We start from the raw sequence: 54,836 nt of genomic DNA on the forward strand, positions 1-54,836 counted from the left end.
CGTCGACCAGCTCATCCCCGTCGACGTCTACGTGCCCGGCTGCCCGCCGCGCCCGGAGGCCCTGCTGCACGGCATCCTGACCCTGCAGGCGCAGATCGCCCGGGAGCGCTCCGGCTTCGGCGGGGTGCAGCGCGACGCCGCCTCGCTGACCGCCCCCATGGTCACCCGCCCGCTCTGAGGGCCGGCGCCCCGGCCGCGCGCACGATCTCGGCGTTTCTCCGACAGCCGGCCGACCGGCGTGTCCAATGAAGTGATGAGCGAATTTCCCGAGACCGTCGAGGAACAACCCCCCAAGAGCAGGAAGGGGTTGTACTGGACGCTCGGGGCCGCCGGTGCCGTCCTCCTCCTCGCCGTGCTGTGCTGCGGGGGCGTGGCCGTGGTCGTCGCGAGGAAGGCGACGGCGAACGACGGCCCGAAAGGGGGGTACGCCCTCAACGCCCCGGCCCGGGACGGGAAGTTCGAGTTCACCGCGAGCCGGGTCGAGTGCGGGGTGCCCCAGATCGGCCAGGACTTCGTGATCCGCAGGGCCCAGGGCCAGTTCTGCATGGTGACGCTGATGGTGAAGAACATCGGGGAGACCCCGCAGACGTTCTCCGTGGTCAACCAGCACGGCTGGGGCCTGAAGGGGGTCTACTACGACACCGACGAGGTGGCCACGGCCTTCGCGAACGTCGAGCAGAGCCTGTGGATGAGCCGGCTGAACCCCGGCAACGTGATCTTCGGGGTGATCGTGTTCGACATCCCGACCCAGGGGTCGCTGGAGAAGTTGGAACTGCATGACGCGCCGTCGTCCGGTGGGGTGGTCGTGAAGGTGTCCTGACCCGCTGGGCGGGCACGTCTCCGGGCGGTGGGCTCCACCGTAATCATCAAAGGATCTTGATGTTTTGCCCTTTTCTTACCTTCGAATATGCAATATTCCGTAGTTGATCAAGGAATACGGGTGGGGGGCGGGTCCCGCAATCGGGCTTGACCTAGTTCAATGGACCAATGAGCACCCCGGGTGAGCGAACCGAGACGAGGAACTGGCGCTACGTCGTCCTCCTTGGTGGCATCCTCACGGCTTTCGTGGCCTCCGGGCTCGGCATCTGGCTCCTGGGCGACCACGGCGACGGCGACAAGACCCCGATCACCCCGCCGGCCGCCTACGAGACGCTGATTCCGCCCATCGACGTCCCCGGCATGGTCGGAGCGACCCTGTCGCCCCCGGTCCGCGACGGGGCGCTGGAGTTCACGGTCGCCGGCAGCAGGTGCGGCGTGATCCGGCTCGGCGAGCGGGAGGCCAAGGGCGAGTTCTGCACGGTCAGGGTGCTCGTCCACAACATCGGGGACACGGCGCGCCGGCTCCCCGTCGCCGCGCAACACGGCCAGGGCTCGGACAACGTCCGCTACGCGTCCGACCCGGCCCTGATCGACGCCGGAGTCGCAGCGGGCGGCAGGGAGAACCCGTGGCAGGCGGAGATCAGGCCGGGCGAGACCCGGCTCGGGATGCTCATCTTCGAAGTCCCGCGCGGGGTGAAGCTGGTGTCTGTCGAGTTGCACGAATCGCCAACCTCGCCCGGAGCGAAGGTCACCCTCAACTAATCGGCCCCCGACCCCTAGGATCTGGGACATGACAGCCGAGGAGCTCGCACACCGACTCGCCGACCGGGTGGGCGGCGAGGTGGGCGTGAGTTCCGGAGGGGACTGGGCCCGGCAGGTCGTGGACGTCCCGGTCGACGGCTGGGTCCGCACCCTGGAGGCGGCCCGTGGCGCGGGGCTGACCTTCTTCGACTGGCTCAGCGCCGTGGACGAGCTCGACGAGGGCTTCCGGATCGTCGCCCACCTGTGGTCGGTCCCGGACAGGTTCGGTCTGCTGATCAGGACCCTGACCCCGCGCGAGTCCCCGTCGGTGCCCACCGCGACCGGGGTGTTCCCGGGCGCGGCCTGGCACGAGCGGGAGACCCACGAGATGTTCGGCGTGGACTTCCCCGGCAACGACAACCTGGGGCCGCTGCTCCTGCCGCCGGAGTTCGAGGGCCAGCCGCTGCGCAAGGAGTTCGTGCTGGCCAGCCGGGTCGCGAAACCGTGGCCGGGGGCCAAGGAGCCCGGCGAGGGCGCCGAGGGGTCCTCGAAGCGCGCGCCCATGCGTCCGCCCGGCGTCCCGACGGCCGAGGAATGGGGTCCCCGCCGGTGATTCTCGACATCGCGATCAGGCTCGCCGCCGTGCTGGTGGCCTTCCTGACCCTGCCGCTGATCGTGGGCCAGATGGAACACAAGGTCATGGCGCACATGCAGGGCCGGCTCGGCCCGATGTACGCGGGCGCCTTCCACGGCTGGGCCCAGCTTATCGCCGACGGCATCAAGTTCGTGCAGAAGGAGGAGATCGTCCCCGACGCGGCGGACAAGCGGATATTCCGTCTCGCGCCGGTGATGGCCCTGCTGCCGTACCTGCTGATCCTGCTCGTCATCCCGCTCGGCCCCGACGGCCTGGTCGCCCAGGGCCTGGACATCGGGCTGTTCTTCGTGCTGGCCGTGATGGGGCTGGGCGTCGTCGCGGTCCTGATGGCCGCGTGGTCGAGCGGCTCGAAGTACTCCCTGCTCGGCGGCCTGCGGGCCGCGGCCCAGCTCCTCGGCTACGAGCTGCCCCTGGTGTTGTCCGCCGCCAGTGTCGCGATGGCCGCCGGCACCCTGTCGCTGAACGGCATCGTGGTCGCCTGGCGTCCCTGGTGGATCGTCTGGCAGCTCCCGGCCCTGTTCGTGTTCTTCGTCGCCGGGCTGGCGGAGCTGCGCCGGCCCCCGTTCGATGCGCCGATCGCCGACTCGGAGCTGGTGTTCGGCTACATGACGGAGTACACCGGACTGCGGTTCGCGTTCTTCCTGCTCGCCGAGTACGTCGGCATCGTCGTCATCTCCGCCCTGACGGCCGTGCTGTTCCTCGGCGGGTGGAAGGGACCGTTCGACGACACCCATCTCGGCTGGGCCTGGATGCTGGTCAAGACGATGGCGGTCGCGTTCGTGATCATCTGGCTGCGGGTGGCCTATCCCAGGCTGCGCGAGGACCAGATCCAGAAGCTGTGCTGGCTGGGGCTCGTGCCCCTGGCGCTGGCCCAGCTCGTACTGACGGCGGTGGTGAAGGTTGTCTGAGATCCCCGGCAAGGGCCTGATTCAGGGGCTCGCCGTCACGATGAAAACGATGCTCAAGCCGGCGCACACCCACCAGTACCCGGACACCCAGCCGGAGCTGCCGCCGCGCACCAGGGGCGTGATCGCCCTCGCCGAGGAGAACTGCACCTCCTGCATGCTCTGCGCGCGGGAGTGCCCCGACTGGTGCATCTACATCGACTCGCACAAGGAGACCGTGGAGGTCCCTGGCGGGCGGCCCCGGCAGAAGAACATGCTGGACCGGTTCGCGATCGACTTCTCGCTGTGCATGTACTGCGGGATCTGCATCGAGGTGTGCCCCTTCGACGCGCTGTTCTGGTCGCCGGAGTTCGAGTACGCCGAGGGCGACATCCGTAACCTGCTGCACGAGAAGGACCACCTCGGCCAGTGGATGGCCACGGTGCCGGCCCCGACGGCGCACGACCCCAACGGCGAGCCCGCCAAGGAACAGGTCGCGGCGGAGAAGAAGAAGTGACCGTCACCGACATCCTGCTGTGCGCCCTGGGCGCAGTGGCCATCGGCGCCGCGCTGCGCGTGGTCACCACCAGGCACCTCGTCCGGGCCGGGTTGTGGCTGGTCGTGGCCCTGGCAGCGATCGCCGGCTGCTACCTGGTGCTCACCGCCGAACTGGTCGCCTGGGTCCAGGTGCTGATCTACGTCGGGGCCGTCGTCGTGCTGCTGCTGTTCGCCACGATGCTGACCCGCGCGCCGATCGGCCCCAGCGACGAGCTGGACCGGGCCCGGATTCCGGCGGCCCTGATCGGCCTCGGTTCCGGCGGTGGCCTGGCCGCGATCCTATTCATCGGGTACCGGTGGACCAGGGTCGAACTCTCCGCCCCCGGCACGGCGGCGAAACTCGGCGCGGAGATCTTCTCCGGCTGGGTGCTGCCGTTCGAGGTGCTCTCCGTGCTGCTGCTCGCCGCGCTGGTCGGCGCGATCGTGGTCTCGCGCAAGGGGGCTGAGCGCTGATGCATCCCGTCATCCCCTACGTGATCGCCGCGCTGCTGTTCGGCGTCGGCGTCTACGGCGTGCTCGTCCGGCGCAACGCCGTCCTCGTGCTGATGGCCGTGGAGCTGATGCTCAACGCGGTCAACCTGGTGCTCGTGACGGCGGACGCGACGGTGCGGGCGTACACCGGGCAGACGTTCGCGCTGTTCGTGATCGTGCTGGCCGCCGCGGAGATCGGGGTCGGGCTGGCGCTGGTGCTGCAGCTCTTCCGGCTGCGGGGGGCGATCGTGCTGGACGACGTGGCCGTGGATTCCGTGCCGGCCGGCGCTCCTGTGGACAACTCTGTGGATAACCCTGTGGACAAGCCTGTGGACAACTCATGACGGGCCTCGCCTGGCTGCTCCCGGGGGCCCCGCTGCTGGCCGCCCTGATCGGCTTCTTCCTCCCGCCGGCCGCCCGCCGGCCCGCCGCCCTCGTCGGCTCGCTCGGTGCCCTGATCGCCCTGGGCTGCGCCGTCGCGCTCCTGCTCCGCGACCCCGTGGCCGCGCACGTCAAGCTCGCCTCCTTCGGCGCGCTCGACGTCACCCTCGGGGTCAGCGTCACCGCGATCGCCGCCGTGGTCGCCGTCGCCGTCGGGGTGGTCGCGCTGGCCGTGCAGGTCTACTCGGCGGCGTACCTGCACGACGACACCAACTACGCGCCGTACGCCGCGCAGATCAGCCTGTTCACCGCAGCCATGCTCACCGTCGTCGTCGCCGACGACCTGCTGGTCCTGCTCGTCGGCTGGGAGGTGATGGGCGCGTGCTCGTACCTGCTCATCGCCCACGACCGGTCCCTGCCGGAGGCCCCCGCCGCCGCCGTGAAGGCCTTCCTGGTCACCCGGGTCGGCGACGTCGGCTTCCTGCTCGGCATCGCCGTGCTCGCCGTCAACGCGAAGACGCTGGACATCGGCAAGGTGCTCGCGCACCACTACAGCCCCGGGGTACTGACGGCGGCGACGCTGCTGCTGCTCGCCGGGGTGTTCGGCAAGAGCGCGCAGTTCCCGTTCCACTCCTGGCTGCCCGACGCCATGGCCGGCCCGACCCCGATCAGCGCCCTGATCCACGCGGCCACCATGGTCGCAGCCGGCGTGTACGTCGTCGCCCGGCTCTACCCGCTGTTCGGCGCGTCGCACACCGCGATGGCCGTCCTCGCCGTCGCCGCCGCGATCACGATGCTGTGGGGCGCGTGCTGCGCGATGGCCGCCACCGACATCAAAAAGGTGCTCGCCTGGTCGACGGTCAGCCAGCTCGGCTACATGACCGGAGCGCTCGCCGCGGGCTCCCCGCCGGCCGCGCTGTTCCACCTGCTCAGCCATGCCGGGTTCAAGGCGCTGCTGTTCCTGTGCGCCGGGGCCGTGATCCACGCGACCGGCTCCAACCGGATCGACGACGCCGGCGGGCTGCGGACCCGGATGCCGGTCACCTTCTGGACCATGACGATCGGGCTCGCCGCGCTGGTCGGGCTGCCCCCGGTCAGCGGGTTCTGGAGCAAGGAGAACGTGCTGGTCCAGGCCGAGCACGCCGAGGGCTGGCAGGGGCGCCTGATCTTCATCGCCGGCATGGTCACCGTGGCCCTGACCGCGTGGTATTCGACCCGGCTCTGGCTGCGCACCTTCTTCGGCCACTACCGGGGCGAGGCGGCCAAGCCGCACGACCCGCCGGCCCTGATGCGGGGGCCGCTCCTGGTGCTGGCGGTCCCGGCGGCCCTGTTCGGTCTGCTGGCTCTCGGCAACTGGCTCGGGCACCGGCTCGGCGGCGACCTGCTCGACCTGAACAAGATGACCCTGGTCGCCCTGTTCCTCACCGGGATCGGGGCCGTGGCCGCCTCGGCGGGTGCCTCGCACAGCGACCCTGCCCGGTTCCTCGGCCCGCTGCGCCCCCTGTTCGCCAACGCCTTCTACTTCGACACCGTCCAGGACTACGTGGTCGTCAAGCCGGTCAGGGCGCTGGCCCGCGCGATCGGCTTCCTCGACGCCCGGGTCGTCGACGGCGCTGTCGAGGGCACCGGCACCGGCTCCAACCGGATCGGCGCCCTGGTCAACCGGCTGAACGCCCCGGGCCTGCCCCGGTACGCGACGGCCGCCCTGGCCGGCGTCCTCTTGATCGCCGTCGCGGCGTTGGCCACGGAGGTGCTCCGATGATCCTGATCGCGCTGCTGGCTTTGCCGGCCCTGGGCGCGCTGCTGGCCTTCCTGCCGGGGCGCACCGGCCGGCTGGCCGCCACCTGTGTGGCCGCGCTGACCTTCGGCCTGAGCCTGCGTCTGTACTCGACCGGCCCCGGCTTCTGGTACGAGTTCGACCGGGCCTGGGTCCCGGCCCTCAAACTGCGCTTCCACCTCGGCGTCGACGGCATCTCGTGGCCCCTGATCGTGCTGACCACGCTGCTCACCCTGCTGTGCTGCCTCTACTCGCTGTGGAAGACCCCGGACAACCGCCTGATCGGGCTGCTCCTGGCGTTGCAGGTCGGCCTGCTCGGCGTGTTCGTGGCCCTGGACCTGGTGCTGTTCTTCGTGGCCTTCGAGGTCGTCCTCCTGCCGATGTACGCGATCATCGCCGGCTGGGGCGGCCCGAAGCGCCGGCACGCTGCCCGCAAGTTCGTGCTGTACACCCTGTTCGGCTCGATGCTGCTCCTGATCGGCGTGGTGCTCGTCGTCAACCAGACCGGCACGGCCGACCTGGCCAAGCCGGCCGGCACCGCGACCCTGGCCGCGTTCGTGTTCCTCGCGCTCGGCTTCGCGGTGAAGGCCCCGCTGTGGCCGCTGCACTCCTGGTTGCCCGACGCGCACAGCGAGGCCCCGACCGTGGGCTCGGTGCTGCTGGCCGGGGTGCTGCTGAAGCTCGGCACGTACGGCCTGATCCGGGTCGCGATCCCGGTCGCCCCGACCGGCGCGCACAAGGCAGCGCCGGTCCTCGCCGGGCTGGCGGTCGGGGCGATCCTGATCGGTGGCCTGATCTGCCTGGCGCAGACGGAGCTGAAGCGGCTGATCGCGTACTCGTCGGTCGGGCACATGGGTTTCGTCCTGCTCGGCATCGCGACCATGACCGCCACCGGTCTGCAGGCCGCGCTGATCGGCAACCTGGCGCACGGCCTGATCACGGGCCTGCTGTTCTTCCTGGTCGGCGCGCTCAAGGACCGCACCCACACCGGTGAGCTGGCTGAGCTCGGCGGCCTGCGGGAGAGTTCCCCGCAGCTCGCCGGCCTGCTCGGCTTCGCGGCCCTGGCGTCGCTCGGCCTGCCCGGGCTCGCCGGGTTCTGGGGCGAGGCGTTCGCCGTGATCGCCGCCGCCCAGCGCGGCTGGTGGGTCGCGGCGGCCCTCGCGGCGGTCGGTGGCGCGATCGCCGCCGCCTACCTGCTCAGACTGCTCCGCAAGGTCACCCACGGCCCCTCGACCCTGAAACTGACCGGCCCCGCCGGGTACGAGCTGGCCGCCTGGGCCCCGCTCGTCGTCGGGACCGTCGCGGTCGGGCTCGCCCCCCTGCTGGTGACCGGTGTGACCGGCCCCGCTGTCGACGCGCTGGTGGAGGCGTTCACCAAATGATCCAGTCGATCGATCACGCGATCCTGCTGCCGGCGTACCTGGCGGCCGGCACGGCGGTGCTGGTGTTCGTCGCGGACCTGGTCGTGCCCCGCCGCGCGGTGTCGCTCGGGCTCGGCGTGCTGGGCTCGCTCGCGGTCCTCGTCTCGGCGGTGCGGGCTCCGCAGGGCCGGCGCACGTTCTGCCTGCCGGAGGGCTGCTCGTACGTCTACGACAAGCAGGCCATGGTCGTCGCGGTGCTGTTCGCGGCACTCACGGCCGCCGTGCTGCTCCTGTCGGCCACGACGAAGGCCGAACCGGGGGAGTACGCCTTCCTGCTCGCCTGCTCGATGACCGGCGGCGTGGTCCTGGGCGCGGCCGGGGACCTGATCACCCTGATCGTCGCCCTGGAGACCCTGACCCTGCCGTTGTACGCCCTCGTCGCGCTCCGCAGGGGCCTGAGGAGCGCCGAGGGCGCGCTGTCCCTGTTCGTGGTCTCCGTGATCTCCACGGCGGTGGCCCTGTTCGGCGCGGCACTCGTCTACGCCACCTTCGCCACCGTGCACCTCGGCAAGCTCGCCACCGCGACCCCGACGAAGCAGCTCGCCCCGGTCGCCACCCTCGGCGCGGTCCTCCTCGTCGCCGGGCTCTCCTTCAAGGTGGCGGCCGTACCGCTGCACGGCTGGGCCCCGGCCACCTACGACGGCGCCCCGCTGCCCGTCACCGCCTACCTGTCCACGGCGTCCAAGCTGGGCGGCGTGGTGGCGCTGCTGTTGGTGTCCGGGGCGCTGCTCGAGGTGCGGCCGACCACCCGGGTCGTCCTCGCCGCGCTGGCGATCGCGACCATGACCGTGGGCAACCTCGGCGCGCTCCGCCAGACCCGGATGGTCCGGCTGCTCGCCTGGTCCTCGATCGCTCAGGCCGGCTACGTGCTGGCCGCGCTGGTGGTGTCGGGGCCGGCCGCGGTGGCGTACACCGTCTTCTTCGTGATCATGGAGATCGTGGCCTTCGGCGTGGTCATCGCCGCCCGCGACGACGGCGACGGCGGAGCGGTCGACGACTACCGGGGCCTCGCCCGCCGCTCGCCGTGGCTCGCCGGGGCCCTCGTGGTCGCGCTGGCCGGCCTCGCGGGCCTGCCGCCGGGGTTCGCCGGCCTGTTCGCGAAGGTCACGGTCGTCAAGGCTCTCGTGGACGGGCACTGGACCTGGCTTGCCGTGATCGTGGTCCTCAACGCCGTCCTCGCCCTCGCCTACTACGCGCGGGTCGGCGCGGCCCTGTTCGCCCCGGGCGACGCCCCGGCCCCGAAGACCAGGTGGCCGATCACCGCGGCCCTCGCTGTCGCTGCCGCCGTCGCCCTCGTCGTCGGCTTCCTCCCGCAATGGGTACTCTCCGCAGCCAGCTACTAACTCAAAGGAAGCACCACGGGGTGTCCGCTGTTGCACCCGATATGCGGAACGGCCTCAAGACAGCGGTACTCCTCGGACTCCTCACCGGCATGATCCTGCTCGTCGGAGCATGGTTCGGCGGCAGCACCGGCCTGTTCATCGCCGTAGCCCTGTCCCTGGTGCTCAACGGCGTGACCTACTTCTACTCCGACAAACTCGCCCTGCGCGCGATGGGCGCCGTCCCGGTGGCCCCGGAACAGGTCCCCGAGCTGTACGCGACCGTCCGCGAACTCGCCGACCGCGCCGGCCAGCCCATGCCCCGGCTCTACGTCAGCCCCACCATGCAGCCCAACGCCTTCGCCACGGGCCGCAACCCCACCCACGCGGCCGTCGCCGTCACGGAGGGCATCCTGCGCGTCCTGGACCGCCGCGAGATGCGCGCCGTCATCGGCCACGAACTCTCGCACGTCTACAACCGCGACATCCTGATCTCCAGCGTCGCCGCCGGGCTCGCCGGCATCATCACGATGCTCGCGAACCTCGCCTGGTTCATCCCGTTTGGCCGGTCCGAGGACGACGACGGGCCGGGCATCCTGGGCGTGCTGGCGCTGATGATCCTGGGACCGGTGGCCGCCGGACTGGTGCAGCTGGCGATCAGCCGGAGCCGGGAGTACCAGGCCGACGCGTCCGGGGCGACCCTGACCAACGACCCGCTCGGGCTGGCCAGCGCGCTGCGGAAGATCGACGCCGGGACCCGGGCGATCCCGCTGACCGAGGACCCGCAGTTCGCCAGCACCGCGCACCTGATGATCGCGAACCCGTTCTCCGGCGGCGGACTGACCCGGCTGTTCGCGACGCACCCGCCGATGGCGGACCGGATCGCCCGGCTCGAGGCGATGGCGTCCGGAACGACCTACCGGCTGTAGCGCGGACCCGGCCTCGCCAAGGACGGACCCGGCCGCCGAGGGAGGCGCAGGTGCCGGCCGCGTGGGCAACCGGGGGTGGTCATGAGCCACGGCCTGGCGGGGCAGCCAACGGCATCAGCATGGTGACGCTGCGCGCGATGGTCGGGGCGGTGAAAGCCTCCGCTGCCGGTCGGGCCGGCTGGTCGCCGGTACCCGTCAGATCGGGGAGGGCGCCGACATCCGGGCCGGGACGGCGGCACTCTCCCCGAAGTCATCGCCTAGCTCTGCTGACCGCCCTCGGAGTCCGGCTGGTCGCCCGGACCCGTCCAGGTGTCGGGCTTGTCGTTCGGCCCGTTCCATCCATCAGCCTTCTCGCCCGGTCCGGTCCATCCTTCAGCTTTCTCTCCCGGTCCGGTCCACCCGTCGGGACCGGCGTCCCGGCCGTCAGCGCCCACGCTCGGGCCGTCCCAGCCCTCAGGCTGCGCTGTGGGGCCGGTCCAGCCAGCCGTCCCGTGGGTGGTCTCCGTCGGTTCCTGCTCAGCACTCATCGCGTCTCCCCGTGGCGGGCGCCGGTCGGCACCCTCGCCTCCATTGGGAACCCCGGAGCGCCGGCCCGCTGACGGCCAGCCGTCACCGATGCTGCCGAACACCCGACACGCGACGGGGGAACGCGTCAGCGCGCCCCCGTCGCGCCCAGCTCAGCGGTAGTTCGTGAACTGCAGCGCCACGTCGAAGTCCTGCCCCTTGAGCAGCGCGATCGTCGCCTGCAGGTCGTCGATCTTCTTGCACGTGACCCGGATCTGGTCGCCCTGGATCTGGGCCTGGACGCCCTTGGGGCCTTCGTCCCGGATCACCTTGGTGATCTTCTTGGCCTTCTCCTGGTCGATCCCCTGCACGATCTTGCAGTCGATCTTGTAGATCTTGCCGGACGAGCGCGCCTCGCCGGCGTCGAGAGCCTTCAGCGAGATGTTCCGCTTGATCAGCTTCTCCTTGAGGACCTCCAGCGCGGCGAGCACCCGGTCCTCGGTCTCGGCCTGCAGCGCGATCGCGTCCTCACCCGACTTGGTGATCTCCGCGCCCGTACCCCGGAAGTCGAAACGCTGCGACAGCTCCTTGGCCGTCTGGTTGACCGCGTTATCGACCTCCTGCTGGTCGGTCTTGCTGACAATGTCGAAGGAGGGATTAGCCAACGTTGCTCCCAAAATCTGCGTGTACCCGACCGAACGTGGAACCCAATGACGGTACCCGGTTGCGAACCCCCCGGGTCTTATAGCTATCCTTGCTTCCGCTGCCACTGATGTTGGCCGCAACACCCCGGCGGGTTGCCCGAGCGGCCAATGGGAGCGGACTGTAAATCCGTCGCGAAAGCTACAGAGGTTCGAATCCTCTACCCGCCACGCGGTGTAAAGAAAGGCCCCTGACCTGGGGAAACTCAGGTCAGGGGCCTTTCTCGTCCTCCACAGCCGACTCCGCCGCCGCGCAACACCCCGTGTCGACCCCGGGGCGAAGCCGATCCACCTCGTCCCGAATGGACGTGAACTGGATCACACCACGGCTTGCCGACACGCCCGGAGCCCCACCCTGCACCTTCACAAATGCTGACAACACGGGCATATATTGACCGTGAGTGTCCGCCACCGGCGAAGGAGCCCCGTGAACGCCCTGATCACCCGCTGTTGCGTCCTACTCGCCACCACATCGGCCCTCCTCGCCCCAACGATCGAGGCACACGCCGCCCAGGCACCCACGGCCTCCACCGTCCCGGCGGCCCTCATCCTCACCATCACCCCGCAGTCCGGCCCCGAGTCCGAGGTCACCCTGACCTGCGGCCCGGCCGGCGGCACCCACCCCAGCCCCGAGGACGCCTGCGCGAAACTGGCGGCGGCCGGCGGCGACCTCCTCCGCCTCACCCCGACGGACGAGCCCTGCACCCTGGAGTACGCCCCGGTCCGGGTCCACGTCGCCGGCGCCTGGCACGGCGGCCTGATGGACTACGTGGCGACCTTCCCGAACAGGTGCGCCGCGGCCACCCGGTCCGACCACGTCCTCGACTTCTGAGCGGGCTGCGGCGCCGAAACGCACCGGCTGCCAGGCGGAAACGCCGAGCCGCGCCGCTGCGCGTCGTAGCGTGGAGGCATGACTGACGCCCGCTTCGCCGCCCTGGACGAGTTGACCACCGAGGAGCTCCGGCACCGGGCCTTCGACCTGGCCCGGGACCGCAGGGACCTGGCCTTCCTGGTGGACGTGCTGCAGCATTCCCCGGACGCGTACGCCTACGAGCAGGTCGACGGCTCCCTCGGCTCCGTGGTGACGTCCGTGGACGAGGCGATCGGCATGTGGTCGGAGTTCTCCGGCGAGGGCCGCGGCTACGGCGAGGCGGAACCCCTCCTCCGAGCGGCCTTCATCGACTACCTGCTGCGCCACGGCAAGCCCTGACCTCCACTAATCTCGAGATCATGGAGTTCCGGGTCCTCGGCGACGTTGCCATTGTCGTCGATGACATCCCCTGTGACCTGGGACTACGCCGGAGGGACAGGTGTCTTCTCGGCGTCCTGCTCGTCCACATCGGCACCGACGTCCCCGTGGACCGTTTGGTCGACCTGCTGTGGGGCGCGTGCCCGCCGGAGCGTCCCCGCCAGTCGATTCAGGTTTCGGTCTCCCGCCTCCGCAGGGTGCTGACGGAGGTCGGGGCCGCACGGCTCGGTTTCGAACTCGTCAACCGTGGTGCCGGGTACGTGCTGGAGGGCGACCCCGCATTGGTCGACCTCCATCGGTCCAGGAAGCTGTGCGACCAGGCCCGGGCGACCGCCGACCCGAAGACCCGCTCGGAGCTGCTCCGCGCGGCGATCGCACTGCACCGGGGTCCGCTCCTCGGCCGTGAGGCCACCGACCAGGTCCGGGGACTGCTGGGCCGGTCGTGCGAGGAGACGCTTCTCGCGGCGACCGAACTGCGACTCGTGGCAGACCTCGAGCGAGGACTTCACGGGGAACTCGTCGAGGAACTCGGAGCCCTGACCAGGGATCACCCTCTCCGAGAGAGCCTGGTCGAACTTCGGATGCTTGCGTTGTACCGCGCTGGCCGCCGCCAGGAGGCACTCGACGTCTACGATGACGCGCGGCAGGTGCTGGTGGACCAGATCGGCCTCGATCCCCGTCCTGAGCTGTCCGAGCTGTACCTTCGGATCCAGCGGTCCGACCCGGTCCTCGCATCAAGGAGCCGGCACGCTCCCGCCCCGGCCCAACTGCCGCCCGACGTTTCCAACTTCACCGGTCGTGAGCATCAACTCCTCGAACTCGACAGCCATCTGCCGACGGTCGGGCCCGCCTCGGGCGCGGTTCTGATCACGGCCATCGCCGGCGCGGGCGGGGTGGGCAAGACGGCGCTCGCGTTGCACTGGGCACACCGGGTACAGGACCGATTCCGGGACGGGCAGCTCTACGTCAACCTGCACGGCTCCTCCTCGACCTCAGCGGTCCGCCCGATAGAGGCGCTCGCCCGCTTCCTGCGGGCCCTGGGTGTCGCCCCTGAGCGGGTACCCATCGATGTGGACGAGGCGGCGGCCCTGTACCGGTCGCTGTTGGCCGACAAACAGGTGCTCGTGGTGCTGGACAACGCCAACACCCCCGAGCAGCTCCGTCCGCTCCTTCCCGGCACGTCCGGCTCGCTGGCCCTGGTCACCAGCCGGAGCCGGCTGGCCGGCCTGGTGGTGCGTGACGGGGCCCGCAGGGTCAACCTCGACGTGCTCCTGCCGTCCGAGGCGGTCGCGCTCCTGACCCGAGTCGTCGGCCGTGAACGGATCGAAGCCGAACCAGCGGCGACGGTGGACCTGGCCGCGTTGTGCGGTCATCTGCCGCTGGCGCTGCGGATCGCCGGCGCGGCACTGGCCGACAACGAACTGCTGACGATCGACGGGTTCTGCGACCGGTTGCGGGGCGGCGACCGACTGGGTTCGCTGGAGGTCGAGGGAGACGAACTGTCCTCAGTCCGTGCCACGATCGGCTTGTCCTACGCCGCCCTCAGTCCGGAGACGGCTCGACTGTTCTGCCTTCTGGGCCTGGTGCCTGGCCTGAGCTTCACCGCGCCCGCCGCAGCCTGTCTCGCGGACGTCGAGCCCCCGCAGGCCGTCCAACTGCTCGACCGCCTGGCCGCAGCACACCTGATCGAGTCCCAGGGCGACGACCGCTACGGCTTGCATGACCTGGTCCGCGACTTCGCCCGTGAGCACGTACAACCGGATGGTCTGGCGGCATTGGACCGCCTGTACCACTGGTATCTACGCACCGCCCACGCCGCAGCCGCGCTGATCCATCCTCAGATGCTCAGGCTCGCCCTACCGGGGGAGAAGCCAGGGGCGGACTTCGCGACGCACGCGGAGGCGATCACCTGGTTCGACGCGGAGCGGGCCAACCTCGTCGCCGCAGTGCTGGACCTGCCGCCTGGGCTCGACCCGGCATGGACCTGGCGGATCGGGGACGGCATGCGGGGCTACCTGTGGCTGCGGAAGCTGATCCTGGAGTGGTTCGACATCGCGCGGGCAGGGCTGACCGCCGCCGAGTCCAGGGGCGACCCGGAGGCGCAGGTCTCCGCGCACCGCAGTCTCTGCATGGCGTATGCCAGCATCTGCGACTACGTCCCGGCCGCTGACCATGCGCGACGAGGGCTGCAGATCAGCGGCGACCACGGCCTCGTCCTCAACGAGCCGGCGCAGCTCGCAAACCTGGGGAACATCCTGGTGCTGAGCGGTGATCCGGCGGCTGCCGTCGATGCGTTCCACACTGCCCTGGACCGTGACCAGGGTGCGGCGAACCGGATGGCGGCGCTGGTCAGCCTGAGCGAGGGGCTGATCGAGCTGGGCCGCCTGGGGGAGGCGGTTGACCGGATCCAGGCCGGTCTCGGTCTGCTGAGTGCCGTCGGTGAGCATCCCAATCTTTTCGCCTCCCTGCTCTCTGGCCTGGGGGACGCCTTTCACGCCCTCGGTTCAGCCGGGCCCGCCCTGGCCGTCCTCGCGGATGCTGCGACGGTCGCCAGCGACATTGGCAGTGTCGAGACGGTCGCTGTCGCCCATGACCGGATGGCCAGGGTGCGTAACCTGCTCGGCCACCACGTCGAGGCGCTCGAGGACGCCCACACCGCCCTCGCCCTGGTCTCCGAGCACCGCATAGCCCGTCTGGACGCGAAGACGCTATGCACGGTGGCGGAAACCCTGGGCCTGTTGGGGCGCTGGGAGGAGGCTCTCAGCAGGCATGCCGAGAGCGTTCGGCTCGCCACCGAACGCAACAACGCCTTCGTTCGGGTCGAGTGTCTCGTGGAGCGGGCGGCGACCCTGCTCAGGGCCCGACGTGGCGCGGAGGCCCACGTCGATCTCGACAAAGCGGCCGGGGAAGCCCGCCGCCATGGGTACGCGCTGCTCGAAGCCCAGGCCCTGGATCTCCTCGCCCAGGTGAATGTGGCGGGTGGACGGGTGGATCGGGCGCTGGACCTGAGCCAGCGTGCCCTGGACGGCCATCGGCGTACCGGTCACCGTCCTGGCGAAGCGACCAGCCTCATCGTTCTCGGCCACGTCACCGGCGACCCGGATCTCTGGGCTGCCGCGCGGCGGGTCCTTGACGAGACAGGTGGAACGGCGCACGCCCTCGTCGCGGAGCCGCTCACGCGGGCAGCCTTCGCCACTTTCCTCGCGAACAACGACGCCTGACCGCCGCGTCCCGCATCCCGCGCCCGCCTCCGACAGTTGAGGGAGCAGCACCTATGTGACCTACGATACAGAACGGTTCCGTATCGTAAAGCCAAGGGCTTAGGGTTACGGAACAGTCTCGTATCTAAACTTGGAGTGCACGTGGACGCACCCACAACCGGCCACCCGCAGCGCTGGAAGATCCTCGGCGTACTCGTCGTCAGCCTGCTCGTCGTCGTTCTCGACAACACCATCCTCAACGTCGCGATGAAGACCATCGCCGACCCGAAGGCCGGCCTGGGCGCGAGCCAGAGCCAGCTGGAGTGGGCGATCAACTCCTACACCCTGGTGTTCGCCGGCCTCCTCTTCACCTTCGGCGTCCTCGGTGACCGGATCGGCCGGAAGCGGATGCTCGTCACGGGCCTGGTCGTGTTCGGCATCGCCTCGCTGGCCTCGGCCTACGCGCAGGATCCCGGTCAGCTGATCGCGGCCCGGGCGCTGATGGGCTTCGGCGGCGCGGCTATCATGCCGGCCACCCTCTCGATCATCTCCAACGTGTTCGACCCCCGTGAGCGGGCGAAGGCGATCGGCGTCTGGGCTGGTTCCGTCGGCCTGGCCGTGGCGATCGGCCCGGTCGTCGGCGGCGCGCTGCTCGAGCACTTCTGGTGGGGCTCTGTCTTCCTGATCAACGTGCCGATCATCGTGGTGGGCGTCATCGCCGTGCTGCTCCTGGTTCCGGAGTCCAAAGACCCGAAACCCGGAAAGATCGACGTCTTCGGGGTACTTCTCTCCATCGCCGGCCTGACCCTCTTCGTCTACGGCATCATCACCGGTGGCGACTCGGGCGACTGGGCGCAGCTCGAGGTGTGGGGAACGATCGCCGCCGGGGTGCTGATCCTGGCCGGCTTCGTCCTCTACGAGCGGCGGATCGACCACCCGGCCCTCGACGTCAAGCTGTTCCGCGACCCGCGGTTCTCCGCGGCCGTCGCGGCGGTGGGCCTGGCGTTCTTCGCCGCGATGGGCGTCATGTTCTTCGGGGCGTTCTACCTGCAGATGGTGCGCGGCTACAGCCCGCTGGAGACCGGCCTGCTGTTCCTGCCGTTCGCCGGCGCGCAGCTGATCTTCGCGCCGCAGAGTGCGGGGCTGGTGAAGAAGTTCGGGGCCAAGGCCGTGTGCGCGGTGGGCATGGCGTTGGTGGCCGTCGCCCTGAGCGCGTTCGTCTTCATCATCGACGAGAACACCCCCATTTGGGTACTGTGCACCGTCTTCTTCATCCAGGGCGCCGGCATGGCCAACGTCATCCCGCCGACCACGGAGGCCGTGATGGCTTCCCTGCCCCGGGAGAAGGCCGGCGTCGGCTCCGCGGTGAACAACACGATCCGTCAGGTCGGCGGCGCCCTGGGCGTCGCGGTCCTCGGCTCGCTGCTCTCCCAGGTGTACCGGGACCAGATGGCGAGCCACCTCGTCGCCTTTCCGGAGAACGTCCGCCACGTGGCATCGGAATCGATCGCGGCGACCTACGCGGTCGCGGCCAAGATCGGGCCGGCCGGCAACGCGCTGATCCCGGCCGGCAACGAGTCGTTCGTGCACGCGATGCACTGGGTCGCGGCGGGCGCGGCGAGTGTGGCCCTGCTCGGCGCGCTGGCCGTCCTGCGCTGGCTTCCGGGCCGCCCGGTCACACCGGTCCAGGTGGCAGAGCCAGAGCTCGTCGATGTCAGCTAATCTGACGCACGATGTCTGACACGACTACGCAGAGCACTCCGCGGCCGCCCGGGCGGCCGCGGAGTGCCCGCGCGGACGAATCGATCATCGACGCGGTGCTGGACTTCCTCGCGGAGGGCACCACGGTCGAGGCGCTGTCCATGGAGGCGGTCGCCTCGAGGGCCGGGGTCGGCAAGGCGACGGTGTACCGGCGCTGGCCCCACAAGGAGGCCCTGCTCCTCGACGCCCTGTCCACGCTGAAGCAGCCACTGCAGGTGCCGCCGGGGCTCAGCGTGCGCTCGGACCTCGTGATCCTGATGGAGCAGTCCTGGGACGCGCGGGACAGCCGCGCCGGCCGGATCATGCCGTGCCTGATCCCGGAGTTGCAGCGCAACGGCCCGCTGAGGACCCAGTTCATCGCGTTGATCGACGCGCGCCGGGACGTGGTCCGCGACGTGCTTCGCCGGGGGATAGTCACGGGCGAATTACGTTCTGATATCGATGTCGAGCTCGCGCTCATACTGCTGTCAGGGCCCATGTTCTTGACTTTGATTGGCAATGCCCCAAATGTGGAGCCGGACGGCTTGGCGGAACGCGTGGTTGACGCCGTTCTGCGGGGCATCGCAACCTAGTTTTTCTGGATAAAACGGGCAATGATCTCCCGCAACTGCGCAGAGTGGCGTAGCCTGATCGCTACTTACTTGCCCCTGACCGTTCGGCTGTGTGATCACGCCGTTTCGTACTTCCGTGTCCGCTCGCGGGTATGGCAGGATGGAGCGCAACTACCTGTCCATAAGCCGGTCTCGAGGTGCTAGTGATGAACACTTTCAAGGTCCGGCGGAGACTCGCCGCGATCCTGCTCGGCGCGGTCTGCGCCGGCATCGCAATCCTGGGTGTCGCTGTCTTGAGCGCCGCTCACCAGTCTTCTCACGTCACGACGGTCGCTGGTGCGTCCACGGACGCCGACATCATATGGAGCTAGGCGCAGCGTGGGTGCGTCCGGCCCGGCGTCCCTAGCGGACGGCTAAGGGAGTGCCTGCTGTGGAAGGCCAGTCGCGGAGCAACAGGCAGGGTCGCGCATGGCCTACCACTGCTTTCATCGTGTTGTGTTCGGCGGCCCTTGCGACGCCGGTGCTCATGCATTCGACGCTTCGGGCCAGTCCGATCCTGATCGGGTTCTTCTTTCTGCTCTTCCTTGTCGCGGAGCGGACATTTCTGGAGTTCGAACTACGTCAGCAGACGTACCGGTATAACGCCGGTGAAATCCCGCTTCTGCTCGCATTGGTTTACCTTCCGCCGAGCTGGGTAATTATCATCAGACTCGTCGCGGCTGCGGCCTATCTGACGAACGTGGCACCGGTCAAGGCGATCTACAACGTGGCGGTCCGGGCCGCCAGCACGGCAGTGGCCGCTCTCGTGCTTGAAGGGTTCATGACCCTTCCGGTGGGCATCGTTCGCATGGACCACCCGCTGTTGTGGGTCCAGATGATCGTCGCGGCCGAGTCCAACATGCTCGTCAACCTGATCGCCATCGCCGCTATCATGACGGCGGTCCAGGGCTGGATGGGCAACGGCAAGTTCCTGCAGAGCGTGTGGCAGAGCTCCGCCGTGTGTCTCGTCAACTCGATCCTGGGCCTCGTCGCTCTCCTAGCGTTGCGCACCTCGTCATGGGCCGTGGTGTGCCTCGGTGTCCTCGCGTTGCTCGTCGGTGGGGGCTACCGGGGATATCGACGTTCGCTCCAGCAGCACCGCAGCCTCACCGAGTTGTACGACTTCACTCAGGCGGCCGCCCAGGCCCGCGAGGCCGGCAATCTCGCGGACGTGCTTCTCGTTCGGGCCCGCAAACTTCTCAGCGCCGAGTACGCGACGCTATGGCTGCCGGGAAGTCGTCGGCATCCCGAGGTGATGCTCACCGCGCGGATCGAGGACAAGGGGCTCAGCGACCGCCCAGTGACACCGAATCTGCTGCGGAGCAAGGCGATCGCGGGCGATCAGACCGTCGTCGTTGGTCCCCGGGTCGGCGATCCCGCGCTCCGCGCCCAGTTGGCCGAGCATGGCAAGAAGGACGCCATCGTCGTTCCGCTGCGATCTGGTACCGCCGTGATCGGCACACTCGAGGTCGTCAACCGCGTCGGTGAGATGTCCTCGTTCGAATCGCACCAGGTTCGCCTGCTCGAGACGCTCGCCGCGCATGTCGCCGTAGCCGTCGAGAACTCCCGCCTCGTCGACCGGCTGCGCTTCGACGCCTACCACGACAGCCTCACGGGCCTGCCCAACCGCCGCCGGATGACGGCGATGCTGGAGGAGGCCGTCAAGGTCAGCGCCCCGGACGTGGTGGCGGTGTTGTTGTTCGATGTGGACGGTATGCGCGACGTCAACGAGTCGATGGGCCACCAGGCGGGCGACAAGCTCCTCGCCGAGGTGTCGCAACGCCTGCGCGACCTGGCGCCCCCGGCGGCACTCGTCGCCCGGGTCGGCGGCGACAAGTTCGCCGTGACGCTGCGGGCCGAGAGCGCTGCCGAGGCCGTCGAGCTGGCCGGCAAGCTCCGGGCAGCGTTGCAGGAGCCGATGCGGCTCGGCACCCTGAACCTGGACGTGGACACCGCGGTGGGCCTGGCCCTGCACCCGGAGCACGGCAGCGAGCCGGAGGTGCTGCTGCGCCGGGCGGATCTGGCCGTGCACGCCGCGAAGCAGACCAACTCGCACATCCAACAGTTCCATCTGGCCCTGGAGTCCGGTTCCACCCGGCGGATCGGCCTCGCCGGCGACCTGAGACGCGCGCTGGACGCCGGAGAGCTCGAGGTGTACTTCCAACCGAAGGTCGCCCTTTCCGACCGCCGCCTGGTGGGCGTGGAGTGCCTCTCCCGCTGGGAACACCCGGTGCACGGCTCGGTGAGCCCGCAGGACTTCATCGCGGTCGCCGAGCACACCGGTCAGCTGGGCCGGCTCACCGAGGTGGTGCTCCGCGAGGGGCTGCGCCGGTGCCGGGAATGGGCCGACGAGGGCCGGCCGCTGAGTGTCGCGGTCAACCTGTCGCCCCGCACCCTGGTCGACCCGGACTTCCCGAGCCAGGTGGGCGAGCTGCTCGCGGAGTACGGGGTGCCGGCCGAGCGGCTCACGCTGGAGATCACCGAGGACGGCATGGTGGCCGGCCCGGACCGCCCGATGCCGACCCTGCACCGCCTGCACGACCTCGGTGTCCGGTTGTCCGTGGACGACTTCGGCACCGGCTACTCCTCCCTGTCCTACCTCCGTCGGCTGCCGGTGCACGAGGTCAAGGTCGACCGGATGTTCGTGCAGGGCATGGCGACGGATCCGGGCGACCTGGCGATCGTGCGGGCCGTGGTGGACCTCAGCCGGCACTTCGGGCTGAGCGTCGTCGCCGAGGGTGTGGAGAGCGAGCTCACGCTGGCCCTGCTGGAGGAGATGGGCTGCGACATCGGCCAGGGATTCTTCTTCAGCCGCGCCCTGCCGTACGAGCGCCTGGAGACCTGGTTCGCCGCGCAGACGGTGACAGAGGAAGTCGGCGTCGGCGGCTCCGTACGGCGGCTCAGAGCCGTTCCCTGACCCCGTTTTGCGCCCCGGGCGACCGCTGTGTATGGTTACCCCTGCGCGCCTCACGGAGTGCACGCCCCTTTAGCTCAGTCGGCAGAGCGTCTCCATGGTAAGGAGAAGGTCTACGGTTCGATTCCGTAAAGGGGCTCTCGTTTGCTGGTTCGCTCCAGCAGGCATCAGCGGGAGGCCAGGTTCGCCCTGGCTGGCCGGCTTTGGCGGTGTAGCTCAGATGGTAGAGCAAACGGCTCATAATCGTTGTGTCGCCGGTTCAAGTCCGGCCACCGCTACTGCGGCGGGCGCCACAGTGCGCCCGATTACCATGTTCGCGTAGACGCAGGTAGGCTGTCAGATCGACAGACCCCCAAAAGAGCTAGGAAGGCACTCCCGTGGGTAAAGCGACTGACGTACGGCCGAAGATCACGCTGGCGTGCGTGGAGTGCAAGGAGCGGAACTACATCACCAAGAAGAACCGGCGGAACGACCCCGACCGGCTGGAGATGAACAAGTTCTGCCCGCGTTGCGGCAAGCACACCGCCCACCGCGAGACCCGCTGAGCTAGCTAGCTCCGATCACGGTCTGCACGAAGACTTCAGGAAGGCGTCGCCCGACACGGGCGGCGCCTTCTTCGTCGTGGTCACTAGGATCCATAACCATGCCCTTGGACCAGACGAATGTAGGTCGGACGTACCCGCCGACCGCCCCGTACGAGGTGGGACGGGAGAAGATCCGGGAGTTCGCCGAGGCGATCGGGGACCCGAACCCGGCCTTCCGCGACTCTGAGGTGGCCGTCAAGCTCGGCTACCGGGACGTCATCGCGCCGCCGACCTTCACCATCCGGCTGACCCTCGACGCGAGCGAGGTCGCCCTGGACGCGCTCGGCGTGCAGCTGCGCAACGTGCTGCACCGCGAGCAGAGGTTCTCTTACACCCGCCCGGTGGTCGCCGGGGACACCCTGGTCTGCGTCGTGGTCGTCGAGGCGATCCGCACGGTCGCCGGCAACGACATCCTGACCACCCGCACGGACGTCACGGACGGCTCCGGCGAGCTGGTCGTGGCCGTGTGGTCGACGCTCGTGGTTCGCGAGGAGGCGTGATGTACGAGGTCGGAACGCAACTGCCGGAGCGCACCTTCCGGGTGACCCGCGCGGACCTGGTCCGGTACGCGGGCGCGTCCGGGGACTTCAACCCCATCCACTGGAGCGACCGGGTGGCCGCCGAGGTCGGGCTGCCGAGCGTCATCGCGCACGGCATGCTCACGATGGCCCTGGCGGCCCGCGCGGTCACGGACTGGGTCGGCGACCCGGGCGCGATGGTGGCGTACACGGCGAAGTTCACCCGCCCGGTGCCGGTGCCCGACGACGAGGACGGCGCGGAGCTGGGGGTGTCGGCCGTCGTGAAGAAGGTCGACGGCGACCAGGCCCAGATCGACATCACGGTGGTCTTCGAGGGCGAGCGGGTGCTGGGCGCCGCGCGGGCGACCGTGCGCACCAGCTAACACACGTCCAGGCGCTGCCCGGCGGTCCGGACGACCTTGTTGCCGGGCAGCGTCGCCTCGACGTACCAGTCGGTCGGGATGTAGCCCCAGCTCGACGTGGTCCATTTTCCGGAGCTGGCGGACATGCTCTCGACGTAGTGGCCGGAACTGTCGTCCAGGATCAGCCGGACCTTGGTCGCCGTGGCCCCGTTGACCGTGGCGGTGACCCCGAAGCTCTGCCAGCCGCCCTGACACACCGGGTTGACCATGCTCGCGGTGACCGACGGGCCGATGAGGGTGGTCTGCGACGTCGAGGGTGCTGGCGCGGGCGGGGCCGTCGTCGGTTTCGCGCTGGTCGCGCTCGGTCGGGGGGTACTACTCGGGGTCGGGCTAGGACTCTTCCGGCTCGGCGTCGGCGACGCGACCATCGCGGCCTCCGGCGGCTTGTGCTCGCCGGACGGCAGCGGCAGCGGGGGCGCCTCGGCGGCCGGGCGCCGGGTGGTGTCGTCGGTCGGGGTGTCCTGCTGGGCGAGCACCACGCCGGCCCCGAGCAGCACCGTGGCCATCGAGCCGACCCCGATCAGCGCCCACCGCACGGGCCGGCGGCCGGACCGCTGGTCGGGCTGGCGGGGGAACCCGGCCCCGTCGAGCGGTCCCACCCTGCGCGCCACCTCGGTGAGCAGCGCCGGGACCGTGCTCTCCCGGGTCCTGCGGAGTTTGGGCCACAGCTGGCCGGTGACCCGGGGGAACGGCAGCGCCCCGTACCGCGTGATCAACGACGGGGCCCCGTGCCGGGCGATCTTGGCCATGGCCTTGCCGAGCCGGGTGGTGATCGCCGCGGTCGAGTGCCCGGTGACGAGCGCGATCTCCTCCGGGGTCAGGTCGTGCCGGGCGGACAGTTCGACGAGTTCGCGGTCGGCGGTCCGCAGGCTGTTCCCGGCGGCGGCGACGGCGGCGGTGGTCTCCGCCGTGTGCACCACGGAGCCGAGGTCGATCGTCTCGGCGGCCGGACCGCCGGTCCGTGGCTGCGCCGTCGGCCGGCTCTGGTCGAGGCACTCGCGGCGGACGAGCGCGTACAGCCACGCGCGGGCGTGGTCGCGATCGGCCAGCTCAGGGGCCTTCTCAGTGGCGATGATGAATGCGTCGTGCACCGCGTCGGCAGCTCCCGCGCTGTTGAGGCCCAGGGAGAGGCAGTATGCGTAGAGTCGGTCGGCGTGTTCCCTGAAGGCCCGTTCGAGCCAGGGTGAGTCGCCGAAGTCGTCCATGCGAAGGCACGGTAGCCGCCAATGGCTCCCAGGGCCACCCGCGCATCGGTTCGGTCTCGGCTCTGGCGCCGGGGGAGCCCGAGTTGGGAGAATCGCCGCCGTACCCGTACACTGGTCGACCTAGGGGTGAGTGGCCCCTGCTCCAGCATGCCTAACAAGTGCATTCTGAAGCGGGACTGCTTGTCCCTTGTGCGGAACCTCCGGGGTTCGCAAAGGGGTGTGGCGCAATTGGCAGCGCAGCGGTCTCCAAAACCGCAGGTTGCAGGTTCGAGTCCTGTCGCCCCTGCGCCGAGCACTGTCCGGTGTTGCCTGTGGCTGGGTTGACGGAAGTACGTGTTAGCTGGAGCTATGGCGACGCTGGCCCTCTGGGTCGGCGTGGAGAGTGCAACGGAGAGGGCAAATGGCCGAGAGCAAGCGGCGCGACAACGACGCCGTCGACGGTGAGATCAACGAGACTGATGATCTCGTTGTGACCGACGACGCTTCTGACGCCAAGCCCGCAGCAGACAAGTCGGACAAGGCTGAGAAGTCTTCCGATAAGGTTAAGACCGAGAAGTCCACCGAGAAGCGGGGCAACCCGTTCAGCCGGCTCGGGCGGTTCATCCGCGAGGTCGTCAGCGAGCTGCGCAAGGTCATCTGGCCGACGCGCAAGGAACTGCTCACGTACACCACGGTCGTCGTGGTGTTCGTCGCGGTGATGCTGACCATTGTCGCCTCCCTGGACTGGGCGTTCGCCAAGGGCGTGCTGTGGGTCTTCGCCGACGGTAAAAAGTAGTTAGACGAGCAGGGGAAGAGAGCCAGCGTGCCTGAGTACGACGAGACCGAGAACGGCGCTGTCGCGGCGACGATCGAGGAGTCGACCGACGTCGAAGACGCCGGTGCCGTCGAGAACAAGGACACGGACGAGGCTCCTGTCGCCGTCTCCGGCGAGGATGCCGAGCAGCCGCTCGTCGCCTCGCCGGACGACGAGGACTTCGACCCGGTCAAGGAGCTGCGCGAGGCGCTCCGGTTCGCCCCCGGCGACTGGTATGTCGTGCACTCCTACGCCGGGTACGAGAACAAGGTCAAGACCAACCTCGAGACCCGCATCGTGTCGCTCGACATGGAGGAGTTCATCTTCCAGGTCGAGGTTCCGACCCGTGAAGAGGTCGAGGTCAAGAACGGCAAGCGCCAGCAGGTGATGTCGAAGGTGTTCCCCGGCTACATCCTGGTCCGGATGGAGCTGACGCCGGAGTCCTACTCCTGCGTCCGGAACACCCCCGGGGTGACGGGTTTCGTCGGCGCGACGGACCGGGCTGACCGCCCGGCGCCGCTCTCGTTGAACGAGGTCCTCAAGTGGCTCGCCCCGGCGGTCACGGAGAAGAAGAAGAAGCCCGAGATCAAGGTCCTCGACTTTGAGGTGGGCGACTCCGTCACGGTCACGGACGGCGCGTTCTCGTCCATGCCGGCGACGATCTCCGAGATCAACCCGGACCAGCAGAAGCTGAAGGTCCTGGTGTCGATCTTCGGTCGTGAGACCCCGGTTGAGTTGAACTTCAACCAGGTCGCGAAGATCTGATCCAGCCGATCAGCTACCGTTGATGTCCCCGCGTGCACGTGGGGGTTATCCACAAGCCCAGGAAGTAAGACATGCCTCCGAAGAAGAAGAAGCTCGTCACGACCTTCACGCTGCAGCTCCCCGCAGGTCAGGCGACCCCGGCTCCGCCGGTCGGCCCCGCCCTCGGTCAGCACGGCGTGAACATCATGGAGTTCTGCAAGGCGTACAACGCGCAGAGCGAGGCCCAGCGCGGTGACATCGTGCCGGCCGAGATCAGCGTGTACGAGGACCGGACGTTCTCGTTCATCCTCAAGACGCCGCCGGCCGCGCGCCTGATCCTCAAGGCCGCCGGTGTGGCCAAGGGCTCCGGTGAGCCGCAGAAGACCAAGGTCGCCAACCTGACGCGCGCCCAGGTGCGGGACATCGCTGAGAAGAAGATGCCCGACCTGAACGCCAACGACCTCGACGCCGCCGAGAAGATCATCGCCGGTACCGCCCGTCAGATGGGCATCACGGTCTCCGACTAGTCGGCAGCCCGTCAGCGTCAACCGTGGGAGGGCCCCCGATGGCCCGCCAGACACCACAGGAGTACACAGCTATGTCGTTCGGAAAGAACTACCGCAAGGCTGCTGAGCAGATCGACCGTACGAAGGTCTACAGCCCGTCCGAGGCGATCAAGCTCGCGAAGGCCACCAGTGGCGCCAAGTTCGACGAGACCGTCGAGATCTCGATGCGGATCGGCGTCGACCCCCGCAAGGCGGACCAGATGGTCCGTGGCGTGGTCAACCTGCCGCACGGCACCGGTAAGACCGCCCGCGTGATCGTGTTCGCGTCCGGCGCGAAGGCCGAAGAGGCCGTCGCCGCCGGTGCTGACGAGGTCGGCTCCGACGAGCTGGTCGCCCGGATCCAGGGTGGTTGGCTGGACTTCGACGCCGCGATCGCGACGCCGGACCAGATGGCCAAGATCGGTAAGATCGCGCGGATTCTGGGCCCGCGCGGCCTGATGCCGAACCCGAAGACCGGCACGGTGACCATGGACGTCACCAAGGCGATCAACGAGATCAAGGGTGGAAAGATCACCTTCCGGGTGGACAAGCACTCGAACCTGCACCTGATCATCGGCAAGGCGTCGTTCGACGAGGCGAAGCTCATCGACAACTACGCCGCCGCGCTGGACGAGGTGCTGCGGGCGAAGCCGTCCTCGGCCAAGGGCAAGTACCTGAAGAAGGTCACCGTCGCCACGACGATGGGGCCGGGCATCCAGGTCGACCCGAACCGCACCCGCAACCTGCACGAGGACGCCCCCGTCGAGGGCTAGGCGATCCGCTTCCCGACAGGGCACTCCCGCGAGGGGGTGCCCTGTCGGCGTTTGTGCCAGTTTCACTCGTGGGAAGGGGTTCCTTTCGCAGGGGGACTGTGGCACGCTGCCCGACATGCGCTGTGCTGCGGCATCGGCGGCGTTGTGATTCGTGCGCGGGGGAGGGTGGCAGGTGGCTGAGCGGGCAGGGGCACTCCTGTGCCGGCACGTCGCCCTCGCAGCCATCCTCACCGTCGGAGGCGGCCTGGTGGCCGCCCCGGCCCAGGCCGGCCCCGACCAGCCGCCGAACCTGCGCGAGCGGTCGTGGTATCTGGACTCGATGAACATCCCGGCCGCGCAGTCCGTGGTGCGGGGCGGGGGCACGACCGTCGCCGTCATCGACACCGGGGTGGACCCCGACGGGCCGGCCCTGAGCGGCCAGGTGCTGCACGGTACGGAGATCACCAACGCCGGGACGACCGGTGACGGCCGCAACGACGAGGACGGCCACGGCACCGGGATGGCCAGCCTGATCGCGGGCAAGGGCGGCGACGACGAGCGGTTGCTCGGGGTGGCCCCCGAGGCGAAGATCCTCCCGGTGAAGATCACCCGGCAGGCGGACGGCGCGTTCAGCACCGAGAACGTGTACCGGGCGGTCGTGTGGGCCGTCGACCACGGCGCCAAGGTGATCAGCATGTCCCTCGGCGGCCCGCCGACCCCGGACGCGGAGTGGAAGCGCCGCCTGGTGCAGTACGCGCTGGACCACGACGCGGTCATCGTCGCCGCGGCCGGCAACGTCGAGCAGGGCCAGGACGGCCCCAGGGTCTCCGAGCCGGCAGCCTTCCCCGGCGTGGTGGCGGTGAGCGCCCTGAACCGGCACGGGGAGATCTGGGCCGGTTCGCAGACCGGACCCGAGGTCGTCGTGGCGGCCCCGGGCGAGCTGCTGCCGTTCCCGACCCACAACGGCTATACCGCGGCCTCGGGCACCTCGGGCGCCACGGCCCTGGTGTCCGGCGTGGTCGCGCTGATCCGCTCGCGGTACCCGGACATGTCCGCGGCGGACGTCGTCAACCGTCTGATCCGTACCGCGCAGGACAAGGGGCACAAGGGGCGCGACCTGCAGTACGGCTTCGGGGCCGTCGACGCGCTGGCCGCCGTCGTCGCCGAGGTGCCGAGGGTCGACCGGTATCCGCTGCCGACCGTCTCCGGGGAGACCGTGCGGCCGCAGACCCTGACCGCCGCGCCGGGCCAGGACCGGGCCGAGTACGCGCCGTGGCTGCTCGTCGGGGCGGTGCTCGCCGGGCTGGCCCTGCTGGCCGCGGTGTTCTGGAGGGCGCAGATCACGGTGCCCCGATTTGGCGGATCGAGCCGGGCTCACGTAGTGTGGTCGAAGTTCACCCAGAGACCGCTGGTCACCGTACCTGAAAATGGTGTGGTTGAAGGTTCCGCATTGAGCGGACGACCCGCGCAGGATGAAGCTTAGCGATGCCTGCCTAGCGGCGGGCCATTCACGCTCCAGCTGATCCTGCGCTGGGGCGTTTTCTCGTTACCGCGGACGACCGGGGGTCGGAGTAACGAGAGAGGAGGGACATGGCGGACAAGCCGGTCCGGGCCGACAAGGCCGATGCCGTTGGAGAGCTCAAGGACAAGTTCCTGAACTCTTCGGCGACTGTTCTGACCGAGTACCGGGGCCTGAAGGTCTCGCAGCTGACTCAGCTGCGGCGGTCGCTCGGACGTGAGACCACGTACGCCGTCGCCAAGAACACGCTGGCGAAGCGTGCTGCGGTGGAGGCGGGCCTCGAGGGGCTCGACGAGCTGTTCACCGGTCCTACCGCGCTCGCATTCGTCGGCGGCGACGCTGTCGAGGCTGCCAAGGGTCTGCGTGACTTCGCGAAGGCCCACCCGCTGCTCGTGATCAAGGGCGGCGTCTTCGAGGGCAAGGCCATCTCGGCCGCTGAGGTCCAGAAGCTCGCCGACCTCGAGTCGCGCGAGGTGCTGCTGGCCAAGCTGGCCGGTGCCATGAAGGCGAACCTGAGCAAGGCTGCCGCCGTGTTCCAGGCTCCGCTGTCGAAGATGGCGCGTACGGCTGCTGCACTGCAGGACAAGAAGGCCGCCGGTGCCGAGGCACCGGTCGAGGCGAGCGCCGAGGCCTAAACCCAGGACTTCTGTCCTGTACATCCACCGACGTACCCGTTACACGAAAGGACGCCTACCATGGCGAAGCTGTCCCAGGACGAGCTGCTCGGCCAGTTCGAGAACATGACCCTGATCGAGCTCTCCGAGTTCGTGAAGGCGTTCGAGGAGAAGTTCGACGTCACCGCCGCCGCTCCGGTCGCCATCGCGGGCCCGGCCGGCCCCGGCGCCGTCGCCGAGGCTGTCGAGGAGAAGGACGAGTTCAACGTCGTCCTCGAGTCGGCTGGCGAGAAGAAGATCCAGGTCATCAAGGAGGTGCGCGCGCTCACCAACCTCGGTCTCAAGGAGGCCAAGGACCTGGTCGAGGGTGCCCCGGCCAACATCCTGGAGAACGTCGCCAAGGACGTCGCCGAGAAGGCCAAGGCTCAGCTCGAGGCTGCCGGCGGTTCGGTCACGCTGAAGTAGTTTCACGTTTCACCGCAGGGGCGGGCACTCTTCGGAGTGTCCGCCCCTGCGTCGTCATCCCGTCTGTGTCGCCGGGGGATCGCCCTCTGACCTGGGGCGAAGTGGTCCGTACCCTGAACAGTGTGTTGCTGTGTGCTCCATAGAGCGTGTGCCCCTTGACGGAGGGGGTCGGCTCCGGCAGGCTGTTTCCAGTAACACCGCTGCACCCAGAGGGCCGCTGCCAGTCACCGGAGCCTCCGCGGGTGGGGCCCACACCGGCTTGGACCGGGGGCTGCCGCGCCGCGTTGAGGCAGACCTGGCACCCGCCTGGACAGCCGTGCGCCTTTCGGCTACACTGCTAGTTTGCGCTGCCTTCTGACACCGGCCCAGTCTATAATGTCCGTTCTCGGCCATTTTCGGTCTGGTCTTTCAGGGTGCGCGTAAAACGGCCGTTGCAGTAAAGGTCCTCGGAAGGACGCATCTTGGCAGCTTCCCGCCCTGCGAAGACCAGTTTCACAACTAGCGCATACGCCCCGCGCCGGGTCTCATTCGGCAGGATCAAAGAAAACCTCGAGGTTCCGAACCTCCTCGCTATCCAGACCGAGTCGTTCGACTGGCTCGTCGGGAACGAAGCGTGGCAGTTCCGGAACGCGGACGAGCAGATCGCCCGCGCCGGCCTCGAGGAGATCCTCGAAGAGATCAGTCCGATCGAGGACTTCTCCGGCACGATGTCCCTGTCTTTCTCCGCACCGCGCTTCGACGAGGTCAAGGCCTCGATCGAGGAGTGCAAGGAGAAGGACCTGACATACTGCGCTCCTCTCTTCGTAACCGCAGAGTTCACCAACCACGGCACCGGCGAGATCAAGAGCCAGACGGTGTTCATGGGTGACTTCCCGATGATGACGCCGAAGGGCACTTTCATCATCAACGGCACCGAGCGTGTCGTCGTCTCCCAGCTCGTCCGGTCTCCGGGTGTCTACTACACCAAAGAGCCTGACAAGACGTCTGACCGTGACCTTTCGAGTGTCAAGGTCATCCCCAGCCGGGGTGCCTGGCTCGAGTTCGACATCGACAAGCGCGAGACCGTCGGTGTGCGAATCGACCGCAAGCGCCGGCAGGCCGTGACGGTCCTCCTGAAGGCCATCGGCTGGTCGGATGAGCAGATCCGGGAGCGTTTCTCCTGGTCCGAGCTCATGATGACCACCCTGGAGAAGGACCACATCGCCACGCAGGACGAGGCGCTGCTCGACATCTACCGCAAGCTGCGTCCCGGCGAGCCGCCGACGCGGGAGAACGCCCAGAACCTCCTCGACAACCTCTTCTTCAACCCGAAGCGGTACGACCTGGCGAAGGTCGGCCGTTACAAGGTCAACAAGAAGCTGGCCGTGGACGCGCCGATCACCACCGGCGTGCTCACCGACGAGGACGTCGTGTCGACGATCGAGTACCTGTGCCGGCTGCACGCCGGTGAGGATGGCTACGAGTCCGACGACATCGACCACTTCGGCAACCGGCGGCTGCGTACGGTCGGCGAGCTCATCCAGAACCAGGTGCGCGTCGGCCTGAGCCGGATGGAGCGCGTCGTCCGTGAGCGGATGACCACGCAGGACGTCGAGGCGATCACCCCGCAGACCCTGATCAACATCCGTCCCGTCGTGGCGGCGATCAAGGAGTTCTTCGGGACGTCCCAGTTGTCCCAGTTCATGGACCAGAACAACCCTCTGGCGGGTCTGACCCACCGCCGGCGCCTCAGCGCGCTGGGCCCGGGTGGTCTGTCCCGTGAGCGGGCCGGCTTCGAGGTCCGTGACGTGCACCCGTCCCACTACGGCCGGATGTGCCCGATCGAGACCCCGGAAGGCCCGAACATCGGCCTGATCGGCGCTCTGTCGACGTTCGCGCGGGTCAACCCGTTCGGCTTCATCGAGACGCCGTACCGCAAGGTGGACGACTCCGGTCGGGTCACCGAGCAGGTCGACTACCTCACCGCGGACGAAGAGGACCGGCACGTCATCGCGCAGGCCAACGCCCCGCTGCGCGCCGACGGCACGTTCCTCGAGGACCGCGTCCTGGTGCGTCGTAAGGGCGGCGAGGTCGACTTCGTGACCCCGTCGGCCGTCGACTACATGGATGTCTCGCCGCGTCAGATGACGTCGGTCGCGACCGCCATGATCCCGTTCCTCGAGCACGACGACGCGAACCGCGCCCTCATGGGTGCGAACATGCAGCGTCAGGCCGTGCCGCTGATCAAGAGCGACGCTCCTCTGGTCGGTACGGGTATGGAGTACCGGGCAGCGGTCGACGCCGGTGACGTGGTCGTCGCCGAGGTCGCCGGTGTCGTCGAGGACGTCTGCGCCGACTACGTGACGGTGCACCAGGACGACGGCCACCGCCGGACGTACCTGCTGCACAAGTTCCGTCGGTCGAACTCTGGCTCGTGCGTGAACCAGAAGCCGGTCGTCATCGAGGGCTCGCGTGTCGAGGCCGGCCAGGTCATCGCCGACGGTCCGTGTACGGACCAGGGTGAGATGGCGCTCGGCAAGAACCTGCTCGTGGCGTTCATGCCGTGGGAGGGTCACAACTACGAGGACGCGATCATCCTGTCGCAGCGCCTCGTCCAGGAGGACGTGCTCACCTCGATCCACATCGAGGAGCACGAGGTCGACGCCCGTGACACCAAGTTGGGTCCGGAGGAGATCACCCGCGACATCCCGAATGTCAGCGAGGAGATGCTCGCCGACCTCGACGAGCGCGGCATCATCCGGATCGGCGCCGAGGTCGTCCCCGGCGACATCCTGGTCGGCAAGGTCACGCCCAAGGGCGAGACCGAGCTGACCCCGGAGGAGCGCCTGCTGCGCGCCATCTTCGGCGAGAAGGCCCGCGAGGTGCGGGACACGTCGCTGAAGGTTCCGCACGGCGAGACCGGCACGGTCATCGGGGTCCGCACGTTCAGCCGCGACGACGGCGACGAGCTGCCCCCGGGCGTCAACGAGCTGGTCCGCGTCTACGTGGCCCAGAAGCGGAAGATCCAGGACGGCGACAAGCTCGCCGGACGCCACGGCAACAAGGGTGTCATCTCCAAGATCCTCCCGGTCGAGGACATGCCGTTCCTCCAGGACGGCACGCCGGTCGACATCGTGCTCAACCCGCTCGGTGTTCCGGGCCGGATGAACATCGGCCAGGTGCTCGAGATGCACCTCGGCTGGGTGGCCAAGACCGGCTGGAAGGTCGAGGGCGAGGACGCCGAGTGGAAGAAGGCCCTGCGGGCGATCGGTGCGGACGAGTCCGGGCCGAACACCCGGGTCGGAACCCCGGTCTTCGACGGCGCCCGCGAGGAGGAGATCACCGGTCTCCTCGCGTCCACGATCCGGACCCGCGACGGGCAGCAGCTCGTCGAGGGCAACGGTAAGGCGAAGCTGTTCGACGGTCGCTCCGGCGAGCCGTTGCCGCATCCGATCGCGGTCGGCTACGTCTACATCCTCAAGCTGAACCACCTCGTGGATGACAAGATCCACGCGCGGTCGACGGGTCCCTACTCGATGATCACGCAGCAGCCGCTCGGTGGTAAGGCCCAGTTCGGTGGTCAGCGCTTCGGTGAGATGGAGTGCTGGGCCATGCAGGCGTACGGCGCCGCCTACGCCCTGCAGGAGCTCCTCACCATCAAGTCGGATGACGTGCTCGGCCGAGTGAAGGTCTACGAGGCCATCGTCAAGGGGGAGAACATCCCCGAGCCGGGTATCCCGGAGTCCTTCAAGGTGCTGCTCAAGGAGCTCCAGTCGCTCTGCCTGAACGTCGAGGTTCTCTCGTCGGACGGTGTGCCACTGGAGATGCGGGACCAGGACGACGAGGTCTTCCGCGCCGCCGAAGAGCTGGGGATCGACCTGTCACGGCGCGAGCCGAGCAGCGTCGAAGAGGTCTGAGGTCGCGGCCGGCCTCCTCACGGGGGCCGGCCACATCTCCGACAGACACTTACTGCCCGAGTAACTGAGTAAGGACGTAGACGAAGTGCTCGATGTCAACTACTTCGATGAGCTGCGGATCGGCCTGGCGACAGCTGACGACATCCGTCAGTGGTCGCACGGCGAGGTCAAGAAGCCCGAGACCATCAACTACCGCACCCTGAAGCCTGAGAAGGACGGACTCTTCTGCGAGAAGATCTTCGGTCCGACCCGGGACTGGGAGTGCTACTGCGGCAAGTACAAGCGGGTTCGCTTCAAGGGCATCATCTGTGAGCGCTGCGGCGTCGAGGTGACCCGGGCGAAGGTCCGCCGTGAGCGCATGGGCCACATCGAGCTCGCCGCCTCGGTGACCCACATCTGGTACTTCAAGGGTGTGCCGAGCCGGCTGGGTTACCTGCTCGACCTGGCCCCGAAGGACCTCGAAAAGATCATCTACTTCGCCTCGTACGTCGTCACCAGTGTCGACACCGAGGCGCGGCACCGCGACCTGCAGACGATCGAGAACGAGATCCTCGCGGAGAAGCGTCAGCTGGAGAACCGCCGGGACGTCGACGTCGACGGCCGGGCCAAGAAGCTCGAGGCCGACCTGGGCGAGCTCGAGGCCGAGGGCGCGAAGGCTGACGTCCGCCGCAAGGTGAAGGAAGCCGGCGAGCGCGAGATGCGCCAGATCCGGGACCGGATCCAGCGCGAGATCGACCGCCTCGACGAGGTGCTCGACACCTTCCGCAAGCTCGAGCCGAAGCAGCTCGTCCCGGACGAGATGCTCTACCGCGAGCTCCGCGACCGGTTCGAGGACTACTTCACCGGTGGCATGGGCGCCGAGGCGATCAAGGCCCTCCTGCAGAACCTCGACCTGAACGAAGAGGCCGAGCTGCTGCGCGAGACCATCCGTTCGGGCAAGGGCCAGCGCAAGATCCGTGCCCTCAAGCGCCTGAAGGTCGTCGCCGCGTTCCTGAGCACCGGCAACTCGCCGCTCGGCATGGTGCTGGACTGCGTCCCGGTCATCCCGCCGGACCTGCGCCCGATGGTGCAGCTCGACGGTGGCCGGTTCGCGACGAGCGACCTGAACGACCTGTACCGGCGCGTGATCAACCGGAACAACCGCCTCAAGCGTCTGATCGACCTCGGTGCCCCCGAGATCATCGTGAACAACGAGAAGCGGATGCTCCAGGAGGCCGTGGACGCACTGTTCGACAACGGTCGTCGTGGTCGTCCGGTGACGGGTCCGGGCAACCGGCCGCTGAAGTCCCTCAGCGACATGCTGAAGGGTAAGCAGGGTCGGTTCCGTCAGAACCTGCTCGGCAAGCGCGTGGACTACTCCGGTCGTTCCGTCATCGTCGTCGGCCCGCGGCTCAAGCTGCACCAGTGCGGCCTGCCGAAGCAAATGGCGCTGGAGCTGTTCAAGCCGTTCGTGATGAAGCGGCTGGTCGACCTCAACCACGCCCAGAACATCAAGTCCGCCAAGCGGATGGTCGAGCGTCAGCGCCCGGTCGTGTGGGACGTCCTCGAAGAGGTCATCACCGAGCACCCGGTGCTGCTGAACCGCGCGCCCACCCTGCACCGTCTGGGCATCCAGGCCTTCGAGCCCCAGCTGGTCGAGGGCAAGGCCATCCAGATCCACCCGCTCGTGTGTACGGCGTTCAACGCCGACTTCGACGGTGACCAGATGGCGGTCCACGTGCCGCTGTCCGCCGAGGCCCAGGCCGAGGCGCGGGTGCTGATGCTCTCGAGCAACAACATCCTCAAGCCGTCGGACGGCAAGCCGGTCACCATGCCCACCCAGGACATGATCATCGGCCTGTACCACCTGAGCCACGTGTCCCCGAAGGCGCAGCCGGACCCCCGGGTGTTCTCGACGGACGCCGAGGCGCGGATGGCCTACGACGCGGGCGAGCTGCACCTGCAGCAGCCGGTGAAGATCCGCCTCGACGGCCTCACCGAGGTCGACAACGGCGCGTTCGACGCCCCGTGGGAGGCCCCGGAGGGCTGGGAGCCGGGCACGCCGCTCATCGTCACCACGACGCTGGGCCGGGTGCTGTTCAACGAGACGCTGCCGGTGGACTACCGGTTCGTGAACTACGAGATCCGCAAGGGTCAGCTCTCGGTGATCGTCAACGACCTGGCGGAGCGCTACCCCAAGGTGCAGCTGGCGGCGACGCTGGACGCGCTCAAGGAGTACGGCTTCCACTGGGCGACCTGGTCCGGCGTCACGATCTCGATCGAGGACGTCGTCCAGCCGCCCAAGAAGTGGGAGATCCTCGGCCGGTACGAGAAGGACGCCGACCTGATCGAGAAGCAGTACCACCGCGGTCTGATGACGGCGGAGGAGCGGCGTGGCGAGCTGATCGAGATCTGGACCAAGGCGACCAACGAGGTCGCCAAGGAGATGGAGACGGCGCTCCCGCAGGAGAACCCGCTGTGGGTCATGATCCACTCGGGTGCCCGTGGAAACATGCTGCAGCTCCGGCAGATCTCCGCGATCCGTGGTCTGGTGGCCAACCCCAAGGGCGAGATCATCCCGCGTCCGATCAAGTCCTCGTTCCGCGAGGGCCTGTCGGTCCTGGAGTACTTCATCGCCACCCACGGTGCCCGTAAGGGCCTCGCGGACACGGCCCTGCGTACCGCCGACTCGGGTTACCTGACCCGTCGTCTGGTGGACGTCTCGCAGGACGTGATCATCCGCGAGGAGGACTGCGGCACCGAGCGCGCCATCCGGATGGCCATCGCGAAGGACATCGACGGCAAGCTGGTCGTCGACGAGCACGCGGAGTCCGGCGTCCACGCCCGCACCCTGGGCGACGACGTCAAGGACGCCAAGGGCAACGTCATCGCCACGGCCGGTTCGGACCTCAACACCCTGCTCACCGAGCAGCTGGTCGAGGCCGGGATCAAGGAGCTCCGGCTCCGCTCGGTGCTCACCTGCGAGTCCAAGCTCGGCGTCTGCGCCGCCTGCTACGGCCGGTCGCTGCCGACGGGCAAGAACGTGGACATCGGCGAGGCGGTCGGCATCATCGCCGCCCAGTCGATCGGTGAGCCCGGTACCCAGCTGACGATGCGTACCTTCCACACCGGTGGTGTGGCGGGTGACGACATCACGCAGGGTCTGCCGCGTGTCCAGGAGATCTTCGAGGCTCGGGTTCCGAAGGGTAAGGCTCCGATCGCGGAGACCCCCGGAAAGATCCGGATCGAGGACGGCGAGCGGATGCGCAAGATCATCATCGTGCCGGACGACGGCAGCGAGGAGATCGTGCACGACAAGCTCTCCAAGCGCTCGAAGCTCCGGGTGCACGAGGGTGGTCGGGTCGAGGTCGGCGAGAAGCTGGTCGAGGGCACGATCGACCCCCACGAGCTGCTGCGCATCATGGGTCCCCGCGCGGTTCAGGTCCACCTGACCGCAGAGGTCCAGAACGTGTACCGCTCGCAGGGTGTGCAGATCCACGACAAGCACATCGAGATCATCATCCGGCAGATGCTCAAGCGGGTCACGGTCATCGACTCGGGCTCCACGGAGTTCCTGCCGGGTTCGGTGGTCGACCGGGCGCAGTTCGAGGCGGAGAACCGCCGCCTCGTCGCCGAGGGTGGCGAGCCCGCCTCCGGCCGTCCGGTCCTGATGGGTATCACCAAGGCCTCGCTGGCCACGGACTCGTGGCTGTCGGCCGCCTCCTTCCAGGAGACGACCCGGGTGCTCACCGACGCGGCGATCAACGCCAAGTCGGACTCCCTGATCGGCCTGAAGGAGAACGTGATCATCGGAAAGCTCATCCCGGCGGGTACTGGCATCAGCAAGTACCGCAACATCCGGGTGGAGCCGACCGAGGAGGCCAAGGCCCGGGTGTACTCCATGACGGGCTACACCGAGGTCGACTACGGCTTCGGTCCGGCGAGTGGTCAGGCCGTCCCGCTGGACGACTTCGACCTGGGCTCGTTCCGGTAGATGTAACGCGTCAACTCTGGCCGGGCTCCTTCGGGGGCCCGGCCAGAGTGCATGATGGGACAGTGGCGTACCCGATGCTGACCCAACCGCTCCGGCACCCGGCGGATCCCGACCCGACGGCGTCCACCAAGGCGCGCGCCGTCCTCCTGCTCGGGATCGCCGCGCTCGTCACGGGCCCGATGGTCGGCGGGCTCGTCCCCGCCTGGATCGCGTTGGCCCTGGCCCGCCAGGCGACGGCGGATATCGACGCCGCGGCCGGTTTCCTCACCGGACGGCGTTTGGTCCGGATCGGCACCGCCCTGGCCTGGGCCGGCGTGGCGCTGGCGGCCACGGCCCTCGTGCTCGCCGTCGTGATCGGCCTCCTGCACCTCGTTCCGACCGGCGCGGGACAGGACTTCGACTCGCACACGTCGTAGGTGTACGTCAAGATGGCTGCATGACGCAGGACCACGGGCAGACACCGCCAGAGCCGATTCCGTGGGCGGCACCCTCGCCGTGGGAGGTTCCCCGGGAGCCCGCCATCCCGGCCCCGGGTCCGGCCCCAGGCCCAGCCCCTGCCCCGGTCCCAGGCCCTGCCCAGGCTCCGGCCCCGGCCGTCGCGCCGCCGCCGGCGCAGTGGGTGACGCCAGGGTCGACCGCGCCCGGTCAGGTGCCGCCGGTGGCCGCGCCGCCCGCTCCGGTGCACCCCATGGGCGCGCCGCCCGCTCCGGTACCCCCCATGGCCGCAGCGCCAGCCCCGGTGCCGCAGTGGCACCGCCCACCGCCTCCACCGCGCCAGCCGGGCCCGGCGATCGCGATGGCCGCCGTCCTCCCCGGCCCCGGCGGCGACTTCAACCTCGCGTACCCGGCCGTGCGCCCGATCCAGTCCGGGGTCGCCCTGGGCTCGCTGACGGCCGGGATCGCCTCGCTGCTGGTCTCGATCGCCGTGCTCTGCTTCGGGGTGACCGGTGCCCAGGACGGCTGGGGCGCCCGAGTGGCCGGAGCGTTCGCCGTGCTGGGCGCCGCCGCAGGGCTCGCCGGGCTCGCGCTCGGCGCCGCAGCGGTCCGCCAGATCCGCCGGGCCAGGGGAGAACTCAGCGGCAAGGGCGTGGCCCTCACAGGGCTGTGCCTCGCCGGGGTCGGGCTCGCGTCCAGCGTAGGGGCCCTGCTTCTGGCAGTGGTCCTGAGCACGTAACGGGGACCGGCGCGGGGTGCGCAACCCGACCAGGTACTCTGGTATAGAGCATCCGCCACGGTGACTCGGGCCACGATGAGCACGCCTCGGCACTCCTCGTTTTGACCTACGTTCTCATAGTGGGTACTCTTTCCCCTTGTGCCTGGGCATCCCCAGGCCATCGTGCGTGCGCTCCGGCTAATCCCGGACGCGGGCACGAGCCCAGAACCGGTCGGATCCCCATCCGATCGGGGAGCGCAGACGGCGACACGCCCGAGCGCGGGGGTCGAAGCCCAGGCTTCATCAGCAACAGGCATGCACTATCTGACAGCTTTGCTTTAAGAGCTAGTGAACGGCCCGGCCGCGGCGCGCGGCGCCGAGGCCGGAGGGAGCGGAGAGACCCGGTGCCAACAATCCAGCAGCTGGTCCGTAAGGGCCGTCAGGCGAAGACGAGCAAGACGAAGACGCCTGCGCTCAAGGGCAGCCCGCAGCGGCGTGGTGTGTGCACTCGCGTGTACACGACCACCCCCAAGAAGCCGAACTCGGCCCTGCGGAAGGTCGCTCGTGTGCGACTCACCAGCGGCATCGAGGTAACGGCCTACATCCCGGGCGTCGGCCACAACCTGCAGGAGCACTCGATCGTGCTCGTGCGTGGTGGTCGTGTGAAGGACCTTCCCGGTGTCCGTTACAAGATCATTCGCGGTTCGCTCGACACCCAGGGTGTCCGGAACCGTAAGCAGGCTCGCAGCCGCTACGGCGCGAAGAAGGAGAAGAGCTAATGCCGCGTAAGGGCCCCGCCCCGCGCCGGCCGCTCGTTGCGGACCCGGTCTACAACTCCACGATCGTCACCCAGCTGGTCAACAAGATCCTGCTGGAAGGCAAGCGTGGCCTGGCTGAGCGCCTCGTCTACGGTGCCCTCGAGGGCGCCAAGGAGAAGGCCGGCACCGACCCGGTCGTCATCCTGAAGCGCGCGCTGGACAACATCAAGCCGACCCTCGAGGTCCGCAGCCGCCGTGTTGGTGGCGCGACCTACCAGGTGCCGGTCGAGGTGCGCCCGCAGCGTGCCGTGACCCTCGGCATGCGCTGGCTCGTCCAGTACAGCCGGGCGCGTCGCGAGAAGACGATGACCGAACGGCTCATGAACGAGCTGCTCGACGCCAGCAACGGCCTCGGCGCCGCTGTGAAGCGTCGCGAGGACACGCACAAGATGGCCGAGTCGAACAAGGCCTTCGCGCACTACCGCTGGTAGGACGCGACGGATGCCTGCGGCGGGGGACCCTGCCGCAGGGATCCGGTGGCTGAGCCCCGGTGGCCGGTGAAAATCCGGTCGCCAGGGCCGGCAAACTAGTGAGTGCAAACTCCAGACTTTCTAGAGACGAGTAGGGATCACAGTGGCTGCCGCCGACAACGCGCTCGCCAAGGTTCGCAACATCGGGATCATGGCGCACATCGACGCCGGTAAGACGACGACCACCGAGCGGATCCTGTTCTACACCGGCATCACGTACAAGATCGGTGAGGTCCACGAGGGCGCTGCCGTCATGGACTGGATGGAGCAGGAGCAGGAGCGCGGGATCACGATCACGTCCGCCGCCACCAAGTGCGAGTGGGCTGGTCACACGATCCAGATCATCGACACCCCGGGTCACGTCGACTTCACGGTCGAGGTCGAGCGGTCCCTGCGGGTGCTCGACGGCGCGGTCGCGGTGTACGACGGCGTCGCCGGCGTGGAGCCGCAGACGGAGAACGTCTGGCGTCAGGCCGACAAGTACCACGTGCCCCGCATGTGCTTCGTCAACAAGCTCGACCGCACCGGCGCGAACTTCGACCGCTGCGTCGAGATGATGGTGGACCGGCTCAACGCCACTCCGCTCGTTCTCCAGATCCCGATCGGGCTCGAGGGCGACCACATCGGCGTCGTGGACGTCATCGGCATGCGTGCCCTGACCTGGCGTGGCGAGACCACCAAGGGTGAGGACTACGCGGTCGAGGAGATCCCGGCCGACCTGGTCGACGCCGCCGGCCAGGCTCGCGAGACTCTGCTCGAGACCCTCGCGGACGTGGACGACGCCTTCGCCGAGCTGTTCCTCAGCGGGGACGAGATCTCGAACGACGAGATCAAGGCCGCGATCCGTCGCGCCACCCTCGCCTCGAAGGCCAACCCGGTGCTGTGCGGTTCGGCGTTCAAGAACAAGGGCATCCAGCCGATGCTCGACGCCGTCATCGACTACCTGCCGTCGCCGCTGGACGTTCCGGCGTACGAGGGCACCGCGCTCAACGGCGAGACCGTCGTCGTTCGTCACCCGGACCCGAAGGAGCCCTTCTCGGGCCTCGCCTTCAAGATCCAGACGGACAAGCACCTCGGCAAGCTGACCTACGTCCGGGTCTACTCGGGCACGCTCGAGTCGGGCACCCAGGTCAGCAACTCGACCAAGGAGCGCAAGGAGCGGATCGGCAAGATCTACCAGATGCACGCCAACAAGCGCGAGGAGCGCTCGTCGGCGTCGGCTGGTGACATCATCGCGGTGCAGGGTCTGAAGCAGACCACCACCGGTGACACGCTGTGTGACCCGGCGAACCCGGTGATCCTCGAGTCGATGACGTTCCCGGCCCCGGTCATCTCGGTGGCGATCGAGCCGAAGTCGAAGGCCGACCAGGAGAAGCTGGGCACCGCGATCCAGCGTCTCGCTGAGGAGGACCCGACCTTCCAGGTCAAGACCGACGAGGACACCGGCCAGACCGTCATCTCCGGTATGGGCGAGCTGCACCTCGACATCCTGGTCGACCGGATGCGTCGCGAGTTCAGCGTCGAGGCCAACATCGGCAAGCCGCAGGTGGCCTACCGCGAGACGATCAAGGGCACGGTCGACAAGCTCGACTACGTGCACAAGAAGCAGACCGGTGGCTCCGGCCAGTACGCCAAGGTCATCGTCAAGGTCGAGCCGCTGGAGATGACTCCGGACGGCCCGACGTACGAGTTCGTGAACGCCGTCTCCGGCGGTCGTATCCCGAAGGAGTACATCCCCTCGGTCGACGCCGGTGCGCAGGACTCCCTGCAGTACGGTGTCCTCGCCGGGTACCCGCTGGTGGGCGTGAAGTTCACGCTCCTCGACGGTGCGTACCACGAGGTCGACTCGTCCGAGATGGCATTCAAGATCGCCGGCTCGATCGTGATGAAGGAGGCCGCCCGCAAGGCGAACCCCACCATCCTCGAGCCGATGATGGCAGTCGAGGTCGTCACCCCCGAGGACAACATGGGTGACGTCATCGGCGACCTCAACTCCCGGCGTGGCATCATCCAGGCGATGGAGGAGCGCTCCGGCGCCCGAGTCGTCCGGGCCCTGGTGCCGCTGTCGGAGATGTTCGGCTACGTCGGCGACCTGCGGTCGAAGACCCAGGGCCGGGCGAGCTATTCGATGCAGTTCGACTCCTACGCTGAGGTTCCGGCCAACGTGGCGAAGGAGATCATCGCGAAGGCCACCGGCGAGTAGTTCGCCGGTAGTCACGCCCGGGCAGCATCACCGGGCCGGTCCGACTAGGGCCAGACCCAGATCGACGTAACCAACGGTCCACAGGAGGACACAGTGGCGAAGGCGAAGTTCGAGCGGACTAAGCCGCACGTCAACATCGGCACCATCGGTCACATTGACCACGGTAAGACGACGCTGACTGCGGCCATCACGAAGGTCCTGCACGACAAGTACCCGGACCTCAACCCGTACACGCCGTTCGACGAGATCGACAAGGCGCCCGAGGAGAAGGCTCGTGGTATCACGATCTCCATCGCGCACGTCGAGTACCAGACCGAGTCGCGGCACTACGCCCACGTTGACTGCCCGGGTCACGCGGACTACATCAAGAACATGATCACCGGTGCCGCTCAGATGGACGGCGCGATCCTCGTGGTCGCGGCGACCGACGGCCCGATGCCGCAGACCAAGGAGCACGTGCTCCTGGCCCGCCAGGTCGGCGTTCCCTACATCGTCGTGGCGCTCAACAAGAGCGACGCGGTCGAGGACGAGGAGCTCCTCGAGCTCGTCGAGATGGAGGTCCGGGAGCTGCTCTCGACCTACGAGTTCGACGGCGACAACTTGCCGGTCGTTCAGGTCTCGGCGCTCAAGGCCCTCGAGGGTGACCCGAAGTGGTCGGGCAAGCTGCTCGAGCTCATGGACGCGGTGGACAGCTTCATCCCGCAGCCCGAGCGCGAGGTTGACAAGCCGTTCCTCATGCCGGTCGAGGACGTGTTCACGATCACCGGTCGTGGCACCGTCGCCACCGGTCGTATCGAGCGCGGCATCGTCAAGGTGAACGAGCAGGTCGACATCATCGGCATCAAGCCGGGCAAGCAGACCACCACGGTCACCGGTGTCGAGATGTTCCGCAAGCTGCTCGACGAGGGCCAGGCCGGTGAGAACGTCGGTCTGCTGCTCCGCGGCATCAAGCGCGAGGACATCGAGCGCGGCCAGTGCATCATCAAGCCGGGCACGACCACCCCGCACACCGACTTCGAGGCGAACGTCTACATCCTCTCGAAGGAAGAGGGCGGCCGTCACACGCCGTTCTTCAACAACTACCGTCCGCAGTTCTACTTCCGGACGACTGACGTCACCGGCGTCGTCACGCTGCCCGAGGGCACCGAGATGGTCATGCCCGGCGACAACACCGAGATGACTGTGGCGCTGATCCAGCCCATCGCGATGGAGGACGGTCTCCGTTTCGCCATCCGCGAGGGCTCCCGCACCGTGGGTGCGGGGCGCGTCACTAAGATTCTTAAGTAACCCGATTTCACTTTGCCGTACCTCGTACGGCATAATGAATAGGTTGTGCGTTGCGGGGCGGCCCAGGCTGCCCGGTCTCCGGAGTCATCCAGGCCGCCCCGTCTCGCGGTGTTCGACCCCGCTCGAACACCCCGACCCCGTCGTCGCACCGGGGCCCGCTGTCCGTCCTCAGGGACGGAGTATGGCCCTAGAGCGCGACACGCCCGAGCGCGGGGGTCGGAAGCAATCGAGGCGAAACTGGCCTCGGCCAGCAGCGGCACGAGAGAAGGAAACAGAAGCCACCATGGCGGGACAGAAGATCCGCATCCGGCTCAAGGCCTACGACCACGAGGTCGTGGACTCTTCGGCTCGGAAGATCGTCGAGACCGTGACGCGTACCGGCGCTCAGGTCGCAGGCCCGGTGCCGCTGCCGACGGAGATCAACCGCTACTGCGTCATCCGCTCGCCGCACAAGTACAAGGACTCGCGCGAGCACTTCGAGATGCGCACGCACAAGCGTCTGATCGACATCATCGACCCGACCCCGAAGACGGTTGACTCGCTCATGCGACTCGACCTTCCGGCTGGTGTCGACATCGAGATCAAGCTGTAGGGACCGGACAATGGACAGGCAAGTCAAGGGCATCCTGGGCGCCAAGCTCGGCATGACCCAGGTCTGGGACAACAACAAGGTTGTCCCGGTGACTGTGGTGCAGGCCGGCCCCTGTGTGGTCAGCCAGGTTCGCAGCACCGACAAGGACGGCTACGCCGCTGTTCAGCTGGCGTACGGGTCGATCGACCCGCGCAAGGTGAACAAGCCGCTGGCCGGTCACTACGAGAAGGCCGGGGTCGCTCCGCGCCGTCACGTCGTCGAGATTCGGACGCCGGACGCCGACGCGTACGCCCTGGGCCAGGAGATCACCGCGGAAGCGTTCCCCGTCGGTGTGACCGTGGATGTCACGGGCCGCACCAAGGGTAAGGGCTACGCCGGTGTCATGAAGCGGCACGGCTTCCACGGTCTGAAGGCGTCGCACGGTGTGCAGCGCAAGCACCGTTCGCCGGGTTCCATCGGCGCCTGTGCGACCCCGGGTCGCGTCTTCAGGGGTACGCGGATGGCCGGTCGGATGGGTGGCGTTCGCTTCACCGTCCAGAACCTGTCGGTGCACGCGGTTGACGTCGAGAACAACCTGATCCTGGTCAAGGGCGCTGTCCCGGGGCCGAAGGGCGCGGTTGTGCTCATCCGTACCGCTGCGAAGACCAACCTGAAGAAGGGCGGTGTGAAGTAATGACCACCGTTGACGTCCGTGACGCCGAGGGCGCCACGACCGGTTCGGTCGAGCTCCCCGCCGCGATCTTCGACGTGCAGTCGAACATCCCGCTGATGCACCAGGTCGTTGTCGCTCAGCTTGCTGCCGCCCGTCAGGGCACGCACAAGGTGAAGACCCGCGCTGAGGTCTCCGGCGGCGGCAAGAAGCCGTACAAGCAGAAGGGGACCGGTCGCGCCCGTCAGGGCTCGACCCGTTCGCCGCAGTTCGCTGGTGGTGGCGTCTCGCACGGGCCCGTCCCGCGGGACTACTCGCAGCGGACCCCCAAGAAGATGAAGGCCGCCGCCCTGCGTGGCGCTCTCTCCGACCGGGCCCGCAACGGCCAGGTGTTCGTGGTCGAGTCGTTCGTGTCCGGCGAGAAGCCGTCCACGAAGACCGCCCTCGCCGCGCTCAACAAGATCTCGGACGCCACCCGCGCCCTGGTCGTGCTGAGCCGCGTGGAGGAGACCTCCTGGCTGAGCCTGCGTAACGTGCCCACGGTGCACCTGCTCGCCGTCGACCAACTCAACACGTACGACGTGCTGGTCAACGACGACGTGGTCTTCACCGTCGAGGCTCTGAACGAGTTCCTGGGTAACAAGCAGGAGCAGGAGGAGAGCAAGTGAGCGGCGTGAGCTTCGGGGATCCCCGAGACGTCATCCTGCAGCCGGTCGTCTCCGAGAAGAGCTACGGCCTGCTGGACCAGAACAAGTACACGTTCCTGGTTCACCCGGACGCCAACAAGACGCACATCAAGATCGCTATCCAGCAGATCTTCAGCGTCAAGGTGGAGTCGGTGAACACGCTCAACCGCGAGGGTAAGCGCAAGCGCACCAAGTTCGGCTGGGGCAAGCGCAAGGACACCAAGCGCGCGATCGTGACGTTGGCCCCGGGTGACCGGATTGAGGCCTTCGGCGGCCCGGTCAGCTGACGAGGAGTAGGTAAATGGGCATCCGCAAGTACAAGCCGACGACCCCGGGTCGCCGTGGTTCCAGCGTTGCTGACTTCGCTGAGATCACGCGTAGCACGCCCGAGAAGTCGCTGCTGCGCCCGCTGCACTCCAAGGGCGGCCGGAACGCGCAGGGTCGGATCACGACTCGCCACCAGGGTGGCGGTCACAAGCGTCAGTACCGCCTGATCGACTTCAAGCGGGCGGACAAGGACGGCGTGCCGGCCAAGGTCGCGCACATCGAGTACGACCCGAACCGTACGGCTCGGATCGCGCTCCTGCACTTCGCTGACGGCGAGAAGCGGTACATCATCGCGCCGAAGGACCTGAAGCAGGGCGACCGGATCGAGGCCGGCGTTGGTGCCGACATCAAGCCGGGCAACAACCTGCCGCTGCGCAACATCCCGACCGGTACGACGATCCACGCTGTGGAGCTTCGTCCGGGCGGCGGGGCCAAGATGGCCCGCTCCGCGGGTGTTGGCATCCAGCTCCTGGGCAAGGAGGGTACGTACGCGACCCTCCGTCTGCCCTCGGGCGAGATGCGGCGGGTGGACATCCGCTGCCGCGCCACCATCGGTGAGATCGGCAACGCAGAGCAGTCCAACATCAACTGGGGTAAGGCCGGCCGTATGCGGTGGAAGGGCAAGCGCCCGACCGTCCGTGGTGTCGCGATGAACCCGGTTGACCACCCGCACGGTGGTGGTGAGGGTAAGACCTCCGGTGGTCGCCACCCGGTCAACCCGAACGGCAAGCCCGAGGGGCGTACGCGCCGCAAGGGCAAGGCCAGCGACAAGCTCATCGTCCGCCGTCGCTACGCGACCCGCAAGCGCGGTTAGTCCGGGAGTAACGAGAGATGCCTCGCAGTCTCAAGAAGGGCCCCTTCGTGGACGACCACCTTCAGAAGAAGGTGGATGTCCAGAACGAAAAGGGCACCAAGAACGTCATCAAGACCTGGTCGCGGCGCTCGACCATCACCCCGGACTTCCTGGGGCACACGATCGCCGTGCACGACGGGCGCAAGCACGTGCCCGTCTTCATCTCGGAGGCGATGGTCGGGCACAAGCTCGGCGAGTTCGCTCTGACCCGCACGTTCAAGGGTCACGAGAAGGACGACCGCAAGAGCCGTCGGCGCTAACCGGCCGGGAATCGACGAGTAGGGGTTTACAGCGATGCCAGTTAAGGGCGACGCTCCAGCGCTTCCGGGCGCGAGGGCGGTTGCGCGCCACGTGCGCGTCTCGGCGAGTAAGGCACGCCGGGTGATCAACCTGGTCCGTGGCCTGCCCGCCAACAGGGCGCTCACGGTTCTCAAGTTTGCGCCGCAGGCAGCCAGCGAGCCGATCTACAAGGTGCTCGCAAGTGCGATCGCCAACGCCGAGAACAACGAGCGGCTCGACCCCGACTCGCTGCTCGTGGCCGAGGCTTTCGTCGATGAGGGTCCGACGCTGAAGCGGTTCCGGCCGCGGGCTCAGGGTCGGGCGTACCGGATCCGCAAGCGCACGTGCCACATCACGATCGTGGTGGAAAGCGTGCAGGCTGCGGCTCCGCGTACCGTCAAGAAGGCCGCGAAGGCTGCCGAGGCCGCTCCGGCGGTTGAGGCCGAGAAGGAGAGCGCCGAGTAATGGGTCAGAAAGTTCACCCGCACGGGTTCCGACTCGGCATCAGCACCGAGTACAAGTCCCGGTGGTACGCGGACAAGCTGTACAAGGACTACGTCGGCGAGGATGTCAAGATCCGTCGCATGATGTCCAAGGGGCTTGAGCGCGCGGGTATCTCGAAGGTCGACATCGAGCGCACCCGGGACCGGGTCCGCATCGACATCCACACCGCCCGGCCGGGCATTGTCATCGGCCGGAAGGGTGCGGAGGCGGACAAGATCCGTACCGCTCTCGAGAAGCTCACGGGCAAGCAGATCCAGCTGAACATCCTCGAGGTCAAGAACCCCGAGTCGGATGCGCAGCTGGTCGCCCAGGGCGTGGCGGAGCAGCTGTCCAGCCGGGTTTCGTTCCGGCGGGCGATGCGTAAGTCGATGCAGTCGGCGATGAAGAACCCGCTCGTCAAGGGCATCCGGGTTCAGGTCTCCGGCCGTCTCGGCGGCGCCGAGATGAGCCGCACGGAGTTCTACCGTGAGGGTCGCGTTCCGCTGCACACGCTGCGTGCGGGCATCGACTACGGCTTCTTCGAGGCCCGGACCACCTTCGGTCGGATCGGCGTGAAGGTCTGGATCTACAAGGGCGACGCCGTCCCCGGTCGTGACGCGCTCGAGCAGCAGGCGGCCGCTGGCCGTCCGCGCCGCGAGCCGCGCGCCGGTGCCGCCGACCGTCCGCGTCGCAGTGGTCGCTCGGGTGCGACCGGTACGACCGGGCACAGCACTGAGGCTGGACGTGCGGCTGCGGCCGAGTTCGGCGGTACCAAGAACACCGACGCCGCTGCTGCTGTTGAGGCCGCTCCGGTGACTGAAAACGGGCAGGAGGGCTGACCTGACATGTTGATGCCACGTAAGCCCCCGAAGGGCTTCCGTAAGCCGCACAACCCCAAGCGGTCGGGTGCGGCCAAGGGCGGCACCAGGGTTGTCTTCGGTGAGTTCGGCATCCAGGCTCTGGAGCCGGCGTACGTGACGAACCGGCAGATCGAGTCGGCACGTATCGCGATGACCCGTCACATCAAGCGTGGCGGTAAGGTCTGGATCACGATCTTCCCGGACCAGTCCATCACGAAGAAGCCCGCCGAGACCCGCATGGGTTCCGGTAAGGGTTCCCCCGAGTGGTGGGTCGCGAACGTCAAGCCGGGTCGGATCCTGTTCGAGATGGCGTTCCCGAACGAGGTGATCGCGCGTGAAGCAATGCGACGCGCGATCCACAAGCTGCCGATGAAGTGCCGCATTGTTAAGCGCGAAGTGGGTGAGGCGTGATGGCAGCGGTTACTCCGGCTGCTGAGGTTCGGGAGATCTCCGACGAGGAGCTCAAGACCCGACTCTCGGAAGCCAAGGCGGAGCTGTTCAACCTTCGGGTGCAGGCGGCGACGGGGCAGCTGGACAACAACCGGCGGCTCCAGACGGTCCGGCGTGAGGTTGCCCGGATCTACACGATCATGCGCGAGCGCGAGCTTGGTCTGAGCGCCGCGCCTACTGAGGTGGCGTCATGAGCGAGACCGTGAACGAAACCGCTGAGACCGAGGAGCGCAGCCGTCGTAAGACGCGCGAGGGCCTGGTCGTCAGCGACAAGATGGACAAGACCGTCGTCGTGGCTGTCGAGGACCGGGTCAAGCACCCGCTCTACGGCAAGGTTCTGCGGCGGACTCGTAAGCTCAAGGCGCACGACGAGCAGAACGCCTGCGGCATCGGCGACCGCGTTGTCCTCATGGAGACGCGTCCGCTGTCGGCCACCAAGCGTTGGCGGATCGTGGAGATCCTCGAGAAGGCCAAGTAAGTAACCGGCTAGTTCCGCCAGGCTCTGCTGCTGTGGGCGGTAGAGAACCGGCGAGACAACAGGAGTTGACGTGATCCAGCAGGAGTCGCGACTGCGCGTCGCCGACAACACAGGTGCCAAGGAAATCCTTTGCATCCGTGTTCTCGGTGGCTCCGGTCGGCGCTACGCGAGCATTGGCGACGTCATCGTGGCCACGGTCAAGGACGCGATCCCCGCGGCCGGTGTGAAGAAGGGCGACGTCGTCAAGGCTGTCGTTGTTCGCACCGCCAAGGAGAAGCGGCGGCCGGACGGCTCGTACATTCGCTTCGACGAGAACGCCGCCGTCATCATCAAGGATGGCGGCGACCCCCGCGGTACCCGTATCTTCGGCCCGGTTGGGCGCGAGCTGCGGGACAAGCGGTTCATGAAGATCATCTCCCTCGCACCGGAGGTGTTGTAGACCGTGAAGATCAAAAAGGGCGACACGGTCGTCATCATCGCCGGTAAGGACAAGGGCGCCAAGGGCAAGGTCATCGCGGCCTACCCGACGCTCGACAAGGTCCTCGTCGAGGGTGTCAACCGGGTCAAGAAGCACACCAGCATCCGCACCACCCAGCGTGGCGCGAAGACCGGTGGCATCATCACCCAGGAGGCCCCGATCCACGTGAGCAACGTGGCCGTGGTCGACAGCGACGGCAAGCCGACCCGCGTCGGGGCTCGCATCGACGAGTCCGGCGCGAAGGTTCGCGTCGCGCGCAGCAACGGTAAGGACCTGTGATGACGACGGTTGAGAAGGTGGCCCCGCGCCTCAAGACGCGGTACCGCGACGAGGTCAAGGGCGAGCTGCAGAAGCAGTTCGAGTACAAGAACTCGATGCTGGTTCCCGGCCTGGTCAAGATCGTCGTGAACATGGGTGTCGGTGAGGCTGCTCGCGACGCCAAGCTGATCGACGGCGCTGTCCGTGACCTGACCACGATCACAGGCCAGAAGCCGCTGATCCGCAAGGCGACCAAGTCGATCGCGCAGTTCAAGCTCCGCGAGGGCATGCCGATCGGCGCCAAGGTCACCCTGCGGGGCGACCGGATGTGGGAGTTCCTGGACCGGCTGCTGTCGATCTCGCTGCCCCGCATCCGCGACTTCCGCGGCCTGGACGGGCGCAAGCTCGACGGTAACGGGAACTACACGTTCGGCCTGACCGAGCAGTCGACGTTCCACGAGATCGACCAGGACAAGATCGACCGCGTCCGCGGTATGGACATCACCGTGGTCACGACCGCGAAGACCGACGACGAGGGCCGGGCGCTGCTGAAGCTCCTGGGCTTCCCGTTCAAGGAGAACTGATGGCTAAGAAGGCGCTGATTCTCAAGGCGGCCGCGAAGCCGAAGTTCGCGGTCCGTGCGTACACCCGCTGCCAGCGTTGCGGTCGCCCGAAGGCTGTGTACCGCAAGTTCGGCCTCTGCCGGATCTGCATCCGGGAGATGGCCCACCGCGGCGAGCTCCCCGGCGTGACCAAGGCCTCCTGGTAACCGAACTACTTAGCCACCGCGCTTCGCCGTAGGCCCTAGCAGTACCGGGAACCGCGGCGAGAAAGGCTGATTTAAACCGATGACGATGACCGACCCGATCGCAGACATGCTCACGCGTCTGCGCAACGCCAATCAGGCGTACCACGACCAGGTGAAGATGCCCTACTCGAAGATCAAGGCGAACATCGCCGAGGTACTCAAGGCCGAGGGCTACATCACCGGCTGGACCGTCGAGGAGCCCGCTGAGGGCGCCGTTGGCAGGACTCTCCACGTGGAGCTCAAGTTCGGCCAGAACCGGGAGCGGAGCCTCGCCGGCATCCGCCGCGTGTCCAAGCCCGGTCTCCGGGTGTACGCCAAGTCCCCCGAGCTTCCTCGGGTGCTCGGCGGCCTGGGCGTTGCGATCATCTCGACGTCACAGGGGCTGCTCACCGACCGGCAGGCCCGCAAGCGAGGGGTAGGCGGGGAAGTCCTCGCCTACGTCTGGTAAGGGGCAGATACATGTCGCGTATTGGGCGTAAGCCGATTGATGTCCCCTCCGGGGTGGACATCACCATTGACGGCCAGACCGTCAAGGTGAAGGGCCCCAAGGGGTCGCTGGAGCACACCCTCGCCGAGCCGATCACGGCTGAGCGCGAGGAGAACGGCCAGATCGCTGTTATCCGGCCGAACGACGAGCGCAAGGCCAAGGAGCTGCACGGGCTGTCCCGTACGCTCGTGGCCAACATGATCGTCGGCGTGACCTCCGGCTACAAGAAGGTTCTGGAGATCCAGGGCACCGGTTACCGCGTGACCGCCAAGGGCTCGGACCTGGAGTTCGCTCTGGGCTTCTCCCACCCGGTCGTCGTTCCCGCCCCGGCGGGTATCACCTTCGCTGTCGAGAAGCCGACCATCTTCTCGATCGAGGGTATCGACAAGCAGCAGGTGGGCGAGGTCGCCGCGAACATCCGCAAGATCCGTCCGCCGGAGCCGTACAAGGGCAAGGGTGTGCGGTACCAGGGCGAGAACGTCCGCCGCAAGGCTGGAAAGGCAGGCAAGAAGTGACCGCCACGCTGCTCAAGCGCCGCAACGGTGGGGGCATCTCCGCCAGCCGTCGGGTCGCGCGTGCGCGCCGGCACTTCCGCGTGCGCAAGAACGTCAACGGCACCGCCGAGCGTCCGCGCCTGGTGGTCACCCGTTCGCTGCGGCACATGGTCGCTCAGATCGTGGACGACACCAAGGGCATCACCCTGGCGTCGGCGTCCACGCTCGAGGCGTCCTTCCGCGGGGCCGAGGGCGACAAGCGCGCTCTCGCCACCAAGGTCGGTGCACTGGTAGCGGAGCGCGCCAAGGCCGCCGGGATCAGCGCTGTGGTCTTCGACCGCGGTGGCGACCGGTACACGGGGCGCATCGCCGCCCTGGCCGACGCGGCCCGCGAAGCCGGACTTGAGTTCTAGAAACCGTCACGAGAGGAGAGTCTGATGCCAGGAGCACAGCGCCGTGGCGGTGGGTCCGGTACCGCTGGCACGAGTAACGAGGGTGGTGGCCAGGGCAACCGTCGCGACAACCGTCGCGAGGGCGGTCGGGGCCAGGCCCAGGAGAAGACGCCGCACCTCGAGCGCGTGGTTGCTATCAACCGCGTGGCCAAGGTGGTCAAGGGTGGTCGTCGGTTCAGCTTCACCGCGCTCGTCGTGGTCGGGGATGGCGACGGCACCGTAGGTGTCGGATACGGCAAGGCCAAGGAGGTGCCCGCGGCGATCGCCAAGGGTGTCGAGGAGGCCAAGAAGCACTTCTTCAAGGTGCCGCGGATCGGTTCGACGATCCCGCACCCGGTGCTCGGTGAGGACGCGGCGGGCAAGGTCCTGCTGAAGCCCGCCAGCGCTGGTACCGGTGTTATCGCCGGTGGTCCGGTGCGCGCCGTGCTGGAGTGCGTCGGTATCCACGACGTGCTCTCCAAGAGCCAGGGTTCGTCGAACGCGATCAACATCGTGCACGCGACGGTCGCTGCTCTGAAGTCGTTGGAATCGCCGGAAGCCGTGGCCGCGCGCCGTGGTCTCCCGGTCGAGGATGTCGCACCGGCCGCCATGCTGCGGGCTCGTGCGGCGGCTGCGGGGGCATGACATGGCACGCCTGAAGGTCACCCAGCTCCGGTCCGGTATCGGCGGCAAGCAGAACCAGCGGGACACGCTGCGGACGCTTGGTCTGAAGCGGATCAACGATGAGGTGGTCAAAGAGGACCGTCCCGAGATTCGGGGCATGATCAAGACCGTGATTCACCTCGTCAAGGTCGAGGAGGTCGAGTAGCGATGACGATCAAGGTTCACCACCTGCGCCCGGCTCCCGGTGCGAAGACGGACAAGACCCGCGTTGGTCGCGGTGAGGGCTCGAAGGGCAAGACCGCCGGTCGTGGCACGAAGGGCACCAAGGCCCGTCGTTCCGTGCACCAGTGGTTCGAGGGTGGGCAGATGCCCATCCACATGCGCCTGCCGAAGCTCAAGGGTTTCAAGAACAAGTTCAAGGTGGAGTTCCAGGTCGTGAACCTGGAGCGTCTGGCTGAGCTGTTCCCGAACGGCGGCACCATCGGCGTTCTCGAGCTGGTCCAGGCCGGCGCGGTCCGCAAGGGGCAGCTCGTCAAGGTTCTCGGTTCCGGGGACCTGGGCGGCGTGAAGCTCGACATCTCGGCCAACGCGTTCAGCGCGTCGGCCAAGGAGAAGATCGAGGCTGCCGGCGGCTCGGTTACCGAGCTGTAACGAGTTGGCGATGGACCCTGTCCAGCGGCCGTCCTCCCCAGCACAATGGGGAGCGGCCTCCGGGACAGGGTCCATGCTCGTTCGGGGTGTTTTCGACTGCCCCGGATGAAATAGTCCGGCCGGCCCTCCTGACCGGAGGGGGCATGTGCTGTTAGAGTCCGGTCGCATATAGGCTTCACCCCCCCATGCGGTGGGCCCGCCGGGCCCAACACCGCTCACCGGCAATCGGCCGCCCCCCGTGGCCGCTCGCGCAGGAGGATCTGTTGCTCTCCGCATTTTTCAGTGCGTTTCGCACGCCTGACCTGCGCAAGAAGCTGTTGTTCACGCTGTTCATCGTCGCCATCTACCGGTTGGGCGCCACGATCCCCAGCCCCGGTGTGAACTACGGCAACGTCCAGCGGTGCATCGAGCGGATGAACACGGGTGACACCAACGAGGTGTTCACCCTGCTCAACCTGTTCTCCGGCGGGGCGCTCCTGCAGCTGACGGTGTTCGCGCTGGGCATCATGCCCTACATCACGGCGAGCATCATCCTCCAGCTGCTCACCGTGGTCATCCCGCGGCTCGAGCAGCTGAAGAAGGAGGGGCAGTCGGGGCAGGCCAAGATCACGCAGTACACGCGGTATCTGACGCTGGGTCTCGCGGTCCTGCAGGCCTCCGGGTTCGTGGCTCTGGCCAAGTCGGGCCAGCTCTTCCAGAACCGGTGCAGCACGGGTGACACCGAGCCGATCCCGGTCAGCACGATCATGCCGAACTGGCTCACACTGACGTGCCTGGTCATCACGATGACCGCGGGAACCGGTGTGATCATGTGGCTCGGCGAGATGGTCACGGACAAGGGCGTCGGCAACGGCATGTCCGTCCTGATCTTCACCTCGATCGCTGCGCGGCTCCCCGCTGAGGGCCTGCAGGTCTGGTCGCAGAACAAGTGGAACTTCGTCATCATCGTCGCGATCGGCCTGATCGTCATCGCGCTGGTCATCTTCATCGAGCAGGCGCAGCGCCGGGTCCCGGTGCAGTACGCGAAGCGGATGGTCGGCCGCCGGATGTACGGGGGCACGTCCACCTATATTCCGCTGAAGGTCAACCAGGCCGGCGTCATCCCGGTCATCTTCGCCTCGTCGCTGCTGTACCTGCCGACGCTCGGCCTCCAGCTGATGGACCAGAACAACCTGCCGGCGTGGGGCAAGTTCATCAACAAGTGGATCATCCCGCAGGAGAGCTGGGTGCACATCACCCTGTACTTCGCGATGATCCTGTTCTTCACCTACTTCTACGTCGCCATCACGTTCAACCCGACCGAGGTCGCGGACAACATGAAGAAGTACGGCGGCTTCATTCCGGGTATCCGCCCGGGCAAGCCGACCGCCGAGTACCTTGACTTCATCCTGAGCCGCATCACGCTGCCGGGTGCGATCTACCTCGGCATCATCGCCGTCCTGCCGAACCTGTTCATGGGTCTGGCCGGTGGCAACAAGCAGAACTTCCCGTTCGGTGGTACGGCAGTGCTGATCATCGTCGGCGTGGGCCTGGAGACGGTCAAGCAGATCGAGAGCCAGCTCATGCAGCGCAACTACGAAGGGTTCCTGAGGTAGTGGCGCGGGTTGGCAGGCGCAGTGAGGTGGTATCCGCGTGAGGCTCGTTCTGGTAGGACCACCCGGGGCCGGTAAGGGCACCCAGGCGCAGTTCATCGCGTCGCACCTCGCGGTACCGGGGATCTCCACCGGCGACATCTTCCGGGCCAACGTGACCCAGAAGACTCCGCTCGGGCTCGAGGCGAAGCGGTACATGGACGCTGGCGACCTGGTCCCGGACGAGGTCACCATCAACATGGTCCGCGACCGGCTGGCCGAGTCGGACGCCGTCGACGGGTTCCTGCTCGACGGCTTCCCTCGCACCGTGCCGCAGGCCGTAGCGCTGGACAAGCTGCTCGTCGACCTGGGCTTCACGCTGGACCTGGTGCTGGAGCTCGTCGTGGACGACGACGAGGTGATCCGTCGGCTGTCCGGCCGGCGGATGTGCCGCAGCTGCGGTCGGATCTGGCACGTCGAGTTCGAGCCGACGGTCAAACCGGGCGTGTGCGACAACTGCCAGGGCGAGCTGTTCCAGCGCG

62 protein-coding genes, 4 tRNA genes and 1 pseudogene (2 of these 67 running past the window's edge) are annotated in these 54,836 nt (G+C 67.9%); 64 read left to right on the forward strand and 3 right to left on the reverse strand.

Annotation, left to right across the window (positions count from 1 at the left end):
- The 12 genes and pseudogenes from IW245_RS30760 to htpX all read left to right on the forward strand — a co-directional run.
- Positions 1–178, forward strand: partial view of an NADH-quinone oxidoreductase subunit B gene (locus IW245_RS30760; protein ID WP_197006620.1) — the final stretch only. The gene continues 341 nt to the left of window position 1, outside the view; 178 of the gene's 519 nt are visible here — the last part of the coding sequence; the start codon falls outside the window, past its left edge; it ends in the stop codon at positions 176–178.
- Positions 179–253: 75 nt separating this feature from the next.
- Complete coding sequence (locus IW245_RS30765) at positions 254–820, forward strand: DUF4352 domain-containing protein (protein WP_197006621.1); 567 nt, start codon at positions 254–256, stop codon at positions 818–820.
- A 167-nt stretch (positions 821–987) separates the two neighbouring features.
- Positions 988–1,581, forward strand: a complete 594-nt coding sequence (locus tag IW245_RS30770) for a DUF4352 domain-containing protein (protein ID WP_197006622.1) — start codon at positions 988–990, stop codon at positions 1,579–1,581.
- Between the two features lie 28 nt (positions 1,582–1,609).
- Positions 1,610–2,173: an NADH-quinone oxidoreductase subunit C gene (locus tag IW245_RS30775; protein ID WP_197006623.1), complete on the forward strand. Its 564-nt coding sequence runs from the start codon at positions 1,610–1,612 to the stop codon at positions 2,171–2,173.
- A complete protein-coding gene (locus tag IW245_RS30780) occupies positions 2,155–3,123 on the forward strand; it encodes a complex I subunit 1/NuoH family protein (RefSeq protein WP_197006624.1) in 969 nt (322 codons plus the stop codon). Before IW245_RS30775 ends, IW245_RS30780 begins: the two co-directional genes overlap by 19 nt.
- Positions 3,124–3,163: 40 nt before the next feature.
- A pseudogene (locus IW245_RS30785) lies at positions 3,164–3,610 on the forward strand (4Fe-4S binding protein); the annotation flags it as partial.
- Positions 3,611–3,612: 2 nt separating this feature from the next.
- Complete coding sequence (locus IW245_RS30790; protein ID WP_197006626.1) at positions 3,613–4,110, forward strand: NADH-quinone oxidoreductase subunit J family protein; 498 nt, start codon at positions 3,613–3,615, stop codon at positions 4,108–4,110.
- Positions 4,110–4,472, forward strand: a complete 363-nt coding sequence (gene nuoK, locus IW245_RS30795; protein WP_197006627.1) for an NADH-quinone oxidoreductase subunit NuoK — start codon at positions 4,110–4,112, stop codon at positions 4,470–4,472. Before IW245_RS30790 ends, nuoK begins: the two co-directional genes overlap by 1 nt.
- On the forward strand, positions 4,469–6,271 hold the full coding sequence (locus IW245_RS30800) for an NADH-quinone oxidoreductase subunit 5 family protein (RefSeq protein ID WP_197006628.1): 1,803 nt from the start codon (positions 4,469–4,471) through the stop codon (positions 6,269–6,271). The genes nuoK and IW245_RS30800 overlap by 4 nt, the downstream gene beginning before the upstream one ends.
- A complete protein-coding gene (locus tag IW245_RS30805; RefSeq protein WP_197006629.1) occupies positions 6,268–7,668 on the forward strand; it encodes a complex I subunit 4 family protein in 1,401 nt (466 codons plus the stop codon). Before IW245_RS30800 ends, IW245_RS30805 begins: the two co-directional genes overlap by 4 nt.
- On the forward strand, positions 7,665–9,050 hold the full coding sequence (locus tag IW245_RS30810) for an NADH-quinone oxidoreductase subunit N (RefSeq protein ID WP_197006630.1): 1,386 nt from the start codon (positions 7,665–7,667) through the stop codon (positions 9,048–9,050). Before IW245_RS30805 ends, IW245_RS30810 begins: the two co-directional genes overlap by 4 nt.
- 41 nt (positions 9,051–9,091) lie before the next feature.
- Positions 9,092–9,955 (forward strand): zinc metalloprotease HtpX, encoded by an 864-nt coding sequence (htpX, locus tag IW245_RS30815; protein WP_197006631.1) that lies wholly within the window; start codon positions 9,092–9,094, stop codon positions 9,953–9,955.
- 257 nt (positions 9,956–10,212) lie between these two features.
- Here htpX and IW245_RS30820 read toward each other — a convergent pair whose 3' ends face one another.
- Positions 10,213–10,482 (reverse strand): hypothetical protein, encoded by a 270-nt coding sequence (locus IW245_RS30820; protein ID WP_197006632.1) that lies wholly within the window; start codon positions 10,480–10,482, stop codon positions 10,213–10,215.
- Positions 10,483–10,632: 150 nt separating this feature from the next.
- The gene (locus IW245_RS30825) at positions 10,633–11,124 is read right to left on the reverse strand and encodes a YajQ family cyclic di-GMP-binding protein (protein WP_197006633.1); all 492 of its coding nucleotides are present in this window, start codon (positions 11,122–11,124) and stop codon (positions 10,633–10,635) included.
- A gap of 126 nt (positions 11,125–11,250) precedes the next feature.
- Here IW245_RS30825 and IW245_RS30830 point away from each other — a divergent pair.
- The 13 genes from IW245_RS30830 to IW245_RS30890 all read left to right on the forward strand — a co-directional run bounded on the left by IW245_RS30830 (position 11,251) and on the right by IW245_RS30890 (position 22,359).
- Positions 11,251–11,331: transfer RNA gene (locus IW245_RS30830), tRNA-Tyr, on the forward strand.
- 256 nt (positions 11,332–11,587) lie between these two features.
- Entirely contained in the window at positions 11,588–11,992 is a 405-nt protein-coding gene (locus IW245_RS30835) for an SSI family serine proteinase inhibitor (protein ID WP_197006634.1), read from the forward strand.
- Positions 11,993–12,070: 78 nt separating this feature from the next.
- On the forward strand, positions 12,071–12,370 hold the full coding sequence (locus IW245_RS30840; RefSeq protein WP_197006635.1) for a hypothetical protein: 300 nt from the start codon (positions 12,071–12,073) through the stop codon (positions 12,368–12,370).
- A gap of 20 nt (positions 12,371–12,390) precedes the next feature.
- Positions 12,391–15,630, forward strand: coding sequence for an AfsR/SARP family transcriptional regulator (locus tag IW245_RS30845; protein WP_197006636.1), 3,240 nt, complete (start codon positions 12,391–12,393; stop codon positions 15,628–15,630).
- Between the two features lie 141 nt (positions 15,631–15,771).
- A complete protein-coding gene (locus IW245_RS30850; RefSeq protein WP_197006637.1) occupies positions 15,772–17,331 on the forward strand; it encodes an MFS transporter in 1,560 nt (519 codons plus the stop codon).
- 11 nt (positions 17,332–17,342) lie between these two features.
- Positions 17,343–17,942 carry a TetR/AcrR family transcriptional regulator gene (locus tag IW245_RS30855; RefSeq protein WP_197006638.1) on the forward strand — a complete coding sequence of 200 codons (600 nt, stop codon included), beginning with the start codon at positions 17,343–17,345 and terminating at the stop codon, positions 17,940–17,942.
- A 185-nt stretch (positions 17,943–18,127) separates the two neighbouring features.
- Positions 18,128–18,292 carry a hypothetical protein gene (locus tag IW245_RS30860; protein ID WP_197006639.1) on the forward strand — a complete coding sequence of 55 codons (165 nt, stop codon included), beginning with the start codon at positions 18,128–18,130 and terminating at the stop codon, positions 18,290–18,292.
- A 155-nt stretch (positions 18,293–18,447) separates the two neighbouring features.
- The gene (locus IW245_RS30865) at positions 18,448–20,877 is read left to right on the forward strand and encodes a putative bifunctional diguanylate cyclase/phosphodiesterase (protein WP_197006640.1); all 2,430 of its coding nucleotides are present in this window, start codon (positions 18,448–18,450) and stop codon (positions 20,875–20,877) included.
- Between the two features lie 63 nt (positions 20,878–20,940).
- Positions 20,941–21,013, forward strand: a tRNA-Thr gene (locus IW245_RS30870).
- A gap of 66 nt (positions 21,014–21,079) precedes the next feature.
- A tRNA-Met gene (locus tag IW245_RS30875) sits at positions 21,080–21,152 on the forward strand.
- A gap of 99 nt (positions 21,153–21,251) precedes the next feature.
- Positions 21,252–21,419: a 50S ribosomal protein L33 gene (gene rpmG, locus IW245_RS30880; RefSeq protein ID WP_197006641.1), complete on the forward strand. Its 168-nt coding sequence runs from the start codon at positions 21,252–21,254 to the stop codon at positions 21,417–21,419.
- Positions 21,420–21,517: 98 nt separating this feature from the next.
- Positions 21,518–21,958: a MaoC family dehydratase N-terminal domain-containing protein gene (locus IW245_RS30885; RefSeq protein WP_197006642.1), complete on the forward strand. Its 441-nt coding sequence runs from the start codon at positions 21,518–21,520 to the stop codon at positions 21,956–21,958.
- The gene (locus IW245_RS30890) at positions 21,958–22,359 is read left to right on the forward strand and encodes a MaoC/PaaZ C-terminal domain-containing protein (RefSeq protein ID WP_197006643.1); all 402 of its coding nucleotides are present in this window, start codon (positions 21,958–21,960) and stop codon (positions 22,357–22,359) included. Before IW245_RS30885 ends, IW245_RS30890 begins: the two co-directional genes overlap by 1 nt.
- Here the strand turns inward: IW245_RS30890 and IW245_RS30895 are convergent.
- Entirely contained in the window at positions 22,356–23,603 is a 1,248-nt protein-coding gene (locus tag IW245_RS30895; protein WP_197006644.1) for an RNA polymerase sigma factor, read from the reverse strand. The genes IW245_RS30890 and IW245_RS30895 overlap by 4 nt on opposite strands.
- A 213-nt stretch (positions 23,604–23,816) precedes the next feature.
- On the opposite strand from IW245_RS30895, the gene IW245_RS30900 reads away from it, so the two are divergent.
- The 39 genes from IW245_RS30900 to IW245_RS31090 all read left to right on the forward strand — a co-directional run.
- Positions 23,817–23,889: transfer RNA gene (locus IW245_RS30900), tRNA-Trp, on the forward strand.
- A gap of 114 nt (positions 23,890–24,003) precedes the next feature.
- Positions 24,004–24,378, forward strand: a complete 375-nt coding sequence (gene secE / locus IW245_RS30905) for a preprotein translocase subunit SecE (protein ID WP_197006645.1) — start codon at positions 24,004–24,006, stop codon at positions 24,376–24,378.
- 27 nt (positions 24,379–24,405) lie between these two features.
- Positions 24,406–25,161, forward strand: a complete 756-nt coding sequence (gene nusG, locus IW245_RS30910; protein ID WP_197006646.1) for a transcription termination/antitermination protein NusG — start codon at positions 24,406–24,408, stop codon at positions 25,159–25,161.
- 71 nt (positions 25,162–25,232) lie between these two features.
- Positions 25,233–25,667, forward strand: a complete 435-nt coding sequence (rplK, locus tag IW245_RS30915; RefSeq protein ID WP_197006647.1) for a 50S ribosomal protein L11 — start codon at positions 25,233–25,235, stop codon at positions 25,665–25,667.
- Between the two features lie 71 nt (positions 25,668–25,738).
- On the forward strand, positions 25,739–26,458 hold the full coding sequence (rplA, locus tag IW245_RS30920; RefSeq protein ID WP_197006648.1) for a 50S ribosomal protein L1: 720 nt from the start codon (positions 25,739–25,741) through the stop codon (positions 26,456–26,458).
- Positions 26,459–26,630: 172 nt separating this feature from the next.
- Positions 26,631–27,920, forward strand: coding sequence for a S8 family serine peptidase (locus IW245_RS30925; RefSeq protein ID WP_197006649.1), 1,290 nt, complete (start codon positions 26,631–26,633; stop codon positions 27,918–27,920).
- 107 nt (positions 27,921–28,027) lie between these two features.
- Positions 28,028–28,591, forward strand: a complete 564-nt coding sequence (rplJ, locus tag IW245_RS30930) for a 50S ribosomal protein L10 (RefSeq protein WP_197006650.1) — start codon at positions 28,028–28,030, stop codon at positions 28,589–28,591.
- Positions 28,592–28,651: 60 nt separating this feature from the next.
- A complete protein-coding gene (gene rplL / locus IW245_RS30935) occupies positions 28,652–29,035 on the forward strand; it encodes a 50S ribosomal protein L7/L12 (RefSeq protein WP_197006651.1) in 384 nt (127 codons plus the stop codon).
- 461 nt (positions 29,036–29,496) lie between these two features.
- Positions 29,497–32,931 (forward strand): DNA-directed RNA polymerase subunit beta, encoded by a 3,435-nt coding sequence (gene rpoB / locus IW245_RS30940; RefSeq protein WP_197006652.1) that lies wholly within the window; start codon positions 29,497–29,499, stop codon positions 32,929–32,931.
- An 85-nt stretch (positions 32,932–33,016) separates the two neighbouring features.
- Positions 33,017–36,904, forward strand: a complete 3,888-nt coding sequence (locus IW245_RS30945; protein WP_197006653.1) for a DNA-directed RNA polymerase subunit beta' — start codon at positions 33,017–33,019, stop codon at positions 36,902–36,904.
- Positions 36,905–36,966: 62 nt separating this feature from the next.
- Positions 36,967–37,320 carry a hypothetical protein gene (locus IW245_RS30950; protein WP_372445272.1) on the forward strand — a complete coding sequence of 118 codons (354 nt, stop codon included), beginning with the start codon at positions 36,967–36,969 and terminating at the stop codon, positions 37,318–37,320.
- Positions 37,321–37,622: 302 nt separating this feature from the next.
- Entirely contained in the window at positions 37,623–38,078 is a 456-nt protein-coding gene (locus tag IW245_RS30955) for a hypothetical protein (protein WP_197006654.1), read from the forward strand.
- 383 nt (positions 38,079–38,461) lie between these two features.
- Positions 38,462–38,836: a 30S ribosomal protein S12 gene (gene rpsL / locus IW245_RS30960; RefSeq protein WP_197006655.1), complete on the forward strand. Its 375-nt coding sequence runs from the start codon at positions 38,462–38,464 to the stop codon at positions 38,834–38,836.
- Positions 38,836–39,306 (forward strand): 30S ribosomal protein S7, encoded by a 471-nt coding sequence (gene rpsG, locus IW245_RS30965; protein WP_197006656.1) that lies wholly within the window; start codon positions 38,836–38,838, stop codon positions 39,304–39,306. Before rpsL ends, rpsG begins: the two co-directional genes overlap by 1 nt.
- 136 nt (positions 39,307–39,442) lie before the next feature.
- Positions 39,443–41,548: an elongation factor G gene (gene fusA, locus IW245_RS30970; protein ID WP_443673927.1), complete on the forward strand. Its 2,106-nt coding sequence runs from the start codon at positions 39,443–39,445 to the stop codon at positions 41,546–41,548.
- Positions 41,549–41,641: 93 nt separating this feature from the next.
- Positions 41,642–42,835, forward strand: a complete 1,194-nt coding sequence (gene tuf / locus IW245_RS30975; protein WP_197006658.1) for an elongation factor Tu — start codon at positions 41,642–41,644, stop codon at positions 42,833–42,835.
- A 283-nt stretch (positions 42,836–43,118) separates the two neighbouring features.
- Positions 43,119–43,427 carry a 30S ribosomal protein S10 gene (gene rpsJ / locus IW245_RS30980; RefSeq protein WP_018347762.1) on the forward strand — a complete coding sequence of 103 codons (309 nt, stop codon included), beginning with the start codon at positions 43,119–43,121 and terminating at the stop codon, positions 43,425–43,427.
- 10 nt (positions 43,428–43,437) lie between these two features.
- On the forward strand, positions 43,438–44,100 hold the full coding sequence (rplC, locus tag IW245_RS30985; RefSeq protein ID WP_197008772.1) for a 50S ribosomal protein L3: 663 nt from the start codon (positions 43,438–43,440) through the stop codon (positions 44,098–44,100).
- Entirely contained in the window at positions 44,100–44,744 is a 645-nt protein-coding gene (gene rplD / locus IW245_RS30990) for a 50S ribosomal protein L4 (protein ID WP_197006659.1), read from the forward strand. Before rplC ends, rplD begins: the two co-directional genes overlap by 1 nt.
- Positions 44,741–45,049 carry a 50S ribosomal protein L23 gene (gene rplW / locus IW245_RS30995; protein ID WP_197006660.1) on the forward strand — a complete coding sequence of 103 codons (309 nt, stop codon included), beginning with the start codon at positions 44,741–44,743 and terminating at the stop codon, positions 45,047–45,049. Before rplD ends, rplW begins: the two co-directional genes overlap by 4 nt.
- 14 nt (positions 45,050–45,063) lie before the next feature.
- A complete protein-coding gene (gene rplB, locus IW245_RS31000; protein ID WP_197006661.1) occupies positions 45,064–45,903 on the forward strand; it encodes a 50S ribosomal protein L2 in 840 nt (279 codons plus the stop codon).
- A 17-nt stretch (positions 45,904–45,920) separates the two neighbouring features.
- Positions 45,921–46,202 (forward strand): 30S ribosomal protein S19, encoded by a 282-nt coding sequence (rpsS, locus tag IW245_RS31005; protein WP_018347767.1) that lies wholly within the window; start codon positions 45,921–45,923, stop codon positions 46,200–46,202.
- A gap of 34 nt (positions 46,203–46,236) precedes the next feature.
- Entirely contained in the window at positions 46,237–46,686 is a 450-nt protein-coding gene (gene rplV, locus IW245_RS31010) for a 50S ribosomal protein L22 (protein WP_197006662.1), read from the forward strand.
- The gene (gene rpsC, locus IW245_RS31015; protein ID WP_197006663.1) at positions 46,686–47,543 is read left to right on the forward strand and encodes a 30S ribosomal protein S3; all 858 of its coding nucleotides are present in this window, start codon (positions 46,686–46,688) and stop codon (positions 47,541–47,543) included. The genes rplV and rpsC overlap by 1 nt, the downstream gene beginning before the upstream one ends.
- Positions 47,544–47,549: 6 nt before the next feature.
- The gene (gene rplP / locus IW245_RS31020) at positions 47,550–47,975 is read left to right on the forward strand and encodes a 50S ribosomal protein L16 (protein WP_197006664.1); all 426 of its coding nucleotides are present in this window, start codon (positions 47,550–47,552) and stop codon (positions 47,973–47,975) included.
- Complete coding sequence (gene rpmC / locus IW245_RS31025) at positions 47,975–48,208, forward strand: 50S ribosomal protein L29 (protein WP_197006665.1); 234 nt, start codon at positions 47,975–47,977, stop codon at positions 48,206–48,208. The genes rplP and rpmC overlap by 1 nt, the downstream gene beginning before the upstream one ends.
- Positions 48,205–48,492: a 30S ribosomal protein S17 gene (gene rpsQ / locus IW245_RS31030; RefSeq protein WP_197006666.1), complete on the forward strand. Its 288-nt coding sequence runs from the start codon at positions 48,205–48,207 to the stop codon at positions 48,490–48,492. The genes rpmC and rpsQ overlap by 4 nt, the downstream gene beginning before the upstream one ends.
- 70 nt (positions 48,493–48,562) lie before the next feature.
- Positions 48,563–48,931 carry a 50S ribosomal protein L14 gene (gene rplN, locus IW245_RS31035; RefSeq protein ID WP_197006667.1) on the forward strand — a complete coding sequence of 123 codons (369 nt, stop codon included), beginning with the start codon at positions 48,563–48,565 and terminating at the stop codon, positions 48,929–48,931.
- Between the two features lie 3 nt (positions 48,932–48,934).
- Positions 48,935–49,249, forward strand: coding sequence for a 50S ribosomal protein L24 (rplX, locus tag IW245_RS31040; protein WP_197006668.1), 315 nt, complete (start codon positions 48,935–48,937; stop codon positions 49,247–49,249).
- Entirely contained in the window at positions 49,249–49,812 is a 564-nt protein-coding gene (gene rplE / locus IW245_RS31045) for a 50S ribosomal protein L5 (RefSeq protein WP_197006669.1), read from the forward strand. Before rplX ends, rplE begins: the two co-directional genes overlap by 1 nt.
- The gene (locus tag IW245_RS31050; RefSeq protein ID WP_197006670.1) at positions 49,812–49,997 is read left to right on the forward strand and encodes a type Z 30S ribosomal protein S14; all 186 of its coding nucleotides are present in this window, start codon (positions 49,812–49,814) and stop codon (positions 49,995–49,997) included. Before rplE ends, IW245_RS31050 begins: the two co-directional genes overlap by 1 nt.
- A 79-nt stretch (positions 49,998–50,076) precedes the next feature.
- Positions 50,077–50,484, forward strand: coding sequence for a 30S ribosomal protein S8 (rpsH, locus tag IW245_RS31055; protein ID WP_197006671.1), 408 nt, complete (start codon positions 50,077–50,079; stop codon positions 50,482–50,484).
- 11 nt (positions 50,485–50,495) lie between these two features.
- Positions 50,496–51,038, forward strand: a complete 543-nt coding sequence (rplF, locus tag IW245_RS31060) for a 50S ribosomal protein L6 (protein WP_197006672.1) — start codon at positions 50,496–50,498, stop codon at positions 51,036–51,038.
- A complete protein-coding gene (gene rplR / locus IW245_RS31065) occupies positions 51,035–51,430 on the forward strand; it encodes a 50S ribosomal protein L18 (protein ID WP_443673919.1) in 396 nt (131 codons plus the stop codon). The genes rplF and rplR overlap by 4 nt, the downstream gene beginning before the upstream one ends.
- A 24-nt stretch (positions 51,431–51,454) precedes the next feature.
- Positions 51,455–52,093, forward strand: coding sequence for a 30S ribosomal protein S5 (rpsE, locus tag IW245_RS31070; protein WP_197006673.1), 639 nt, complete (start codon positions 51,455–51,457; stop codon positions 52,091–52,093).
- A 1-nt stretch (position 52,094) separates the two neighbouring features.
- Positions 52,095–52,277 carry a 50S ribosomal protein L30 gene (rpmD, locus tag IW245_RS31075; RefSeq protein ID WP_197006674.1) on the forward strand — a complete coding sequence of 61 codons (183 nt, stop codon included), beginning with the start codon at positions 52,095–52,097 and terminating at the stop codon, positions 52,275–52,277.
- 2 nt (positions 52,278–52,279) lie between these two features.
- Entirely contained in the window at positions 52,280–52,723 is a 444-nt protein-coding gene (gene rplO, locus IW245_RS31080) for a 50S ribosomal protein L15 (RefSeq protein ID WP_197006675.1), read from the forward strand.
- 263 nt (positions 52,724–52,986) lie between these two features.
- The gene (gene secY, locus IW245_RS31085) at positions 52,987–54,318 is read left to right on the forward strand and encodes a preprotein translocase subunit SecY (RefSeq protein ID WP_197006676.1); all 1,332 of its coding nucleotides are present in this window, start codon (positions 52,987–52,989) and stop codon (positions 54,316–54,318) included.
- A gap of 37 nt (positions 54,319–54,355) precedes the next feature.
- Positions 54,356–54,836, forward strand: partial view of an adenylate kinase gene (locus IW245_RS31090; protein WP_197006677.1) — the 5' portion only. The gene runs 173 nt beyond the window's last position; 481 of the gene's 654 nt are visible here — the first part of the coding sequence; its start codon is at positions 54,356–54,358; the stop codon falls past the right edge of the window.

Source organism: Longispora fulva, from assembly GCF_015751905.1.
GTDB classification, from domain to species: Bacteria; Actinomycetota; Actinomycetes; order Mycobacteriales; family Micromonosporaceae; genus Longispora; species Longispora fulva.

What these genes read in the sequence shown, in the direction of transcription:
- IW245_RS30885 (WP_197006642.1), top strand. Translation starts at nt 21,518, where the DNA reads ATGCCCTTGGACCAGACGAATGTAGGTCGGACGTACCCGCCGACCGCC.
- rplK (WP_197006647.1), top strand. Translation starts at nt 25,233, where the DNA reads ATGCCTCCGAAGAAGAAGAAGCTCGTCACGACCTTCACGCTGCAGCTC.
- IW245_RS30810 (WP_197006630.1), top strand. Translation starts at nt 7,665, where the DNA reads ATGATCCAGTCGATCGATCACGCGATCCTGCTGCCGGCGTACCTGGCG.
- IW245_RS30765 (WP_197006621.1), top strand. Translation starts at nt 254, where the DNA reads ATGAGCGAATTTCCCGAGACCGTCGAGGAACAACCCCCCAAGAGCAGG.
- htpX (WP_197006631.1), top strand. Translation starts at nt 9,092, where the DNA reads ATGCGGAACGGCCTCAAGACAGCGGTACTCCTCGGACTCCTCACCGGC.
- IW245_RS30770 (WP_197006622.1), top strand. Translation starts at nt 988, where the DNA reads ATGAGCACCCCGGGTGAGCGAACCGAGACGAGGAACTGGCGCTACGTC.
- rplP (WP_197006664.1), top strand. Translation starts at nt 47,550, where the DNA reads ATGTTGATGCCACGTAAGCCCCCGAAGGGCTTCCGTAAGCCGCACAAC.
- rpsG (WP_197006656.1), top strand. Translation starts at nt 38,836, where the DNA reads ATGCCGCGTAAGGGCCCCGCCCCGCGCCGGCCGCTCGTTGCGGACCCG.
- rpmC (WP_197006665.1), top strand. Translation starts at nt 47,975, where the DNA reads ATGGCAGCGGTTACTCCGGCTGCTGAGGTTCGGGAGATCTCCGACGAG.
- IW245_RS30840 (WP_197006635.1), top strand. Translation starts at nt 12,071, where the DNA reads ATGACTGACGCCCGCTTCGCCGCCCTGGACGAGTTGACCACCGAGGAG.
- secE (WP_197006645.1), top strand. Translation starts at nt 24,004, where the DNA reads ATGGCCGAGAGCAAGCGGCGCGACAACGACGCCGTCGACGGTGAGATC.
- rplD (WP_197006659.1), top strand. Translation starts at nt 44,100, where the DNA reads ATGACCACCGTTGACGTCCGTGACGCCGAGGGCGCCACGACCGGTTCG.
- rpmD (WP_197006674.1), top strand. Translation starts at nt 52,095, where the DNA reads ATGGCACGCCTGAAGGTCACCCAGCTCCGGTCCGGTATCGGCGGCAAG.
- IW245_RS30865 (WP_197006640.1), top strand. Translation starts at nt 18,448, where the DNA reads ATGCATTCGACGCTTCGGGCCAGTCCGATCCTGATCGGGTTCTTCTTT.
- rpsS (WP_018347767.1), top strand. Translation starts at nt 45,921, where the DNA reads ATGCCTCGCAGTCTCAAGAAGGGCCCCTTCGTGGACGACCACCTTCAG.
- IW245_RS30780 (WP_197006624.1), top strand. Translation starts at nt 2,155, where the DNA reads ATGGGGTCCCCGCCGGTGATTCTCGACATCGCGATCAGGCTCGCCGCC.
- rplV (WP_197006662.1), top strand. Translation starts at nt 46,237, where the DNA reads ATGCCAGTTAAGGGCGACGCTCCAGCGCTTCCGGGCGCGAGGGCGGTT.
- rpsQ (WP_197006666.1), top strand. Translation starts at nt 48,205, where the DNA reads ATGAGCGAGACCGTGAACGAAACCGCTGAGACCGAGGAGCGCAGCCGT.
- rplA (WP_197006648.1), top strand. Translation starts at nt 25,739, where the DNA reads ATGTCGTTCGGAAAGAACTACCGCAAGGCTGCTGAGCAGATCGACCGT.
- rplJ (WP_197006650.1), top strand. Translation starts at nt 28,028, where the DNA reads ATGGCGGACAAGCCGGTCCGGGCCGACAAGGCCGATGCCGTTGGAGAG.
- IW245_RS31050 (WP_197006670.1), top strand. Translation starts at nt 49,812, where the DNA reads ATGGCTAAGAAGGCGCTGATTCTCAAGGCGGCCGCGAAGCCGAAGTTC.
- IW245_RS30805 (WP_197006629.1), top strand. Translation starts at nt 6,268, where the DNA reads ATGATCCTGATCGCGCTGCTGGCTTTGCCGGCCCTGGGCGCGCTGCTG.
- rplF (WP_197006672.1), top strand. Translation starts at nt 50,496, where the DNA reads ATGTCGCGTATTGGGCGTAAGCCGATTGATGTCCCCTCCGGGGTGGAC.
- rplL (WP_197006651.1), top strand. Translation starts at nt 28,652, where the DNA reads ATGGCGAAGCTGTCCCAGGACGAGCTGCTCGGCCAGTTCGAGAACATG.
- rplE (WP_197006669.1), top strand. Translation starts at nt 49,249, where the DNA reads ATGACGACGGTTGAGAAGGTGGCCCCGCGCCTCAAGACGCGGTACCGC.
- IW245_RS30775 (WP_197006623.1), top strand. Translation starts at nt 1,610, where the DNA reads ATGACAGCCGAGGAGCTCGCACACCGACTCGCCGACCGGGTGGGCGGC.
- IW245_RS30955 (WP_197006654.1), top strand. Translation starts at nt 37,623, where the DNA reads ATGGCCGCAGCGCCAGCCCCGGTGCCGCAGTGGCACCGCCCACCGCCT.
- IW245_RS30845 (WP_197006636.1), top strand. Translation starts at nt 12,391, where the DNA reads ATGGAGTTCCGGGTCCTCGGCGACGTTGCCATTGTCGTCGATGACATC.
- IW245_RS30855 (WP_197006638.1), top strand. Translation starts at nt 17,343, where the DNA reads ATGTCTGACACGACTACGCAGAGCACTCCGCGGCCGCCCGGGCGGCCG.
- IW245_RS30890 (WP_197006643.1), top strand. Translation starts at nt 21,958, where the DNA reads ATGTACGAGGTCGGAACGCAACTGCCGGAGCGCACCTTCCGGGTGACC.
- rplC (WP_197008772.1), top strand. Translation starts at nt 43,438, where the DNA reads ATGGACAGGCAAGTCAAGGGCATCCTGGGCGCCAAGCTCGGCATGACC.
- rpsC (WP_197006663.1), top strand. Translation starts at nt 46,686, where the DNA reads ATGGGTCAGAAAGTTCACCCGCACGGGTTCCGACTCGGCATCAGCACC.
- rplB (WP_197006661.1), top strand. Translation starts at nt 45,064, where the DNA reads ATGGGCATCCGCAAGTACAAGCCGACGACCCCGGGTCGCCGTGGTTCC.
- rpsE (WP_197006673.1), top strand. Translation starts at nt 51,455, where the DNA reads ATGCCAGGAGCACAGCGCCGTGGCGGTGGGTCCGGTACCGCTGGCACG.
- rplO (WP_197006675.1), top strand. Translation starts at nt 52,280, where the DNA reads ATGACGATCAAGGTTCACCACCTGCGCCCGGCTCCCGGTGCGAAGACG.
- IW245_RS30820 (WP_197006632.1), bottom strand. Translation starts at nt 10,482, where the DNA reads ATGAGTGCTGAGCAGGAACCGACGGAGACCACCCACGGGACGGCTGGC.
- IW245_RS30895 (WP_197006644.1), bottom strand. Translation starts at nt 23,603, where the DNA reads ATGGACGACTTCGGCGACTCACCCTGGCTCGAACGGGCCTTCAGGGAA.
- rpsJ (WP_018347762.1), top strand. Translation starts at nt 43,119, where the DNA reads ATGGCGGGACAGAAGATCCGCATCCGGCTCAAGGCCTACGACCACGAG.
- nuoK (WP_197006627.1), top strand. Translation starts at nt 4,110, where the DNA reads ATGCATCCCGTCATCCCCTACGTGATCGCCGCGCTGCTGTTCGGCGTC.
- IW245_RS30860 (WP_197006639.1), top strand. Translation starts at nt 18,128, where the DNA reads ATGAACACTTTCAAGGTCCGGCGGAGACTCGCCGCGATCCTGCTCGGC.
- rpsH (WP_197006671.1), top strand. Translation starts at nt 50,077, where the DNA reads ATGACGATGACCGACCCGATCGCAGACATGCTCACGCGTCTGCGCAAC.
- IW245_RS30800 (WP_197006628.1), top strand. Translation starts at nt 4,469, where the DNA reads ATGACGGGCCTCGCCTGGCTGCTCCCGGGGGCCCCGCTGCTGGCCGCC.